General features: G+C 57.0%; 59 protein-coding genes (1 of these 59 cut by a window edge). 31 read left to right on the forward strand and 28 right to left on the reverse strand.

Translation table 11 applies throughout. The features are described from left to right. A partial coding sequence (gene smc, locus RTU96_RS01820; protein WP_312634629.1) for a chromosome segregation protein SMC occupies nt 1–2,060 on the reverse strand: 2,060 nt, incomplete at its 3' end. 269 nt (nt 2,061–2,329) lie between these two features. Between smc and RTU96_RS01825 the strand changes: the two genes are divergently transcribed. Continuing rightward, a complete protein-coding gene (locus RTU96_RS01825; protein ID WP_312634630.1) occupies nt 2,330–2,911 on the forward strand; it encodes a helix-turn-helix domain-containing protein in 582 nt (193 codons plus the stop codon). 71 nt (nt 2,912–2,982) lie between these two features. On the opposite strand, the gene RTU96_RS01830 is transcribed toward RTU96_RS01825, so the two are convergent. Beyond that, complete coding sequence (locus RTU96_RS01830) at nt 2,983–3,747, reverse strand: ATP-dependent Clp protease proteolytic subunit (RefSeq protein ID WP_312634631.1); 765 nt, start codon at nt 3,745–3,747, stop codon at nt 2,983–2,985. A 123-nt stretch (nt 3,748–3,870) separates the two neighbouring features. Between RTU96_RS01830 and proB the strand changes: the two genes are divergently transcribed. From proB to obgE, 19 genes are all read left to right on the forward strand, one after another. Next, nucleotides 3,871–4,665, forward strand: coding sequence for a glutamate 5-kinase (proB, locus tag RTU96_RS01835; protein WP_312634633.1), 795 nt, complete (start codon nt 3,871–3,873; stop codon nt 4,663–4,665). Nucleotides 4,666–4,687: 22 nt separating this feature from the next. After that, nucleotides 4,688–5,938, forward strand: coding sequence for a glutamate-5-semialdehyde dehydrogenase (locus tag RTU96_RS01840; protein WP_312634831.1), 1,251 nt, complete (start codon nt 4,688–4,690; stop codon nt 5,936–5,938). A gap of 72 nt (nt 5,939–6,010) precedes the next feature. Next, a complete protein-coding gene (gene proC / locus RTU96_RS01845; RefSeq protein WP_312634635.1) occupies nt 6,011–6,814 on the forward strand; it encodes a pyrroline-5-carboxylate reductase in 804 nt (267 codons plus the stop codon). A 280-nt stretch (nt 6,815–7,094) separates the two neighbouring features. Next, nucleotides 7,095–7,583 carry a sigma-70 family RNA polymerase sigma factor gene (locus tag RTU96_RS01850; RefSeq protein ID WP_312159554.1) on the forward strand — a complete coding sequence of 163 codons (489 nt, stop codon included), beginning with the start codon at nt 7,095–7,097 and terminating at the stop codon, nt 7,581–7,583. After that, a complete protein-coding gene (locus tag RTU96_RS01855) occupies nt 7,573–8,607 on the forward strand; it encodes a hypothetical protein (RefSeq protein WP_312634637.1) in 1,035 nt (344 codons plus the stop codon). Before RTU96_RS01850 ends, RTU96_RS01855 begins: the two co-directional genes overlap by 11 nt. 147 nt (nt 8,608–8,754) lie before the next feature. After that, nucleotides 8,755–9,210: a ferritin-like domain-containing protein gene (locus RTU96_RS01860; RefSeq protein WP_294855808.1), complete on the forward strand. Its 456-nt coding sequence runs from the start codon at nt 8,755–8,757 to the stop codon at nt 9,208–9,210. 146 nt (nt 9,211–9,356) lie between these two features. Continuing rightward, nucleotides 9,357–11,048, forward strand: coding sequence for a hypothetical protein (locus RTU96_RS01865; protein ID WP_312634639.1), 1,692 nt, complete (start codon nt 9,357–9,359; stop codon nt 11,046–11,048). 6 nt (nt 11,049–11,054) lie between these two features. Further along, nucleotides 11,055–11,744, forward strand: coding sequence for a hypothetical protein (locus RTU96_RS01870; RefSeq protein ID WP_312634640.1), 690 nt, complete (start codon nt 11,055–11,057; stop codon nt 11,742–11,744). Between the two features lie 4 nt (nt 11,745–11,748). Then, entirely contained in the window at nt 11,749–12,219 is a 471-nt protein-coding gene (locus tag RTU96_RS01875; protein WP_312634641.1) for a hypothetical protein, read from the forward strand. 281 nt (nt 12,220–12,500) lie between these two features. After that, entirely contained in the window at nt 12,501–13,163 is a 663-nt protein-coding gene (locus RTU96_RS01880) for a hypothetical protein (RefSeq protein ID WP_312634642.1), read from the forward strand. Between the two features lie 54 nt (nt 13,164–13,217). Then, complete coding sequence (locus RTU96_RS01885) at nt 13,218–13,508, forward strand: hypothetical protein (RefSeq protein ID WP_312634643.1); 291 nt, start codon at nt 13,218–13,220, stop codon at nt 13,506–13,508. A 5-nt stretch (nt 13,509–13,513) separates the two neighbouring features. Then, entirely contained in the window at nt 13,514–14,098 is a 585-nt protein-coding gene (locus RTU96_RS01890; protein WP_312634644.1) for a hypothetical protein, read from the forward strand. 51 nt (nt 14,099–14,149) lie between these two features. Next, entirely contained in the window at nt 14,150–14,617 is a 468-nt protein-coding gene (locus RTU96_RS01895; RefSeq protein ID WP_312634645.1) for a hypothetical protein, read from the forward strand. A gap of 217 nt (nt 14,618–14,834) precedes the next feature. Then, nucleotides 14,835–15,515, forward strand: coding sequence for a 5'-methylthioadenosine/S-adenosylhomocysteine nucleosidase (locus tag RTU96_RS01900; RefSeq protein ID WP_312634646.1), 681 nt, complete (start codon nt 14,835–14,837; stop codon nt 15,513–15,515). A 12-nt stretch (nt 15,516–15,527) separates the two neighbouring features. Next, complete coding sequence (locus tag RTU96_RS01905; protein WP_312634647.1) at nt 15,528–16,118, forward strand: DUF3841 domain-containing protein; 591 nt, start codon at nt 15,528–15,530, stop codon at nt 16,116–16,118. A gap of 145 nt (nt 16,119–16,263) precedes the next feature. Beyond that, nucleotides 16,264–16,575 carry a 50S ribosomal protein L21 gene (gene rplU / locus RTU96_RS01910; RefSeq protein ID WP_293008740.1) on the forward strand — a complete coding sequence of 104 codons (312 nt, stop codon included), beginning with the start codon at nt 16,264–16,266 and terminating at the stop codon, nt 16,573–16,575. Between the two features lie 3 nt (nt 16,576–16,578). Beyond that, a complete protein-coding gene (locus tag RTU96_RS01915; protein WP_312634648.1) occupies nt 16,579–16,908 on the forward strand; it encodes a ribosomal-processing cysteine protease Prp in 330 nt (109 codons plus the stop codon). 48 nt (nt 16,909–16,956) lie between these two features. Further along, nucleotides 16,957–17,238: a 50S ribosomal protein L27 gene (gene rpmA / locus RTU96_RS01920; RefSeq protein ID WP_293008744.1), complete on the forward strand. Its 282-nt coding sequence runs from the start codon at nt 16,957–16,959 to the stop codon at nt 17,236–17,238. Nucleotides 17,239–17,387: 149 nt separating this feature from the next. After that, complete coding sequence (gene obgE / locus RTU96_RS01925) at nt 17,388–18,671, forward strand: GTPase ObgE (protein WP_312634649.1); 1,284 nt, start codon at nt 17,388–17,390, stop codon at nt 18,669–18,671. A 221-nt stretch (nt 18,672–18,892) separates the two neighbouring features. Here the strand turns inward: obgE and RTU96_RS01930 are convergent, their stop codons facing one another. Further along, the gene (locus RTU96_RS01930; protein WP_312634650.1) at nt 18,893–19,327 is read right to left on the reverse strand and encodes a hypothetical protein; all 435 of its coding nucleotides are present in this window, start codon (nt 19,325–19,327) and stop codon (nt 18,893–18,895) included. 120 nt (nt 19,328–19,447) lie between these two features. Between RTU96_RS01930 and RTU96_RS01935 the strand changes: the two genes are divergently transcribed. Next, nucleotides 19,448–19,993 carry a DUF5662 family protein gene (locus RTU96_RS01935; RefSeq protein ID WP_397356264.1) on the forward strand — a complete coding sequence of 182 codons (546 nt, stop codon included), beginning with the start codon at nt 19,448–19,450 and terminating at the stop codon, nt 19,991–19,993. Between the two features lie 71 nt (nt 19,994–20,064). On the opposite strand, the gene RTU96_RS01940 is transcribed toward RTU96_RS01935, so the two are convergent. The 23 genes from RTU96_RS01940 to RTU96_RS02050 all read right to left on the reverse strand — a co-directional run bounded on the left by RTU96_RS01940 (nt 20,065) and on the right by RTU96_RS02050 (nt 46,036). Continuing rightward, nucleotides 20,065–23,484, reverse strand: a complete 3,420-nt coding sequence (locus RTU96_RS01940) for a PAS domain-containing protein (RefSeq protein WP_312634651.1) — start codon at nt 23,482–23,484, stop codon at nt 20,065–20,067. A gap of 414 nt (nt 23,485–23,898) precedes the next feature. Continuing rightward, entirely contained in the window at nt 23,899–24,600 is a 702-nt protein-coding gene (locus RTU96_RS01945) for an ABC transporter ATP-binding protein (RefSeq protein WP_294855896.1), read from the reverse strand. Between the two features lie 13 nt (nt 24,601–24,613). Beyond that, nucleotides 24,614–25,411, reverse strand: coding sequence for an ABC transporter ATP-binding protein (locus tag RTU96_RS01950; RefSeq protein WP_312634833.1), 798 nt, complete (start codon nt 25,409–25,411; stop codon nt 24,614–24,616). 37 nt (nt 25,412–25,448) lie between these two features. Then, nucleotides 25,449–26,507 (reverse strand): branched-chain amino acid ABC transporter permease, encoded by a 1,059-nt coding sequence (locus RTU96_RS01955; RefSeq protein WP_312634652.1) that lies wholly within the window; start codon nt 26,505–26,507, stop codon nt 25,449–25,451. A gap of 10 nt (nt 26,508–26,517) precedes the next feature. Continuing rightward, the gene (locus RTU96_RS01960) at nt 26,518–27,408 is read right to left on the reverse strand and encodes a branched-chain amino acid ABC transporter permease (protein WP_312634653.1); all 891 of its coding nucleotides are present in this window, start codon (nt 27,406–27,408) and stop codon (nt 26,518–26,520) included. A gap of 188 nt (nt 27,409–27,596) precedes the next feature. Further along, nucleotides 27,597–28,793 (reverse strand): ABC transporter substrate-binding protein, encoded by a 1,197-nt coding sequence (locus RTU96_RS01965; RefSeq protein WP_312634654.1) that lies wholly within the window; start codon nt 28,791–28,793, stop codon nt 27,597–27,599. A gap of 151 nt (nt 28,794–28,944) precedes the next feature. After that, complete coding sequence (locus tag RTU96_RS01970; protein WP_312634655.1) at nt 28,945–29,220, reverse strand: hypothetical protein; 276 nt, start codon at nt 29,218–29,220, stop codon at nt 28,945–28,947. Between the two features lie 296 nt (nt 29,221–29,516). Then, nucleotides 29,517–31,010, reverse strand: coding sequence for an amidohydrolase (locus RTU96_RS01975; RefSeq protein ID WP_312634657.1), 1,494 nt, complete (start codon nt 31,008–31,010; stop codon nt 29,517–29,519). A 91-nt stretch (nt 31,011–31,101) separates the two neighbouring features. Beyond that, nucleotides 31,102–31,860 (reverse strand): amino acid ABC transporter ATP-binding protein, encoded by a 759-nt coding sequence (locus RTU96_RS01980; RefSeq protein ID WP_397356322.1) that lies wholly within the window; start codon nt 31,858–31,860, stop codon nt 31,102–31,104. A gap of 1 nt (nt 31,861) precedes the next feature. Beyond that, a complete protein-coding gene (locus tag RTU96_RS01985) occupies nt 31,862–32,647 on the reverse strand; it encodes an amino acid ABC transporter permease (RefSeq protein ID WP_397356268.1) in 786 nt (261 codons plus the stop codon). 103 nt (nt 32,648–32,750) lie between these two features. After that, entirely contained in the window at nt 32,751–33,665 is a 915-nt protein-coding gene (locus RTU96_RS01990; protein WP_312634662.1) for a transporter substrate-binding domain-containing protein, read from the reverse strand. Nucleotides 33,666–33,988: 323 nt separating this feature from the next. Continuing rightward, on the reverse strand, nt 33,989–35,191 hold the full coding sequence (locus RTU96_RS01995; protein ID WP_312634663.1) for a VWA domain-containing protein: 1,203 nt from the start codon (nt 35,189–35,191) through the stop codon (nt 33,989–33,991). Between the two features lie 4 nt (nt 35,192–35,195). After that, nucleotides 35,196–35,996: a MoxR family ATPase gene (locus RTU96_RS02000; RefSeq protein ID WP_312634664.1), complete on the reverse strand. Its 801-nt coding sequence runs from the start codon at nt 35,994–35,996 to the stop codon at nt 35,196–35,198. A gap of 243 nt (nt 35,997–36,239) precedes the next feature. Beyond that, the gene (locus tag RTU96_RS02005) at nt 36,240–37,406 is read right to left on the reverse strand and encodes a sodium ion-translocating decarboxylase subunit beta (RefSeq protein WP_312634665.1); all 1,167 of its coding nucleotides are present in this window, start codon (nt 37,404–37,406) and stop codon (nt 36,240–36,242) included. Nucleotides 37,407–37,426: 20 nt separating this feature from the next. Next, nucleotides 37,427–37,828: a biotin/lipoyl-containing protein gene (locus RTU96_RS02010; RefSeq protein ID WP_312634666.1), complete on the reverse strand. Its 402-nt coding sequence runs from the start codon at nt 37,826–37,828 to the stop codon at nt 37,427–37,429. A gap of 57 nt (nt 37,829–37,885) precedes the next feature. Next, nucleotides 37,886–38,179: an OadG family transporter subunit gene (locus RTU96_RS02015; protein ID WP_312634668.1), complete on the reverse strand. Its 294-nt coding sequence runs from the start codon at nt 38,177–38,179 to the stop codon at nt 37,886–37,888. A 38-nt stretch (nt 38,180–38,217) separates the two neighbouring features. Continuing rightward, nucleotides 38,218–38,358 (reverse strand): OadG family protein, encoded by a 141-nt coding sequence (locus tag RTU96_RS02020; RefSeq protein ID WP_294855834.1) that lies wholly within the window; start codon nt 38,356–38,358, stop codon nt 38,218–38,220. A gap of 33 nt (nt 38,359–38,391) precedes the next feature. Then, entirely contained in the window at nt 38,392–40,161 is a 1,770-nt protein-coding gene (locus RTU96_RS02025; protein WP_312634669.1) for a carboxyl transferase domain-containing protein, read from the reverse strand. A 99-nt stretch (nt 40,162–40,260) separates the two neighbouring features. Then, a complete protein-coding gene (hgdB, locus tag RTU96_RS02030) occupies nt 40,261–41,403 on the reverse strand; it encodes a (R)-2-hydroxyglutaryl-CoA dehydratase subunit beta (protein WP_312634670.1) in 1,143 nt (380 codons plus the stop codon). Beyond that, nucleotides 41,400–42,683, reverse strand: coding sequence for a 2-hydroxyacyl-CoA dehydratase (locus RTU96_RS02035; RefSeq protein WP_312281541.1), 1,284 nt, complete (start codon nt 42,681–42,683; stop codon nt 41,400–41,402). The genes hgdB and RTU96_RS02035 overlap by 4 nt, the downstream gene beginning before the upstream one ends. 104 nt (nt 42,684–42,787) lie before the next feature. Beyond that, entirely contained in the window at nt 42,788–43,573 is a 786-nt protein-coding gene (gene hgdC / locus RTU96_RS02040; protein ID WP_312634671.1) for a (R)-2-hydroxyglutaryl-CoA dehydratase activase HgdC, read from the reverse strand. A gap of 375 nt (nt 43,574–43,948) precedes the next feature. After that, on the reverse strand, nt 43,949–44,917 hold the full coding sequence (locus tag RTU96_RS02045) for a hydroxyacid dehydrogenase (protein WP_312634672.1): 969 nt from the start codon (nt 44,915–44,917) through the stop codon (nt 43,949–43,951). Between the two features lie 267 nt (nt 44,918–45,184). Continuing rightward, complete coding sequence (locus tag RTU96_RS02050; protein ID WP_312634673.1) at nt 45,185–46,036, reverse strand: AraC family transcriptional regulator; 852 nt, start codon at nt 46,034–46,036, stop codon at nt 45,185–45,187. A 195-nt stretch (nt 46,037–46,231) separates the two neighbouring features. Here RTU96_RS02050 and RTU96_RS02055 point away from each other — a divergent pair, with 195 nt between their 5' ends. The 3 genes from RTU96_RS02055 to RTU96_RS02065 all read left to right on the forward strand — a co-directional run bounded on the left by RTU96_RS02055 (nt 46,232) and on the right by RTU96_RS02065 (nt 49,262). Beyond that, nucleotides 46,232–47,344 carry a CoA transferase subunit A gene (locus RTU96_RS02055; protein ID WP_293009175.1) on the forward strand — a complete coding sequence of 371 codons (1,113 nt, stop codon included), beginning with the start codon at nt 46,232–46,234 and terminating at the stop codon, nt 47,342–47,344. A 2-nt stretch (nt 47,345–47,346) separates the two neighbouring features. Beyond that, on the forward strand, nt 47,347–48,141 hold the full coding sequence (gctB, locus tag RTU96_RS02060; protein WP_312634675.1) for a glutaconate CoA-transferase subunit B: 795 nt from the start codon (nt 47,347–47,349) through the stop codon (nt 48,139–48,141). A gap of 245 nt (nt 48,142–48,386) precedes the next feature. Then, nucleotides 48,387–49,262, forward strand: a complete 876-nt coding sequence (locus RTU96_RS02065) for a radical SAM protein (protein WP_312634677.1) — start codon at nt 48,387–48,389, stop codon at nt 49,260–49,262. Between the two features lie 132 nt (nt 49,263–49,394). Here RTU96_RS02065 and RTU96_RS02070 read toward each other — a convergent pair whose 3' ends face one another. After that, entirely contained in the window at nt 49,395–50,222 is an 828-nt protein-coding gene (locus tag RTU96_RS02070; RefSeq protein ID WP_312634679.1) for a polysaccharide deacetylase family protein, read from the reverse strand. A 239-nt stretch (nt 50,223–50,461) separates the two neighbouring features. Here RTU96_RS02070 and RTU96_RS02075 point away from each other — a divergent pair, with 239 nt between their 5' ends. From RTU96_RS02075 to RTU96_RS02100, 6 genes are all read left to right on the forward strand, one after another. Continuing rightward, nucleotides 50,462–51,301: a NifB/NifX family molybdenum-iron cluster-binding protein gene (locus RTU96_RS02075; RefSeq protein ID WP_312634681.1), complete on the forward strand. Its 840-nt coding sequence runs from the start codon at nt 50,462–50,464 to the stop codon at nt 51,299–51,301. Between the two features lie 438 nt (nt 51,302–51,739). Continuing rightward, a complete protein-coding gene (locus RTU96_RS02080; RefSeq protein ID WP_312634682.1) occupies nt 51,740–52,051 on the forward strand; it encodes an AraC family transcriptional regulator in 312 nt (103 codons plus the stop codon). Nucleotides 52,052–52,168: 117 nt separating this feature from the next. Beyond that, the gene (locus RTU96_RS02085; RefSeq protein WP_312634683.1) at nt 52,169–53,812 is read left to right on the forward strand and encodes a permease; all 1,644 of its coding nucleotides are present in this window, start codon (nt 52,169–52,171) and stop codon (nt 53,810–53,812) included. Further along, nucleotides 53,809–54,633: a TIGR03943 family putative permease subunit gene (locus RTU96_RS02090; protein WP_312634684.1), complete on the forward strand. Its 825-nt coding sequence runs from the start codon at nt 53,809–53,811 to the stop codon at nt 54,631–54,633. Before RTU96_RS02085 ends, RTU96_RS02090 begins: the two co-directional genes overlap by 4 nt. A gap of 172 nt (nt 54,634–54,805) precedes the next feature. Continuing rightward, entirely contained in the window at nt 54,806–55,588 is a 783-nt protein-coding gene (locus RTU96_RS02095) for a ZIP family metal transporter (protein WP_312634685.1), read from the forward strand. A 131-nt stretch (nt 55,589–55,719) separates the two neighbouring features. Beyond that, the gene (locus tag RTU96_RS02100; protein WP_312634687.1) at nt 55,720–56,112 is read left to right on the forward strand and encodes a hypothetical protein; all 393 of its coding nucleotides are present in this window, start codon (nt 55,720–55,722) and stop codon (nt 56,110–56,112) included. 119 nt (nt 56,113–56,231) lie between these two features. Here the strand turns inward: RTU96_RS02100 and RTU96_RS02105 are convergent, their stop codons facing one another. Next, a complete protein-coding gene (locus tag RTU96_RS02105) occupies nt 56,232–56,891 on the reverse strand; it encodes a Crp/Fnr family transcriptional regulator (protein WP_312634688.1) in 660 nt (219 codons plus the stop codon). Between the two features lie 291 nt (nt 56,892–57,182). On the opposite strand from RTU96_RS02105, the gene hcp reads away from it, so the two are divergent. After that, nucleotides 57,183–57,202: the 5' portion of a hydroxylamine reductase gene (gene hcp, locus RTU96_RS02110; protein WP_312634689.1), read on the forward strand. The gene runs 1,606 nt beyond the window's last position; only the first 20 of its 1,626 coding nucleotides appear in the window; its start codon is at nt 57,183–57,185; its stop codon lies beyond the right edge, outside the window.

Raw genomic sequence — 57,202 nt, forward strand, 5'->3', positions numbered from 1 at the left:
TCCCGGTTCAGCTCTTCCGTCTCGGTCTTTGCCTCAGCCAGACGGCGGTTCATCGTCTCCGCTTTGCCGTGAAGCTCCTTCAGCTCCGCCGCCCGGCTTAAAACGCCCGCGCTGCGGCTGACGCTGCCGCCAGTCATGGAGCCGCCCCGGTTCATCACCTGTCCGTCCAGCGTGACGATCCGAAAACGGTTTCCATACTTCCGGGCCATGGCAATGCCACAGTCTAAATCCTCCGCCACCACCGTGCGGCCCAAGAGATTTTTGAAAACACCCGCATATTGCGGGTCGTAGTCCACCAGACGGGAAGCAAGGCCCACATAACCGTATTCCCGCTCCAAGCCGCTCTCCCGCAGCTCGTCTCCCCGGATGGCGGACAGGGGCAGGAAGGTGGCTCGTCCCGCGTCCCTCTGCTTTAAAAAGCCGATGGCGGCCTTTGCATCCTCTTCCCGGTCCACCACAATGTTCTGAAGACCCGCGCCCAAGGCGATTTCGATGGCTACGGAGTATTTCCGCTCCACGCTCATCAGCCCTGCCACCGGTCCGCGAATCCCCCGCAGACTGCTTTGCGCCTGACACACCAGACGGACAGCCTTGGAAAAGCCCTCGTACTCCTTTTCCATCTCCGTCAGCAGCCGGATGCGGTTGTCCAGCGCCCCGGCGTCCATGGTCAGCTTGTTCGCGCGCTGCGCCGCTTCATCGGCCTTGCGCTGCCGCTCCTCCATTTTCATGGAGTGCCCGGCGATGATGTTGGCAACCGCCCCGGCCTCGTCCCGAGCATCCTCCAGCGCACGGCGGTTGGTCTTCGCCTCGCCGCCCGTCTGGTCCAGCCGTTCCCGGACACTCGTCAGCTCCGTTTCAGACGCGGCCCGGCGCTCTGAAATCTGAGTCCGCTCCGCCGCCGCCGCGGATGCCTCCGCCCGCGCGTCCGCAGCGGCGGACACCGCCAGCGTCTCCTTGGCCCTCAGTCGCTCCGCCTCGCTCAGTTTGCCCTCCGCCGTCTGGGATGCCTCCCGGGCCTGCGCCAAAAGGGCTTCCAGTGTCGCGGACTCTTCGGCAATCTGCCGGTCAATCTCCGCGATGCGCGCCGCCTGCTCCTCGATTTGCTTCGCAAGACCGTCCGCCCGGTTCTCCTGATCCCGCAGCTCCCGCTCCACCCGGTCAATGTTTTCCCGATGGTGGGCGGCGGTGGTTTTCAGCACGGCCACGGCGGATTCCTGCTCCGCCGCCTGCGCATCCTTTTCCCCGGCTTCCGACCGCAAACTTTCCGCTTCCATGTCCTTTTCCCGCATCCGCTGGCCGTATTGCTCGCCCTCGGCGTACAGCGCGTCCAGTTGAACCCGGGCCTCGTCCCGGGCGGCCTCGGCGGTGCGGAAGTCGCTCTCCAGCTTTCTGGCCCCGGCCTTCAGCGCGTCCAAATCCTCCAGCCAGGTGGAAATCTCCAAAATCCGCAGCTCATCCCGGAAAATCAGGTATTTTTTCGCCTTTTCCGCCTGATCCCGCAAAGGCTCCACCTGCAATTCAAGCTCCGCAATCTTGTCGTTGATGCGCACCAGATTTTCGTCCGTGCGCTGAAGCTTGCGCTCCGCCTCCTCCTTGCGGTGGCGGTATTTGGAGATGCCTGCGGCCTCCTCGAAAATTTCCCGGCGATCGCCGCTTTTGGTGGACAGAATCTCATCAATCTTGCCCTGTCCGATGATAGAATACCCCTCCCGGCCCATGCCGGTGTCCAAAAACAGCTCCGTCACGTCCTTGAGCCGGACGGACTGGCGGTTGATGTAATATTCGCTCTCCCCGCTGCGGTAGTACCGCCGGGTAACAGCCACCTCGGCTTCCTCCATGGCGGGGAAAATATGCTCCGTGTTGTCCAGCACCAGCGTCACCTGCGCAAACCCCTGCTGGGGCCGCTTGGCGGTGCCGCCGAAAATCACGTCCTCCATCTTCGCGCCCCGCAGGCCCTTCACGCTCTGCTCTCCCATGACCCAGCGGATGGCGTCGGAGGTATTCGATTTCCCGGAGCCGTTGGGCCCCACGATGGCGGTGATGTCCTCGCCGAACTTCAAAACTGTTTTGTCGGGAAAGGATTTGAAGCCCTGAATTTCCAATGCCTTTAAGTACAATGAAGCCACCTCTGTCCATAGAGATACTGTAACTACTCTACTATATCAAAAAAAGCATTTATATTCAAGGTACAATTTGAGAACGCTGTGGGAGAGACATTTCGCGAAGCGCCTCTGCCTTCAACTCTGCGGAGCGTAGGTTGCCATTTTGCCCGGAACGCGGTATTCTGCCCATAGCGGCAAATCCAGCGGAAATTAAGGAGCACAATTTTATGAATCACTATGTAACGGGCGCGGCCATCCGAGAGCTGCGGGAGAAAAAGCAGCTCACCCAGCGCCAGCTTGCCCAGACGCTTTGCGTCAGCGACAAAACCATTTCAAAATGGGAGACAGGCCGAGGCCTGCCGGATATCTCCCTGCTGGAACCCTTGTCCGCGGCCCTGAGCGTTTCGGTGGCGGAGCTTTTAAGCGGCGAATGCTTTGTCAACACCAACCGCTCTGGAAATCTTCTGCGGAGCAAGTTCTACGTCTGCCCCATCTGCGGAAACGTTCTGTGGGCCGCGGGTGAGGGTTCCTTTTCCTGCTGCGGCGTAAACCTTCCGCCGTTGGAAGCGGAAGAGCCGGACGAGGCCCACGGCCTGCGGGCACAGCGGCTAGACGGCGAGTGGTACGTCACGCTGGACCACCCCATGCGTAAGGACCACTTCATCAGCTTTTTTGCGCTGGTGACGGACAATCGGACGGAGATTGTCCGGCTCTATCCGGAGCAGAGCGCCGAGGCCCGCTTCCCCTATCGAAGCGGCACGCTTTACGCCTGCTGCAACCGCCACGGCCTGTTTCGCATCCAACTATAAAAACGCTGCGGGAGCGACTTTGCCCCCGCAGCGTTTTTCTGTTTGCCCACTCCGCCTGTTTTGCACCGCTTTCAGGAGGAGCGCTTTTTTCTTCCCGATTTCGGCTTTACTTCTCCATACAGCCAATCCAGCGCGTCGGAGAGCGTTCCCACCTGATCGATTAGACCAAGGCCCACGGCTTCTTCTCCGTACAGCACCGTGCCCACATCCGCCGCCATTTCTCCGGTTTTCATCATCAGAGACAGGAACGTATCCTTGTCAATGGCGCAGTTACGGGTGACGAAGTCCACAATGCGGTCCTGCAACCGCTCGAAGTAATGGTACGTCTGGGGCGCGGCAATCACCGTGCCACTCATGCGAACCGGGTGAACCGTCATCGCCGCCGAGGGCACCGCAAAGCTCCGCTTTGCCGCCACCGCCAGCGGGATGCCGATGGAGTGGCTTCCACCCAGCACCAGAGACGCGGTGGGCTTGCCCATGCCCGCAATCAGCTCCGCAATGCCAAGCCCGGCCTCGATGTCGCCGCCCACGGTGTTCAGAAGAAACAGCACGCCGTCCACCTCGTCAGACTGCTCCAGCGCCGCCAGCAGCGGCATCACATGCTCGTATTTTGTGGCTTTTGTGTTGGGCGCGGCGGCCATGTGCCCTTCGATTTGCCCGATGATGGTGAGGCAGTGGAGACTTCCCCTCCGGGTTTTGGTGGTGACGGAGCCGCTATCCACAATCTGCTGTTGCCAAGTCTCCGGGCTGGTTCCGTTTTTGTCGGACCCGGTGTCCGTGCCGGTGTCGGCCTCGTCTTCTTCCGTCTGCTTTTTTGTTTTTGTCTCTTCCGTCATGAAATCCCTCGCTTTCCGCACTAGCTTCTGCAAAAATTAGAAATTTACCCGGTTTCCTTTTGAAAAGCACCGTGATATAATGCTTCAATATATCATCATTCTCTTGAGGGGAGCTGACGGACTTTGAAGCAGCAGCGTATTGTGGTGAAGGTGGGCACCTCCACCCTCACCCACGACTCCGGCGCGCTGAACCTGCACCGCATTGAGCAGCTTGTGCGGGTTCTTTCGGATTTAAGCGGCATGGGCCATCAGGTAATTCTGGTGTCCTCCGGCGCCATTGCCGTGGGCGCGGCCCGGCTGAACATGCCAGAGCGGCCAAAAGAGCTGCGGCTTAAGCAGGCGGCAGCAGCAGTGGGCCAGTGCCGCATTATGCACATTTACGACAAGTTTTTTTCCGAGTATAACCGCACCGTCTCCCAGATTTTGCTGACAGGGGACGACGTAGACGATCCTATCCGGGCCGACCATCTCACCAGCACCTTCGGGGCGCTGCTGGAAATGAGGGTGATCCCCGTGGTGAATGAAAACGACTCCGTGTCCTCGGCGGAGATTGAAACCGGGCGGCACAAGGTTTTGGGCGACAACGACACGCTTTCCGCCATCGTGGCAAAGCTGTGCCGGGCGGACCTGCTGATTCTGATTTCGGACATTGACGGTCTGTACGACGCGGACCCCCACACTCATCCGGATGCAAAGCTTATCCGCCGGGTGGAGGCGCTGACGCCGGAGATTCTGGAAATGGCCGGGGGCGCAGGCTCGTGGCGGGGCACCGGCGGCATGGCCACCAAGCTGTCCGCCGCTAAAATCGCCACAGAGGCAGGCTGCGACATGGTGATCACCAACGGAGATCGGACCGAGGACCTGTACGGCATCGTGGATGGCGCGGAAATCGGAACCAGATTTTTAGCTTTAAAATGAGGAGGCGCGGAGCATGGAACCTATGACAGCTTTAGAGCGGCAGGGCCAATTGGCCCGGGCCGCCGGACGGGTGCTGGCCATTACCGGCACGGCGCAGAAAAACGCCGCGCTGGAGGCCATCGCCAATTTTCTGACGAAAAAACAAGACGTATGGCTCTCCGCCAACGCGGAGGATGTGGCCGCCGCAGCGGCGGCGGGCATGCGCCCCGCCATGCTGGACCGGCTGACGCTGACAAAGGACCGGATTGCCGGGATTGTGGAGGGCATTCGTCAGGTAGCGGCTCTGCCAGACCCCATCGGCACGGTGACAAAAATGGAAACCCGGCCCAATGGGCTGATTATCGGGCGGCGGCGGGTCCCCCTCGGGGTCATCGCCATCATTTACGAGGCCCGACCCAACGTCACCGCCGACGCGGCGGCCCTGTGCCTGAAATCCGGCAACGCCTGCATTCTCAGGGGCGGGAAGGAAGCCATTCGCTCCAACCGGGCGGCGGCGGAACTGATGCGCGCCGCGCTGGAAAACGCGGGTCTGCCCGCAGACTGCATCTCGCTGGTGCAGGACACCAGCCGCGACACGGCAAACGAGCTGATGCACCTGACGGGATACGTAGACGTGCTGATTCCCCGGGGCGGCGCAGACCTGATTCGCGCCGTGTCAAAAAACGCAAGCGTTCCCGTCATCCGCACGGGCGAGGGCGTGTGTCACGTCTATATAGACAGCGAGGCAGACTTGGACATGGGCGCCAAAATCCTGTTCAACGCCAAATGCTCCCGCCCCTCCGTGTGCAACGCTGCGGAGTGCGTGCTGGTGGCGGAGGACGTGGCGGGCGCCTTTTTTGAAAAGGCCGTCCCCCTGTTGAAGGAGAAAAACGTGGAGCTGCGGTGCGACGAGGTTTCTCTGCCCATGATTGGAAAAGGCGGCGTTCCTGCTCAGGAATCAGACTGGGACGCGGAGTATGACGACTATATTCTGGCTGTCCATGTTGTAAAAAATGCGGCGGAGGCCATTGAGTTTATTAACGCCCACGGCACCGGCCACTCTGAGTCCATTATTACCAAAAACTATTTTACCGCCCAGCACTTTTTGAACGCGGTGGACGCGGCCGCGGTCTATGTCAACGCCTCCACCCGGTTTACCGACGGGTTTGAATTTGGTCTGGGCGCGGAAATCGGCATCTCCACCCAGAAGATGCACGCCCGGGGTCCCATGGGCTTAGAGGAGCTGACCAGCTCCAAATATGTGATTTACGGCGAGGGCCAGATTCGGGAATAACCGTTCCGGCCCCGGAGGAGCAGTCCGCCGGGGCCGGGCGAATGTACGAAATGTACGAAAGGTAGGAGCGATATGGCAACTTACGGATTTATCGGCGTTGGAAACATGGGCGGGGCGCTGGCCCGGGCGGTATGCCGCACGGTGGAGCCCGATCAGGTGTTTCTCTCCAACCGCACCATGGCAAAGGCGGAGGCGCTGGCTGAGGAGCTGGGCTGCCGCACGGCGGACGGCGAGGCCGTGGCTGGGAGCGCGGATTTCATCTTTCTGGGCGTGAAGCCCCACATGATGAAATATCTTTTGGCCGACATCGGCCCGGTTCTTGCCGCGAGGGAGACGCGATTTATTCTGGTGAGCATGGCGGCGGGCCTGTCCATCGCGGACATTCAGGAGCTGACTGGAGAGCCGTATCCTGTGATCCGCGTCATGCCCAACACCCCTTGCTCCATCGGCGAGGGGATGACACTGTATTCCCTCAGCGCCGACGTGTCCGCCGAAGAGGAGCAGGCATTTCTTGCCGACATGGCCGGGGCTGGAAAGTTCATGGCGCTGGAGGAACGGCTTATCGACGCGGGCAGCGCCGTCTCCGGCTGTGGTCCGGCGTTTATCTGCCTGTTTTTGGAGGCTTTGGCGGACGGCGGCGTGGCCTGCGGCCTGCCCCGGGCCACAGCCATGGAGCTTGCATCCCAAACGCTGGTGGGCACAGCCCGTTTGCAGCAGGAGAGCGGAAAGCACCCCGGCATGCTGAAGGACGCGGTGTGTTCCCCCGGCGGAACCACCATTCAGGGCGTTCGCGCGCTGGAGGATGGCGGTTTCCGGGCTGCAGCAATGAATGCGGTCATCGCTGCGTATGAGAAGACTGCCGCGCTCAAACAATAAGGCTCTGTTCCATTCATCATTGAAATGACTGTATCTTTATGCGCACGGCAGGCCTTTAAACAAAGCCTGCCGTGCGCTTTATCATGCTCCCTTTCCGAGCGCAAGTCCATGTCCTTTTGGCTATTTCCCTCCTCCGTTCAAAAATTTTTAAACTTTTTTCTAAATTTGGGAACCTGACAATGCATTATTTGCTCTAACAGTCAGAGCTCAAATTTGGATCGGCCATCCGGAAAAGGACTTTGTATGTACCCAGATAGTTACACAGAAAGGAACAACCGCCGTGGACAGAGATGATTTTGCTTCCCGCGTCGTCGCGGCAGAGCCCACGCTGTACCGCATTTCCAAGTCCATCCTGAAAAATGACAGCGACTGCGCGGATGCGGTGCAGGAGGCGATTGCGGCGGCATATGGCAAGCTCCCCTCCTTACGGGAGCCAGGTTATTTTAAAACGTGGCTTTGCAGAATCTTGATTCATGAGTGCTACCGTATTTACCGCGCAAACCGAAAAACCGTGTCTCTGGAGGAATATGCACATCTGGAGACAGCCCCGCCCCAGAGCCGGGACCCCGGTCTCTACGCCGCCATCATGGCGCTGCGGGAGGAACTGCGGTTGGTGATTGTGCTGCACTACGTGGAGGGCTTTCAGGTGACGGAGATTGCGCAAATGCTGAAAATTCCGGAGGGGACAGTGAAAAGCCGCCTCTCCCGCGCCCGGACCGCGTTGCGCGCGGCCCTTGAAAAAAAGGAGGTATCGGCATATGACGCATGAAGACTGGGACGGCGTGTTTCCCGACGCGCCGCAGAACTTCCACCAAGCCGTGGAGCGGGCTCTTAACGAATGCGCCCCCGGCCGGACCGAAAGGAGATTTCATATGAGACGAAAATCCCTCTTAATTGTAGCTGCCACGGTGGCCGCACTTTGCGTGACAGCGGCCGCCGCCTACGTTTTCCAGTGGAACGAGGCCATGGCCCGGCGCTTTGGCGCGGACCCGGCGCAGCAGGAGCAGCTGTCCTCCTCCGGGGCGGTGGGCGCCCCGGAACAGTCTGTTACAGAAAACGGATTGACGGTATCGGCCCTGCAAACGCTTGGGGATCAGAACGGCGTTTATCTGCTTTTTTCCGTCAAAGCGCCTGATGGCACAGCGCTGACAGACACCAGCGGCTTTGAAATGCTGAGCGTGAAACTTGAAGGCTCAGACCACGTCAGTTGGAGCGGCGGATTTATGAGCGGCCCGACCCAAACCGCCTCTCTTTCCGGGACGGACAACGAGCGCTATTTTGAGCTGCGGCTGTACAATTCCCAGCAGGCGGACTGGAACGGCAAAACCATCACTCTGGATTTTGCAAATCTTCAGGCCGACCGGGGCAAGCTGGATATGTACACCGTAACAGAGGGGCAATGGTCTTTGTCCTGGCCCTTGACCTACACAGATGCCATGCAAAGCTTTGCCTCCGGCGAAACCCATCTGGTGAACGGCCACGCGGTGACGGTGGACTCTGTTCAGCTCTCCCCGTTGTCTCTGGCGCTTTCTCTCAGCGGAGACGGGCTGGAATCCCTCGTTGAGAACTCTGATTTGAACGAGGCCGGTTCTTTGTGCACCGTGTCTCTGACCATGGAGGACGGAACCGTCCTCGACGAGCTGTATGGCCCCGGAACCGAAGGGTACGCGGAAGGACTTTATGGGCGCACCACCAGCTTTGATCAAATCGTGGACGCAGACCGGGCAACGGCGCTCACCCTGACCTTCTTCTGGGAAAGCGGTGAAAACACCATTACAATTCCTTTGAATTGATCAACGGCGCATTGCATAGACGAGGAGGAGCGGCCACAAGGCCGCTCCTCCTCAATATTTTGCAAGTCGGCAAGGGCACGGTCATGAATTAAAAATGCAGAGAATATTTCCCCGTCAACCGCGCATACTGGGGCCAGAGGTGATTTTATGCAGTTAAGTCAAAAAGAAAGCAGTCTCTTAAAAGATTTGAAGGGACAGGAACAGCTTTGTGTGGACAAATACACCAAGCACGCCTCCTGCGCGGCGGACCCCCAGTTAAAGGATCTGTTCAATCAAATTGCCCAAACCGAGCAACAGCACCTTGACACCATCACACAAATGGAAAAGGGTACGGTTCCGTCCACAGGCGGCGGGTCGCAGAAGAGCCAGCCTACCTTCAAGGCAACCTATGGAGCGGCGGACACGCAGGACAAACAGAACGACAGCTATTTGTGCTCCGACGTACTCTCCACGGAAAAGCACGCTTCCCATCTTTACGACACCTGCGTCTTCGAGTTTAAGGACGAAAAAGCCCGCGACGCCCTGAACCACATCCAGAAGGAAGAGCAGGAGCACGGCAAAATGATTTACGACTATATGTCCGCCAACGGCATGTACTCGTAACCCCCAGCCCCGCCGAAAGGCGGGGCTTTTCCTTTTCCCCAGCGTTCCCCCCTCCCGGCGAGAAATTATTTTGCAGAAAGATGTACGGCGGCGTACAACCGCCTTTGCCCGCCTCCATTTAACAACACACAAACAGGAGGTACGGCATGAGCAGAGAAGCAATTGGAGAAAACGGAGCTGTTTTGGGAAGCGGCGAGTATTGGAGTCGGGTAAACCGCTCCACCTTTTTCGGCGGACTGATGCGGCGGGCATCGGAGGCAAGCTATCAGGAAACACTGCGGGAAACCGGCAGTCGGGCAAGCGACATGGTGGAGGAAATCCACGAAGATTTGCAGGAGCACAAAACGCGGCTTTCTTCCATTGACTACGGGCGGAGAAATGCCCTTGCAAAACAGGTTCAGGGGCTGTATGATGTTTGCAGAATGGCAGATACTTCCTGCACCCACAGCGGCGAATGCATTACTATGCTGAACCTCTCGAGCCTTTTCGGCAATCCTTTCAGCGACGAACGCGCAATCGAAGCCGCCATCCGCAAGGTAAAAAACAATCCGGATTTCTTTGCCAGTGAATGCATTGATCTGATTGAGAAAGCCGCGGACTGGGGCATCGCTTTTGCCGCCGGAAGCAGCGAGAAAAAGCGGGCGTTTCTGGAAGACGTTGCGCAGGGAAAGGGCAAGGACTTTTTGCAGGAGGTTGCGGACGCCTATCAGGCTGGAAGCGATGCAGCGGATACCCGGGGAAAGTGCGGCCACTCCATCGGGAGCCGCGAATATCTGGACCGCATGGAGCGGGTTGTTTTCCGACAGGATGTCCCAACCATGTACAGCGCCCGCTGGGGAAGCCCGGACTATGACGGGCTGTTGAAAAGTTCGCTGGAATCCATTGCTCACCAGCTGGATCGGGACTTGGAGCGCAATGAGCGGGAGAACAACTACATCACCGATGATACCGCCAAAGAACTGAAGCTTGCCGTCGGCGAGCTGGAGCGCTGCGGTATCAATACCGGCTCGGCCAGCAGTAAGATTGAAAAGCTGGCGTGGTTTGTGGGCGGCGACCCGGCAAAAATCCGGGAGCTGCAAAGTAAGCTCAACCAGTTGGGCATTGGGGAGCATCTTAATGAGGACGGCGTTTACGGAGGAAAAACTCTGGCGGCGTGGGAGAGACTTATTAAAAATTTGGAGCACGGAACGGTGCCGACACTTGCTTGGATTGACCCGCTGCAAAATAACGCAGGATTAATGATTGCAGGCAGTAATAATATGCCCAATAATTCCATTGCAGATGTAAAGACTGGCTATCGGTATCTTCGAATTGATACACCTCATATTAGTAAAAACGGAGCGCCACATAAAGCTTTCTTTCGAGGGGAGCAACTGCCAATTGATTATAATCACCTTAATGTTGATTTTGGGAATCATCCCACCGCGCTTCAATCCTGGCTTAAAAAGAGATATAATCACTATCCGCTCAGCGACAGCGCTTACGACATGTTAAAAGATTTGAAAAGCGCCGGCAAGAAGGTTCGTGTTGCCGGGAAAGTATTGCTGGTTGCAGGAATTGCACTGGATGTGCTGGAACTTGGAACGACGATTGATGCAGATTTAAAGGATGCAGATCGGAAACTTGGAAAAACAACGCTTTCCACCGCCGTCGGTATCGGCGGAAGCTGGGCGGGCGCCGCACTGGGGGCAAAGCTGGGCGCGCTTGCGGGCGTGGCAGCCGGTCCGGCCGCATTTATTACGGTCCCCGTTTTAAGTCTTGCGGGCGGCATTGTCGGTGCTTTGGGCGGGGATGCCCTTGGGAGATACATCGTGGACATTACCTGTACGGAGGATTGAATTGAAATGAGCTTTATCAACAGCTTTTTTAAGCGAGCGCTTTCTACGCAGTATGCCGTGCAGAATGAGCAGGCATGGTGCGACAAAATGTACTTTCTGGAATGCACAGAAGGATCCTCAAAAAATATTTCAGGCACTTACATTCGGTACGAGTTTACACAAGATTTAGATGAATATGACGCCAGAATTGTAAGACTCAGCGAGGAGATTATAAAACGATTTTGCGGTTCCAGACAAGTTTTAACAAGAATTTACTCCGACAGGGAGTTTTCAAAAAAAGAGGCACGCAATTCAAAACATTTGCTCTTTACCGTGCGGTATCGTGAGTTTTTGGAGAGCATGGATTCCACGATCTCAATGTACGCGGAAAACGAAAGAACGCTGTTTCTTCTGACGGACGGCTTTGACGGGACCGCCCTCTGGGCAAATCAGAAAATCGATACAGAAAATCGCTGCTACTTTGATTTTTATGTTTTGCCGGAAAATTCTGCGACTTTTACCGCCAAAGAAACTGCAGAAGCGGTTGCCGCCGGAAATTACGATGTGTGGTTTCAGATCTGTGAGAATGGAGCTTCCGCTCTATATGTAACACTGAATCCCGAAACGGTTGACGTGGGTGAATTGCAGGAGCTGATCGCAGCGGTTTGCGAAGAAAATAATATTTTGTTTCAGAATCCGAAAGAGTATGAAGGGTAGTTGTATGGCGCAAAAACAGGATCATTCCATGCTGTATGGCGCGTTGGGTGGGTTTGGACTTTTTGTGTTGCTGCCGCTTTTAAATGCGTTGTATTTCACATGGGTGGAGTACACCCACTCGGAGGATCGCATTGTTTTTCCGGCGGGAACGCAGGTCACAAGAACGAATGACTATGATGGATTTCCAGCAAATGGGACTGCCACCATCACGGCGCACATCTTGCCGGATAAATCCGAAGAGTTTGCACAACAGTTGCAGAAGAACGGGTTTCAGGAATCACCGATTCCTGAAAATATACAATTGCAGTTGAGATATGTCTCCGAAGCGGAGGCCGCGGCTCAGGTTACTAATGATTTGTGGTATTTTCAAGATGATACTCCTAAAGAGTTTTCTGGTGGAGACTGTCTTAATTATACATTTGAAATTTGCGATTTGGACGCCTGTATCTATTACAGCATCGAATACGATTCCTGAGCGACTGCGCGCTTGCGGGCGTGGCAACCGGTCCGGCCGCGCCCATTGTGATTCCAATTTTGAGTCTTGTTGGCGGTATCGGCAGAAGTTGGGCGGGCGCAGCACCGGGTGCAAAAGGTGGCGCAATGCTGGGAGCTGCTGCAGGAACAGCATTCTTTCCTTTTGTTGGGACAGCAATAGGGGGTGTCATTGGTGGTACCTTTGGTGGAATCGGTGGAGGTATCGTGGGAGATAAGCTCGCCACATATATCGTTGACATCGCATATTTGGAGGACTGACAAATGGAACTACAAAAGGAGCAGTTGCCAATATACTATTTGATAGGTGGAGCTAACTTGCAGGGTTTGCCCACCTTTAATCTAACCTATCCCGGCGAAACAGGTGATAATATTTTTTCGCGGGCATGTATCGATATTATGACAAGATTGAGTGAAGAACAGTGGGTCAAGTTATGGATAGGAAACGGCAATAATCGAAATTTTCTTCTTCCAAATGGAGAAAAAAGCTTTAAAAAAGAAAGTTTTGCGAAAGCCTTGCAGCGCACCTGGAGAGAAAAAGAGGGTGTAAAGTTGTTTTTTCAAACAAAGAAAGCGCCAAGCGCTTTTCTTTATAAAAAAAGCGTGCTACAGGATGCAATGGTCTTTTCCAAAGGTGTGGAACAATCTATTTTACAGGCCTATTTAACAAAAATTCAGCCAGAGTTTCACGTATGTGAAACATTCTTATTGGTTTATCAGAATTTGGATGATAACTTAAACCATTATGAGACTGCGGAAGAAGCCGATGTCCGTTCCGACTGGAAAATATTTATTCAGTATGGAGAAATGCCTGATCAGATGGATATCACAACTAATTCCAGGAATTTTGATATTGAGTACATTAAGGGAATAGTTGGTGAAATTTGTAAAAAATATGAAAGAGACTTAAAAACTGTGCAATTATAATTAGCAAAGAAAACTCGTATCGCTGGAAAAGTATTGCTGGTAGCGGGAATTGCATTGGATGCACTGGAACTACATCAAACAATTGAAAATGACTTACATGATGCGGATCAAAAAATTGGCAAAAAGACATATGCAACTGCTGCAAGCATCGGCGGCAGTTGGGTCGGTGGAGCACTTGGCGCGAATGGCGGCGCTATACTGGGTGCAAGCATCGGAACAGCCATTCTTCCTGGCGTTGGAACTGCAATCGGCGGTATAGCCGTAGGATTGTTTCTAGGAATTGCAGGTTCATTTGCTGGGGATAAGCTAGGAAATTATGTTGTTGACATTACAGTAATGGAGTGAGAACCATGGTTTTTAGAAAATCCAAGCAGAAAATATGTACCCCTGTGGGGAAAGACGCACAAATTGCCTTAATTTCGGGCGGATTCTATTCACATGAAAAAGCGGAAAATACAGAAAACTCGCTCTATTGCCTTTATCCACTGGATGCAGGTGGAGATTTAGAATTTGCCGCTCTGGCAAAAGAGTATGCGGCCTCTCTGCTGAACCGTTTTCCTGCAGTGATCAATCAATGCCAAAGTATCTTTTCGGAAGATATTCGGGAAGAGGCGTTTTTTCATGCCTATTTGAAGACGGGGAAAAAGCCAATTATTACGAAGGGACGAACTGTAATTACAATGACAGAGGGAATCGATGAACAATTACTGGATTGCATTCCAGAAAATGAGTCAGCGCATTATGAACTTACCTTTTACGGGTTTCTTACGCCACTTTCTGCGAAACTTGAAAAAAGTGATTACGCAATTAAGGTATATTATCACGAAGAGCATGACTACTTGCAGCTTGAGGTTCCTCATATGACAGATTCCATTCTTGAACAGCTTTTGGAGATTTGTAAAAAGCATCGGAGAAAATTAAATTTATTACAGTAAAATCATAAATTGTGCAGTTTCAGAATCCGAAAGAGTATGAAGGGTAGTTGTATGGCACAAAAACGGGATCGTTCCATGTTCTATGGCGTGTTAGGTGGTCTTGGGCTTTTTGTGTTTCTGCCGCTTTTCACCGTGTTATTTTTCAAAGGGGTCGGTTATATATATTCAAAAACCCACCCCTTTTACCCCGAGGGAACACAACTCACTCGAACAGGTGACCGCGGATTTCGCGCGGGTGGAGCCGCAACTGATACGGCTTATATTCCGCCGGATGCCTCCGAAGAGTTTGCTCAAAAGTTGCGGGAGGACGGATTTAAAGAAACGCCGCTTTCTGATTTTGCACAGCAGACCTTGTTAGACATCAGGGAATTGGAATACGTCGGTCAGGTTACAAATGGCCTGTGGCTTTTCTGGGATGATAGTCCTGAAGAGACTTCAAACGGAGAGTGCACAGACTTCCGGATAGAAATTTACGATTTGGACGCCTGCATCTATTACAGTATCGAATACGATTCCTGAAGCACTTTTAGCGCACAGCCGGACATGGGGTTCCCTGTCCGGCTGTGCTTTTTACCTGCATAAGCCGTGGCCCATACGCGCTTTGCTGAGGGCACAGCCAAAGCCGCTCTATTTTCCCGTTGCCCCGGTTCGCTCCCTGTGCTACAATGAAGCTGTCATTTCCCGGCGGCGGAACGGCTTTTGACCCTTTGCCCGCCGGTGCTTCAGGAGGAACCTCATGAAAGTCGCCCTGCAATTTGCCATGCCTGCGGAGCTGCATGCCCTTCCCGGCGCACGGGAGCTTCCGGTCATCGAAACCGTCTCCGGCATTCCGTTTTTTGAAGTCGCACCGGGAATCCTTGCCTGCGCGGGCGGCGTGGGCAAGGTCAACGCCGCCGCTGCCGCCGAAATTCTCTGTCTGCGCTTTGGCGCGGAGCTGATTTTAAACGCAGGGGTAGCAGGCTGCTGCACGGACCTTGCCATCGGTTCCCTTGTGGTGGCGGACACGCTGGTACAGCATGACGTGGACACCACCGCCGTGGGGGACCCCATCGGACTTGTGTCCACCGTGAACAGAACGGAATTTCCCTCATGGGACCCGGACGCCTGCCTATCCCTTCTCAAAAAGCAGGGCGTGGATGCCGTAAAGGGCCGGGTAGCCACCGGGGATTGGTTTGCCGTGAAGGGGGATCGCGCCCGGTGGATCGCCGACACTTTCCATCCCCTGCTGGTGGAGATGGAAGCCTGCGCCGTGGCGCAGGTCTGCCTACGCAACGATGTGAAATTTGCCGCGCTGAAATCCGTGTCCGACCACCTGTTTTTTGACAATCAGGCGGAGGAATATTTTGACTTTACGCAGGCGCTGGAAAGCCTTGGGCGGGTGGTCCTGCCCCTTGCCCAAGCGCTGTCGGATCTGTAAGGGGGCTTTTTCATGAACACCGTCCGTCTCTATACCCGCCAGAGCGACAAAACTTTGCTGATGCTGGAGCATGGCGGGCGCATTGTAAACCAGCGGATTTACGTACAGCTTCACTTCGGTGACATGGCGGGGCACTACCTTGACTGCTACGACTGGTTTGCCCGGGAGGCCACTCGCCTTGTCCCCAAGCCAGAAGGGGCGGAGCTGTCCATCTGGTGCACACCCAATGTGAAAAACTGCCTGCCGCCTATTGAGGGGACGGTGGTCTACGCGCTGGACGTGCCGGAGGACCGGATTGTATTTTTTGACGACGCAAAGTGGGACTACGTCCTCAATCACCGCTATCTCCCATTGGACGACGCGGACGAGGCCGCGTACCGCAAACACCTGCAAGACATCGGCGTCACCAATTCCTTTGAGTTTTTCGAGGGGCGGTACGCCGGGAAATACCCGGAGGAGACGGATCGGATTCTGGAGAGCTGGAAGCGGGTCTTTGACCCCATCGGCCGCGCCTCCCCCACCGCCTGCGGCAACCTCTGGGAGATCAGACAGGCGCAAATTGTCCGCGTTTTCCATTCTGGCGAGACGGTAGTCCCCGTATAGTTCGGAAAATATGCAAAAATGCGTCAATTTTGCTTGACAAGGCCGGATTTTGCCGCTATAATTAGTAAGCCGCTTTGAATGGGTAAAAGTGCGTCCCATGGACACCGCCCCCGACAGCGAGCCCGTATTGAAGGAGTTGAAACATATGCACGCAATCATTGAAACCGGCGGCAAGCAGTACAAGGTCGCAGAGGGCGACGTGGTCTTCATCGAGAAGCTGGACAACGAAGCCGGCGACGCCGTGAAGTTTGACCGCGTTCTCGCCATTCTGGATGAGGACAAGGCCACCTTTGGCGCTCCCGTTGTGGCGGGCGCCTGCGTGGAGGCCACCATCGTCAAAAACGGCAAGGGCAAGAAGGTTCGTATCTTCAAGTACAATGCCAAGAAGGGTTACCGCAAGCGTCAGGGCCACCGTCAGCCTTACACCAAGGTTGAGATCGGCAAGATCTCCGTCTAAGGCATGACCACCGTTACGTTCCATATGGAGGGCGAGCGCATCTGCGGATTCGACGCCCGGGGACACAGCGGATACGCCGAAGCCGGGTGCGACATCGTGTGCGCCGCCGTTACCAGCGCTGTGCGTTTGGTAGATGCGACGATTAACGATGTTTTGGGCCTGGCAGCCAGCGTGAAAGTAAGCGAGGCGGACGCGGATATCAGCTTTCGTCTTCCCGGCGGACTGTCCGCCGAATTGGAAGACTGCTGTCAGCCGCTTCTGACGGGCCTGATGGTCTATCTCGCCCAGCTTCACGACGAGTATCCCGAAAATATCGAGGTTTTGGAGGGCTGATCCCCTCCCCATCTAAAACAAGTCTGAAAGAAAGGATGGTTCTTCATTATGCTGAACATTGGTTTGCAATTTTTCGCCCATAAAAAGGGCGGCGGCTCCACCAAGAACGGCCGCGACTCCAACGCCCAGCGTCTGGGCGTGAAGCGTGCGGACGGGCAGACGGTTCTGGCCGGCAACATTTTGGTTCGTCAGCGCGGCACCCACATTCATCCCGGCACCAACGTGGGCAAGGGCAAGGACGACACTCTGTTTGCCACCGCCACTGGCGTGGTTCGTTTCGAGCATCTGGGCAGAGACCGCAAGAAGGTCTCCGTCTACGAGGCGCAGTAACCGAACACCATGGAAGGGCCTCGAACGCAGACGTTCGAGGCCCTTTTTTTAGAACGGGACACACTAGGAAGTATGGCTGATCCGCTCCCGACCTCCGGGACGCGCCGGACGCGGGGAGCTGACCAGCCGACAAGAAAGCGAGGCAGTTTATGGCGTCTTCTTTTATCGATAAGGCCCGCATTACCGTGCGGGCGGGCAACGGCGGAAACGGAGTGGTTTCCTTCCACCGTGAAAAATATGTAGCTGCAGGCGGACCGGACGGCGGGGACGGCGGCAAGGGCGGCTCCGTCATTTTGCAGGTGGACGACAACCTCTCCACCCTGCTGGACTTCCGCTACAAGCGGAAGTATTCTGCCCCCAACGGCATGGACGGGCAGGGTGCGCGCAAATCTGGAAAGGACGGGGCGGACCTGATCATCAAGGTCCCCCGCGGCACCCTGGTTCGGGACGCGGAAACCGGCGAAATTATCAAGGATATGTCCGACGGAGAGGCTTATATCCTCTGCAAGGGCGGACGGGGCGGCTGGGGCAACTCCCACTTCGCCACCCCCACCCGACAAATTCCCCGCTTCTCCAAGGGCGGGACCCCCGGTCAGAGCCACGACATCCTGCTGGAGCTGAAGCTGCTGGCGGACGTGGGTCTGGTGGGCTTTCCCAACGTGGGAAAATCCACGCTGCTGAGCGTGGTGAGCCGCGCCCAGCCCAAAATTGCCAACTACCACTTTACCACTCTCTCCCCGAACCTTGGCGTGGTGTATGTGGGCGAGGGCCGCTCCTTTGTGCTGGCAGATATTCCCGGCATCATCGAGGGCGCCAGCGAGGGCGCGGGTCTGGGCCACGATTTTCTGCGCCACATCGACCGCTGCCGCCTGCTGATCCATGTGGTGGACGTGTCCGGCAGCGAGGGCCGGGACCCTGTGGAAGATTTTGACGCAATCAACGCCGAGCTGGCCCAGTACAGTGCCGACCTTGAGAAGCGTCCTCAGATTGTGGCCGCCAACAAGATAGACGTGATGGAGGATCCGGAAAATCTGGAACGGCTGCGCAAGCACGTTGAAAAGCTGGGGTATCCCCTGTTTGAGATTTCCGCCGCGGCCCATCAGGGCGTGGACGGGCTGATGAACAAGGTGAGCGAGCAGCTTTCCACCTTGCCGCCTATCGTCGTGTACGAGCCGGAGTATGTCCCCCGTCCGCCGGTGATTGACTATTCCCAGCCGCTGGACATTCAGCGCACGGACGACGGCGTTTGGGTGGTGGACGGCCCGTGGCTCCAGCGGCTGATGAGCAACGTGAACCTGAACGACTACGAAAGCCGGATGTATTTCGACAGAACCCTGCGGGATTCGGGTCTTTATCAGCGGCTGGAGGAGATGGGCATTCAGGACGGCGACACCGTTTCCCTCTACGACTACGAATTTGAGTATCAGCGGTAACCCACGCTTTCCGCGCCTGAGGCAGCAAGAGATGTATCACACTTTGGCTTCTTGAGCGGGCTTAACAATGAAAAAGGTCCCCAGCGAGGCCATACCTCGCCGGGGACTTTTAACGTACTCTTGCAAATTTTCGGGCGCAAGTCCGCCGGAAGCCCTCGGCGCACGACCGCCCAAACGGGTTTAAACACGCCGCGCGTTTTTATAACGGTAGGCTCGGCTGCTTACAGCAGCAGCCCCAGCCCGATCACCGTCAATAAATCCTCCGTCTGCCCGCCGGGGCAGTTTAGCGGCAGCTCCTGCGGCTCCACCTGCCCGCCGGCCGGCCGGAGCAACGCCCGCTGCACACACACCACTCCGTCCTGATCCCCCATGCTGGAAAAGGTCAGGCTGTCCCGTGCGGACAGACCGCAGCTCACCACCCGCTCCGCCCGAATCTGCCGGGCAGCGAGGCCTGTCCACTCGCTTGGCAGCAGAACGGTACCGCAGGCACACACTGCCTCTGGCGCATCCGAAAGCCGCCGGCAGCCCGCCACAGAAAGCGCCAGCACTTCCCACCGCTTTTCCGTCAGCGCCCGAACTGTTTCCGGCCGCTCCACTCCCGCCGGAAGAGGCACGGGGGCTGCCGCGCCTCCCCCAAAAAACGCCGCATCCACCATCTGCGCTCCCCCCTCTTTTCAAGTGTTTGCCAAGGCGGCGGGTTTATGCGAAAATTTCTCTCGTTTTTTTTGCTAAGCCGTGTTAGACTGGTTCTAACAATTTGTTTTAAGAGTTCCGAGGTGACTATTTTGCGCTTTTTTGCCCATCTCCATACCGTTAACCATCATCGCGCGCTGGTATGTAAATACTGCTTCCGGTTGGGACTGTACTGGCAAGGCCTAACCCACGACCTGTCCAAATACTCTCCGCAGGAATTTTGGATCGGCGTAAAATATTATCAGGGAGATCGCAGCCCCAACGACGCAGAGCGGCGGGAAAAGGGCTATTCCAGCGCCTGGATTCACCATAAGTCCCGCAACCGCCACCACTTGGAATACTGGACGGACTACGGTCAAAAGGAAGACGGCGACTTTGGCGTGGTGGGGGTGGAGATGCCCGTGAAATACGTGGCCGAGATGTTCTGCGATCGATACGCCGCCAGCCGGATTTACCGGGGCGCGGCTTTTGAAAACGCGGACCCGTGGCGGTTTTTTCAGCATTCAAAATCCCACACGATTTTAAATTCCAAAACCTCTGACCTTCTGGAAACCATGCTGACAAGACTGAAGGACGAGGGCGAGGACGCCGCCTTTGCCTATATCCGGAACGAGGTTTTAAAAAAGTAAATTTTGTACATTTTTTGTTTCAGAAACTGAAAAAGCGAGGGCAGCCAAAAGGTTGCCCTCGCTTTTTAATTTCAGCCCTCTTCCGTCGTCTCCCGGAGTTCCCCGGGTTCACGGCTCTGCGTTAAGAGCGTAAAAATAACTTTTGCCCCAAGGCTGAGCGCATCAGTCTGCATTCCCGTCCATGATCGGTGGAACTGGCAGTCGTCAAAACCCAAACAGCCCAAAAGGCGCCCATTTTCCTTCACTGCACAAAGAAGTATGGAGCGGGCGCTTCGCTCCTCCAGCAACTTTCGGTGTGAGGCGGACAGCGTCTCCCCTTCCCGGCAGAGAAAGATTCCCCGAGCGTCAAAGCTCTGCCGGCAGTGCACGTCCATGCTCCGGCAGCGGATACTCTGCCGAACCGCTCGCAGCGGAGCGACGCCCTCGCCGCACCACTCAAAAGTATTAAAACAATATTCTCCGTCCGCCGAGCTTTCGTAGAGATACACCCGGCTCACATGGAACAGCCGCCCCAGCTTCTCCAGCGCACCGGCCACGGCTTCTTCCGTGCCGCCGGGCAGACGGCAGTCTCGCAAAATTTCACCCAGAATGCGGGATAACCCCATTTGAACGTCCGTCTCCGGGTCAATTTCCGCATAGGGCAACTCCTCAGGCTCTCCTGCTTTGGCGGGAAAGTCCGCTTCGCCCAACACGGCAATTCCTCCGCCGGATTCCTTTGCCTGACAGAGGGCATGTCCGCAGCGCTGAAGCAGCGTCTCGCAGTCCTGTCCGTGGGCCGAAGCCAGCGCAACGCCCACGCTGCACGAAATCGGCCGACCGGAGTATCGCATCACGTTTTCGCATGCGTCCAAAAGTCGGCGCGCCCCGTCCAGAACGGCGCTCTGGGAAAAAACCGACGGCAGGAAGACCAAAAACACATCCCCGCCAATCCGGGCCGCAATCTCACCGTCCCGATACGTCCGCTTCACCACGCCTGCCAGCTCTGAGAGCACTGCGTCACCGAAAATGTGGCCGTACCGGTCATTCACGCGGCGGAAGCCGTCCACGTCCAGCACCAGCATGGCTGCGGTTTCGGATTCCTCCATAGCGGCGAGGCGGATATCAATTCGCTCCCAGGCCACCTCCTTGTGGAACAACCCGGTCAGCCCGTCCCGCTTGGACTGGTCCGCCAGTTCCTGCGCCGCCTGTTTTTCTTCCTCCACGTCCGAAATAACGCCGATCACCCGGCAGGGTCTTCCGTCGCCTCCAAGCTGCACCGCCGCCTTGGCCCGCTGCCAGCGATACTGCCCATCGGCGGTAATCAAGCGAAACTCCGCCTCTTCCCGCAGAGCGCCGTCCCGGATGGACTGAATGGCCCGCTGAATATTTTTCATATCCAGAGGATAAATGCGGGTGCTGCTTTCCAACGCCTTTTGAAGATAGCTCCGGGGCTGATAGCCCAGCTTCAGCTCCCAGTTCCCAGAGGTCAAAAAGCGATCCGTAGCAACATTCCACTCAAAGACAATGCTTCCCTCCCGCTGGGCCGCCACCTGATACCGCTCCAAACACTGGCGCAGATCCTCCTGCACCCGCTTCTGGGCAGTGACGTCGGTCAGCACACATTGAAAATATTCCCGTCCGTCGGCCTCCCGGCGCAGAATGCTGTCCTCCAAAACCCATATCGTGCGCCCGTCGGCGCTCCTCAGACGATATTCCAAATGCAGCTCGCGCCCCACCGCCAACTGCCTGCGGCAATGGGCCATCATCCGGTCCCGGTCCACCGGGTCCAGCAGGCAGACCATGCGGTTTTGAAACCGGGTGGCAAGTGCTTCCTCGGTATAGCCCGTCAGATACAAAAAGCCCCTGTTCATATGGATGACGGTAAGCTCCTGATCGTTTCTGCGCCACACCAGCGCGGCGGGAAGCCTATTATAAAGCGCACTTGGCTTCTCGGATTTCTCGGACGGAAGCATCAGCTCCGCCCTTGTCTCGGCCCGGTCCGTCTCCCTGCGCCACACCGCCAGACCCTGACAGCGCCGGGGATCGTCCGAGCCTAGACGCAGCACGGTGCTGCGGTACCAGACGTATTCCCCGGTGTCCCGGTCCAAAACACGGTACCGCCCGGAATCCTCCAAGGACCCTTCCGTAAAAAAGCGGTGGTACACCCCGTCCACCTGGGACAGAGCCTTCTCCCGATCCTCCGGATGGACGCAGGACTGCACAAACATAACCCCTGCATCATCCATAGTTCTCTTCTGGAGAAATACAGAAAAGTTGTGATCCGCCTGATAGAGCAGGCGATAGCTCCCGGCGTTCCAGTCCAGCTCCAGCACCGTGGCGTTCAGGTGGCGGAAGATTGCGGAAAGCTTGTCCTGACTCCGGGCCGTTCTGGCACCTGCAAAAGCGCGGACGGGACGGGGCATTTCCTCCGCGCCCGCGTCCGCCGGACGCAGCCCGTCGGCATACTTTCGGGCCAGCACAAAAAACTCCGGCTGGGCACTTTTAAAGCACTCCAAAAGCTCCTCGGAAAACGCGCCGCACTCTCCCCGCAGAATCATATCGCTGGCTTCCTCCTCCGGAATCGCCTGCTTATATACCCGGTCTGTGGTCAGCGCGTCAAAGCAGTCCGCCACCGCCACCACCTGTGCGCAGATGGGGATGTTGTTCTCCCGCAGTCCCTCGGGATAGCCCCTGCCGTCCCACCGCTCGTGGTGATACCGGCAGATATTGTAGGCATAGCTTAGATACTCCGGATCGCTCATCCGGTCCAGCCCCGCCAAAATCTCGCACCCCTTGACGGTATGGGTTTTCATCACCTCAAACTCCTCCGGCGTCAGGCGGCCGGGCTTATTCAAAACCGCGTCGGGAATAGCAATTTTTCCAATGTCGTGCAGAGTAGAGGCGCTGGCAATCACATCAATGGTATGTTCATTCATTCCATATTCGGGATGTTCCTGCGCCAACTCCCGCAGCAAAATCCGCGTAAAGCCCCGAATGCGGCGGATGTGCTGGCCAGACTCCAGGCTCCGGTGCTCGATGACGGAGGAAAGACCGTCGATCAGCGCGGTATTGGATTCCCGGATGCGGGCGGCCTGCTCCTCCACCAGCTCCTCCAAATGGAGCTTGTGCCGGTAAAGCTCCACGGCGTTTTGTATCCGCCGCTTGACTGGCCGGGCCTCGAAGGGCTTTATAATAATATCCGTCGCCCCCAGATCAAATACCCGGACCTCACTTTCGGGGGTGTGGTCGGCGGTGATGACGATGATGGGGATGCGGGAGAGGTCCTCATCCCCCGCAGCCTCTTGCAGCACCGCGTATCCGTCCTTCACCGGCATCAGCAAATCCAGCAGCACGGCTGCAATTTTTTGTCGGTTCCGGCGCATCAGCGTCAGCGCCTGCGCGCCGTCCTCCGCTTCTAAAATTTCGTATTCTCCCTCGAACATGGCGGAGAGAATCGCCCGGTTAATCTGCATATCATCCACAAGCAGCAATGTGTTGCAGGTCTGTGTCATCGTCAGTCCCTCCATGCCGGATACAGGGTGCGGACGCTGCCGCCCCTCCGGTCCTGTCGGCTCTGTTTCCTCCGCTGTGTCGTCATGGGTGATCTCCGTTCTATCTCAGTCTTTCATTTCCCCACCGTCCGGAGCGGTCGGCCGGTCTTTGGCGGAGAACTGCAAAAATATTCACTCTTGCATGTTATTTTACTTCAAAACGGCGCTCTTCGCAATAGTTTGCACTGTCTGGTTGACGTAATATTTTCCACTTTTTTGTGCAGAAAATTCCAAAATTCGTAATTTTTATATGAGGACGGCTTTGCGCCGTAAAAATTAAAAAACCGCCCCTGATGAAGCCTTTCATCAGGGGCGGTAATTGGTGCAGACTGTCTCCCGGCTCTCCCAAAACCGCGGAGGCGACTGCCGCACGCGTCAGCCTCCCAAATATGCCTTTTTGATGGCGGGAGACGCCAAAAGCTCGCCGCTTGGGCCGGTGGTTACAATTTTTCCCGTCTCCAGCACGTATCCACGGTGGGCAACGGAGAGGGCCATCTGCGCGTTCTGCTCCACCAGCAAAATAGTGGACCCTGCCTTGTTCAGCCGCTGGATAATCTCAAAGATCTGCTCCACCAGCAGCGGCGCAAGGCCCATGGACGGTTCGTCCAGCATCAAAAGCCTTGGATGGCTCATCAGGGCCCGGCCCATGGCCAGCATCTGCTGTTCGCCGCCGGAAAGGGTCCCGGCCACCTGCCGCCGCCGCTCCTTCAGGCGGGGAAACTGCTCGTAAACCTTCTCCATGTCTCCGGCAATTCCTGCGCTCTTTTGCGTATAGGCCCCCATTTCCAGATTATCTTGAACGCTCATCTGCAAAAATACCCGCCGCCCCTCCGGCACCAGCGCCATGCCACGAGAGACAATCTTGTGGGGCGGAATCTTTCCTAAATTCTCGCCCATGAAGGTCACGGAGCCGGTTTTGCTGTGCAGCAGTCCGGCAATGGTGTTCAGCGTGGTGGATTTTCCCGCGCCGTTTGCCCCGATGAGGGTGACGATCTCTCCCTCGTTCACGTCGAAGGAAACGCCCTTGACGGCGTGAATGCTGCCGTAAAAGACGTTCAGGTCCTCCGCGGATAAAATAACGCTCATGCCCTCACGCCTCCTTCTGTTTGCCGAGATACGCCTCGATCACGGCGGGGTTGGACTGAATATCCTCGGGGCTGCCCTTAGCAATGACGTGCCCGAAGTTCAGCACGCAGATGCCCTCGCAAATGTTCATCACGAGGCTCATATCGTGCTCGATCAAAAGAATGGCAATCTGGAAAGTATCCCGGATTTTCCGGATATTCTCCATCAGCTCCGCCGTCTCCGAGGGATTCATGCCCGCCGCAGGCTCGTCCAGCAACAGCAGGCCGGGATTGGTGGCCAGCGCCCGGACAATCTCCAGCCGACGCTGGGCCCCGTAGGGCAGGGACCCAGCCTTGGCGCGGGCCATGTCCTGCATGTCAAAAATGCTTAAAAGCTCCATGGCCCTGTCGTGGGCCACTTTCTCTTCCTTCCAGAAGCCGGGAAGGCGGAAAATACCGCTCCACATGTTGTAGCTCATGGCGTTGTCCATGCCCACCTTCACATTTTCCTCCACCGTGAGGTTGGAGAACAGGCGGATATTCTGGAAGGTACGGGCGATGCCTGCCCGGTTCACCTGAATGGTGTTCATCCCGTGAGTGTCTTTGCCGTCCAGCAGAATCGTACCCTTGGTGGGCTGATAAACCTTGGTCAACAGGTTAAAGACGGTGGTTTTCCCCGCGCCGTTGGGACCGATAAGGCCCGCAATTTCCGTGCGCCCGATGGTCAGGTTGAAATTTTCAACCGCCTTCAGTCCGCCGAAGGTGACGCCCAGATTGATGCACTCGAGAATGGGGCTTTTGCCTGCGTCCCGGTCCGGGACCATTGCCCCGGAGGGAACGGGAATCAGCTTTGAAAACATATCAGGCGGCCTCCTTTCCGGCAGAGCGCCCAACTTTAAAGCGGGCAAAAAATGCCTTGAGCGCAGGATTGTTGGTAAACAGCATCACCAAAATCAGCACCACCGCGTAGGCCAGCATCCGATAGTCCGCAAACTGGCGCAGCAGCTCCGGCAGAATTGTCAATGCGGCGGCGGCGATGATGGAGCCACGGATATTGCCCATGCCACCCAGCACCACGAACACCAGCACCAAAATCGAGGTGTTAAAATCAAACTTTTTTGCGAGAATCGAGGAGAAATTCATGGCGTATAGCCCTCCTGCCAACCCCGCCAGCACGGCGGAGGTGACAAAGGCCATCATCTTGTACCGAGCTGGGGAAATTCCCACGGACTCGGCGGCAATGCGGTTGTCCCGCAGAGCCATCACCGCCCGACCCGCCCGGCTGTGGACAAAGTTCAGCACCACGGCAAGGGTCACCATGATGAGCAGAAAGCCCGCGGTGAGGGAAGACAGCTTGGAAATGCCCACCGCGCCCATAGGACCTTGCAGCAGCATTTCCCCATCCGCCGCCAGATTCACGGCGGCGGCGCTCATGCCGAAGTGAAGCCCCTCTGCGTCCAGCCCCACATACACGCAGTTCATGATATTTTTAATAATTTCACCGAAGGCCAGCGTCACGATGGCCAGATAGTCGCCCCGCAGCCGCAGCACCGGCACCACAACAATCAGGCTCACCAGCCCCGCCGCCGCGCCGCCCACGGCCATTGCCACGGCCAGACGTACTGGACCTGCGGGAATCCCGCTCTCCAGCGCCGCCGCCGCGATGACGGAGGTGAACGCGCCCACGCTCATAAAGCCCGCGTGACCGAGGCTCAGCTCGCCCATCACGCCCACCGTCAGATTCAAAGACACCGCCATGACGATATACGCGCACACGGGCACCAGCATTCCCCTCATGGAAGAGGTCAGCGCCCCGCCGGAAAGCATCCCCTGCATCAGGGCATACACCAAGATCACCATGGCGTAAGTGATGAAGCTGGAGCGGGTGGAAGGGGCCATTTGTTTCAGTTTTGTAGTCATCCCTTTCACCTCAAACCTTCTCGCGGAGCTGCTTGCCCAAAAGCCCGGTGGGCCGTACCAGCAGCACAACAATCAGCACGCCGAATACGATGGCGTCGGACAGCTCGGTAGAAATATAAGCCCGGGCAAAAATTTCGATGATCCCCAGCAGCAGTCCGCCAAGCAGCGCCCCGGGAATGGAACCGATCCCGCCGAACACGGCGGCGGTAAACGCCTTGATTCCGGGCATGGAGCCGGTGGTGGGAATCAGGGTGGGGTAGGTGGAACACACCAATCCCCCCGCCACGGCGGCAAGTCCCGAGCCGATGGCGAAGGTCATGGAAATGGTGAAATTCACATCGATGCCCATAAGCTGCGCCGCACCCTTGTCCTCAGACACGGCCCGCATGGCCTTGCCCATTTTGGTGCGTCCGGTAAACGCGGTCAGCGCCAGCATAATCACGAGGCACGCCGCCACCGTAATCATGGACACATAGGCAATGTTCAACTGCCCGTCGAACAACGACACGCCCCGCTCCCCGCCAAAGGTAAAGAAGTTGGGGAAAATCTTCGTGTCGGAGCCCCACAGCAGCAGGGCCGCGTTCTGAAGAAAATAGCTCACACCGATGGCGGTGATCAGCACCGCAAGAGAAGGGGCGGAGCGCAGCGGCTTATACGCCAGCCGCTCCACCGTAATTCCCAGCAGCGTGCATCCAGTAATTGCCAGCAGCACGGCGGGCACTGGGTGCCAGCCCAGAGAAGACGCTGTGATAAAGCACAAATAGCCGCCCACCATAATCACGTCGCCATGGGCGAAGTTCAGCATTTTTGCAATGCCATAAACCATGGTGTAGCCCAGAGCAATAATGGCGTAAATACTGCCCAGGCCAATGCCGCCAATCAGATTGGAGAGAATCGTCATAGCAAGAGATACCTGCCTTCCAAAATTTAAAGCGCCGCCGCGCCGGAATTGGCGCGGGACTGCCTTGAAGCGTTCTGGTCAGGAGGTCCCGGCCCGCCGCAGCGGGCCGTATCCTCCCGGCCGGAACGGTGGAAACCGGGAGGCCCCCAGAAGGGGCCTTCCAGTTCTCGCATCCGTGAAGCCGAAAATTACATGGTCACGTAAGCGCCGCTCTCAACCTTCACCACCATGGGGGCCTTGGACACTTCGCCGTTGGCGCCCCAGGTCATGCCGGTGCCGGTCAGGCCGTCCACGCTGAAATCGGAGGCAGTGAACGCGGCGACCATGGCCTCGCACACATCTTCGTGGCTCATCTCGGCGGTCACGCCGGCCTTCTGGCAGGCGGCATAGATGGCGTAGATGCAGTCATAGCCGTCGGCGGCGAACTGGTTGGGCGTCTCGCCGTAGGCCGCCTCATACTTGGCGACGAAATCGGCGGAGGCTGCGTCGGAAGCGTTAAAGGGAGTCATCAGCATCAGGCCCTCGGCGATAGAGGTGTCAAAGCCCTCCATGGCGAGAATGCCGTCCATGCCGTCGCCGCCGAAGAAGATGGGGGAATAGCCCATGCTCTTGGCCTGATTCAGCACCAGAGAGGCGGGAGTATAGTAGATGGGCATGAAGACCATTTCAGCGCCGTTGTTCTTCGCGTCGGCAAGCTGGACGGAGAAATCGGTGTTGGTGTCGTCAGGGAAGGTCGTGGTGGAGACAACCTCCAGCCCCTTGGCCTCGGCCTCGGCGGCAAAGGCGGTGGCAATGCCGGTGGAATAGGCGTTGCCGTTGTTATAGAGGACGGCAACCTTCTTGGCAAGAGCCTTTTCCGCCACATAGTCGGCGGCGGTGACGCCCTGACCGGGGTCGGTGAAGCAGATCTGGAACACGTTGTCCTTGCCCTTGGTCACGTCTGTGGAGGATGCGGAAGGCGTGAGCTGGAAGTAACGGTCGGCATAGGTTTCAGCCGCCACGTTGACACAGGAGCCGGTGGTGGTGCAGCCGTAGAGAAGCTGCATGCCCCAGTCCTGAAGTGTGTGATAGGCGTTGACACCCTTCTCGGGGTCGGCTTCGTCGTCCTGGAAGTTCATCTCAAACTGCATGCCGCCCAGCGCGTTGATTTCATCCAGCGCGATCTGCGCGCCGTTGCGGGTGGCGATTCCGTAAGTAGCGGCTCCGCCGGTAAGAGGTCCGATGCCGCCGATCTTGATGGCGGCGGACGCTGCTCCGGCACCGGAGCCGGAGGCACTGCCGCCGGACGCGGCGGGCGTGGAGGTTCCGCCGTTGCTGCCGCAGCCGGCGAGGGCGGCCATCATGGCAGCCGCGAGGACAAAGCTCAAAACTTTCTTCTTTTTCATCGTTACAATCTCCTTTAAAATTGTTATTCGCGGTAGTTCCGTGGCGGGGACGGGGACCGACGGCCGTCCGGTCCGCTTCCCGCCTCGAACGCTCAGTTTATACAAAAAAGCGGCTGCGCTCCAAGAGCACAGCCGCTTTTCGTAACGAAAATTATGCGGTGACACGTCTCCTGCGCCTATTCACTTTCTCCATAATCAGCAGCCCTACCAGTACCAATACCAGAATCGCCAGCAGCAGGCCTACTACCAGAATGGTGCTAATCAGGCTGACGACAATAATAGCAATAATAATAATGGACGCCGCAATAACGGCGTCCAGAAGGGCAACAATGTTCATATTGGAAGCAGAATCAGTGCAGGGGAAAGAAGCCTCTGCACAATTGGCAGACGCGGTCATATTCGTATGAAAGCGATTGGTAAACATCATAACCGTCAGGCTCCTTTCTAAAAGTTTTTCGACCTCCCCGCTATGGGGGCTCAAATGGGTTGGTCTTATTGTAGCGGCGCAACCCGTGAATGTCAACCGGCAAAACGACAGCAGTTTTCATAAATCAAGCGTTAAAAACCAAAGCATATAGGACGTTTATAACAAAAGCAGCTCTTTTGACCGCAAATTTGTCATACCTCACAGGCGTTGTCTGCTGAGCCGAAGCCACTCTTTTTCGCCGTTTTCTCCATTGGAAAAGCCCGGCTTCGGCCGGGCTTTTCCAAAAAACAGTGTGCTTAATCCGGCACAGTGGGCACGGCTCCGGCGGGAATCGGGCAGGTATACCCCTCCTCCGTGCGGCGGAGAAATTCCGCTTTGGCCTCCTCCAGAATTTCCGGACCGTTCAGAAGGTCGATGGCGGCGGCACACAGCACCTTCCCCGCGTGGACGGCGGCCTTGTGGCCGATGGCGGTTCTGTCGCAGGAGACATTTTGCCAGCTATGGCCCGGGCAGCCATTGGGCCACGCGGCCACGTGAATCTGCGCCGTGGGACACTGCCAGCTCACGTCCCCCACGTCGGTGGAGCCGGGCTTGAATGCCTCTCCCTGATACAAAGGAAGAAGAAATTCGTTCATTGCGCCCCCATTTTTATTACGAAGAGTTTTCACGCCCTCTGCATATTCCGCATTGCAATCGCATCCGATGCCGGGAAGGTAATCCGCGCCGCCATAGGTTTTGGCCAATGCGTCGGCAAAGGTCCGCTCCTCCTCCGTGTGGGTGGGCACACCCAGCGCGGAAAAATTCTCATACAGCAGCTTTTCCAGTGTGTGGTTGGTCACGGTGTCGGCAAGCCCATCAATAAACGTGCGCTCAAAGGTGGTGTCGGTCATCAGCGCCGCGCCTTCGGCAATGCGGTCCACCCGCGCTTGCAGTGCAACCGCCTCGGAAACATGGTTGGAGCGGACCATGTACAGCACCGTTGCCCGGGGCTGGACCACGTTGGGGCTGCGCCCTCCCGCGTCGGTGATGGCATAGTGGACGCGGGCCTTGTCGCTCATGTGCTCCCGCAAAAACTGGACGCCAATATTCATCAGCTCCACCGCGTCCAGCGCGCTGCGGCCCTGCTCCGGGCTTCCCGCCGCGTGGGACGCCACGCCGGTAAAGCGATACTGCACCTGAATGCAGGAGTTGGAGGACCCGGTGGCCACCTCGTTCCGGTCCTCGGGATGCCAAGTCAGCGCCGCATCCAGCCCGCGCCAAAGCTCGTCCCGGGCCATAAACGCCTTTGCCGCGCCGCCCTCTTCGCCCGGACAGCCATACAGCACCACGGTGCCGGGATGCTTCGTCTCCTCCAGATATGCCTTCACGCCGATGGCGGCGGCCATGGCCCCCGCGCCCAGCAGATTGTGTCCACAGCCGTGACCGCAGCCGCCCGGAACCAGTTCTTCCCGATCAAGGCTTCCGCCCTTTTGGGACAGGCCGGACAGCGCGTCGTATTCCGCAAGAATCCCAATGATGGGACGTCCCTCGCCAAAGGACGCGGAAAAGGCCGTGGGAATATTGCAAATTCCCTTTTCCACGGCAAAGCCCTCGCTTTCCAGCGCCTCACAGTACAGCGCGGCGGACCGCTCCTCCTGCAGAGACAGCTCCGCAAATTCCCAGATGGCATCCGCGGTCCGGGTAATCAGTTCCGCCTTTTCATCAATGGCGGCAACCGCCTTTTGCTTTTCATTGCCGATCATTTCATCGCTCCTTTTCCATAGGGCCGCAGCGCCGCCCCATTTTTTCATTTTGCCGCCCAAATCCGTTCCGCAAAAAGCGGTCCATGATGGCGAACCCCCCGCCGGGTCGCCGCGCGGCGGCCCGGCGGGGGGCGTTTCTTTAAAGCACTTTGCTCAAAAAGTCCTGAAGGCGAGGATGCTGGGGATAGCTGAAAATATCCTCGGGACTGCCCTGCTCCAAAAGCTTGCCGTCCGCCATGAACAGCACACGGTTCCCCACCTCCCGGGCGAAGCCCATCTCGTGAGTGACCACCACCATGGTCATCCCCTCCTGAGCAAGGCCCTTCATCACGTCCAGCACCTCGCCCACCATCTCCGGGTCCAGCGCGGAGGTAGGCTCGTCAAACAGCATCACCTCCGGCTCCATGGCAAGGGCGCGCACAATCGCCACCCGCTGCTTCTGCCCGCCGGAGAGCTGAATGGGATACGCCCCCGCGCGGTCCTTCAATCCGACGCGCTCCAACAGGGTCAGGGCCTTTTCCTCGGCCTCGGCCTTCTTCATGCCCCGCACCTTGATGGGGGCCAGCGTCATGTTCTCCAAAATGGTCTTATGGGGAAACAGATTAAAATGCTGAAACACCATGCCCATTTTCTGGCGGTGCTCATCAATATTTAACCGCACGGTCTTCCCCTCCGGCATTTTCATGCGGGACTTCGTGATGTCCACCCCGTCGAAGACAATGGAGCCGCCCGTAGGCGCTTCCAACAGGTTCAGGCTGCGCAGAAACGTGGATTTTCCGGAGCCGGAGGGGCCGATGACCACCATTACGTCGCCCCGGTTGATGTCTACCGTCACGTCGTCAAGGGCTTTAATTGCGCCCTTGTTATAGTATTTTTTCAGGCCTGTGACCCGAATCAGCCTACCGCTTGTCGCCACGGCTCATCCTCCTCTCGAAGTGCGCAATGATCTTGCTGGTGGGAAAGGTCAGACAGAAATAGAGCGCGGCCACCACCAGCAGCGGCTCCAAAATGCGGAAGGAACCTGCCTGCGCCGCTTTCACCGCCGCCATCAGGTCCGCCACGCCGATGGTAAAGGTGACGGCGGATTCCTTGATAATGGTGACAAACTCGTTGCCGATGGCGGGAAGTATGTTCTTGATTGCCTGAGGAAGCACGATGTACCGCATGTTCTGCCCCTGCGTCAGGCCCAGAGAGCGGGCGGCCTCGGTCTGTCCCCCCTCAATGGACTGAATGCCCGCCCGGATGATTTCGGACACATACGCGCCGGAGTTCAGCGCCAGCGCCACCACGCCGGGAAGAAAACGATTCAGCTTTACAAAGCCCAGAATCGTCACCGCGGGCAGGTTAATCACGTCCTTGTGGAACAGCACCTGATACACGATGAACAACTGCACCAGTAAGGGCGTTGCCCGGAAAATCTCCACATAGACCGTGGCGATAAAGCTGACGGGGTTAAACCGGCTGAGAGCAAATAAAAACCCCTGCTCCCGCAGACGGCCCTTCTGGTCCAGCGCCAGAAACCGCAGGGGTCTGATATCGGACATGCGCATGACTGCCAGCACCAAAGCCAGCACAAAGCCCAGTATCACCGTGAAAAAAGAGAGATAAATGGTGCACAGCATTCCTTCCTTGAACATGCCGGAATACTGAAATACGGCCTCAAAGCCCGCTTTGGAGACATTCATCATGGGGCTCCTTTCGGATAATGATGGGGTTGCCAATCCTGTGAACGGCGCAATTCCTCCCCGCCGGAATGGGGGGAGGAATCACGGCTATTACGAATAAATCTCAGCCCGCCTGAGAAGAAGCGGCGGCAGAAGAAGCGCCGTCTTCCAGCAGACCCTGGTGAATGTTGCCGAGGGCCTGCTCGTTGGCAGTGATCACAAACTGGTCCATAGAGCCGTCCGCCAGAGCGGCGGCAATGGCCTCGTTTACACCGGCAAGCAGGGCCGCGTTGCCCTTCTGCACGCCCACGGAGGAGCCCTTCACGTCATAGGGCACATCAAAAGCCACATACAGGTCGGGATAGTTCTTGGCATAGCTCTCGGCCACCACGGTCTCGATGAAACCGGCGTCCAGCTTGCCGCCCAGCAGCTCGGAAATCACGTCCGTCACCTTGGGAAGCTGCACAATATCGGCGTCGGGGGTGTTCTCATCCGCCAGCTTATACTGAATGGAGCCCAACTGTGCGCCGATGGACAAAGAGGGATCGTTCAGCTCCGCCACAGAGGCCCACTTGTCCTTGTTGGCCTGCGTGATAACCAGAGACTGACCACCCGCATAGTAGGTGTCGGAGAAGTCCATGGCTTTCATCCGGTCGGGGTCGGGGCTGAGGCCTGAGATGCCCAGATCCACGTTTCCGGCATTCAGCTCGGCCAGCACGCCGTCAAAGTCCATGGGGACGGGCTCCAGCTCCAGATCCAGATAGTCCGCAATGTATCCGGCAAGCGCCAGATCAAAGCCCGCAAGCTGGGCATTTCCGTTTTCATCGATGGCGTAGAACTCATAGGGGGCGAAATCGGGAGAGGTAGCCACGGTCAGCTTACCGGGAGTCACCGTCTGGATTTCCGCCTCGGCGGAGCCGGAGCCGCTGCCGACGGACCCGGAAGGCGCGGAGGAACCGGCGGACCCGCCGGAATTGCCGCAGGCTGCAAGGGACAGAGCCATTGCAAGGCTCAACGCAAGCGCAAAAAACTTTTTCATCATATTCGCATCCTTTTCCAAAATCTGCTTGCCCGCACAGCGGGCGTTATTCACTCGTTCCGGGGAAAAGAGTTTCCTCCCCGAGGCTTGCTATACCTTATCACGCCGAATGCATAATGTCAATACTTTTCCAGAAAAAATGTATAAATATTTGTTTAATTCCAGCGATTCCTCTAAGGTGTACAGCATTTTCTCTATAATCCGCCCGTCCCATTGTGCGTTTCGACGGCTTCCCGTGTATGCTTTTTGAATTTATGCATATTCTTCTGCATAGGGATTTTTTACCGCTCAAAAGCTCCATTTACGGCCATCTTCCGAATTGCTTAGCGGGGGGCCATCAGGTGGTGCAGGGCGGCGTCCAGCCCATCAATGCTCAAGGGGAACATGGGAATCTCCTGACGGATTCTGCGGATGGTGTGGTTTCCTCTGGTATAGTCCCACCGCTCCTGCGGGACGGGATTCAGCCATACCGTATGGCCAGACTTTTCCGCAAAGCGCCGCAGCCATACGATGCCGGGGTCCTGATTTATGCGGTAATAGTCCAGACTTCCTCCCTGTCTCAAAAGCTCCTCCGGGGCCATGGCCCCATCCCCAACAAACAGGATTTTCCACGAGGAATTCAGCTTTGAAAGCACGCCGCTCGTACCCTCGCTCTCCCTGTAATAACACTCCGGGGTAGTAAATAGATCGTCGTACACGCAGTTGTGGAAATAATAGGTTTTCAGCTCCTTGAAGTGGCTGGCCTCGTGGACCGCGTGGAAAAGTCTTGAACACAGACGGGAATAAGACCACATAGAGCCGCCGGAGTCAAACAAAAGCAGCAGCCGTACGTCGTTTTTCCGGGGCCGGTCAAATTGCAGCTTTAAAAAGCCGCCGCTGTCGCAGGTGGCTTGCACCGTCTCGTCCAGCATTAGCTGGTCCTTGGGTCCGTCTCCCTTTACCGTCAGATTCCGAAGCCTGCGAAACGCCATTTGAAACTGCCGCAGCTCCAACGCCGCGTCCTGTCGGAAATCACGATAGTCCCGCTCCGCCGCCACCTGCACGGCGCTTCTGTGCCGTCCCGGTCCGCCGATCCGTATTCCCGCGGAGTTATAACCCCCGTGGCCGAAGGGAGAAATTCCACCGGTGCCCACCCATTTGCTGCCGCCGTCGTGGCGCTCCGTCTGTTCGGCAAGGCGCTCTTCCAGCATTTTTTTCAGTTCTTCAAGGTTCAACCCGCCGCCAAATTGGGCGTCTACCGCATCCTTGTCAATTTCTCGCTGCGCAGCCGCCTCTGCCAGCCAACTTAAAAATTCCTCCGGCAGCTCCCGGACGGACTCCACATCGTGGAAATACTCCGCAAAGGCCAGATCAAACCGGTCAAAATCCGCTTCGCTTCTGGCTAAAATGCAGCGGGCCAGCCGGTAAAAATCCGTCAGTTGGGAACCGTGCAGCCCCAAGCGCAAAGCCTCCATCAGCGTGAGCCACTCGTTTAAGGATACGTCCAGCCCATGTCGGCGCAGGGCGTAAAAAAATCCCGTAAACATCCGCTCACCGCCGCCCAACGGCGTCCAAATCCTCTGTCTTTTTCAGCAGAACGCCCGCAAAGGGCAGCGTTTTACGAAGCAGCTCCGGGTCCACGCCGCCGATGCTCAGGGCCTGCACCCAATCCAAAAGCTCACTGGTGGAAGGCTTTTTTTGCAGACTGCGGCTCCGGAGGGCGTAAAACCGCTCCAACGCCTGCTCCAGAAGCTGGCTGTCCAATTCGGGATAGTGAGCGCGGACAATCTGCTCCATCATGGGCGCGTCGGGGAAGGCGATATAGTGGAAGATGCAGCGGCGCAAAAAGGCGTCCGGCAGCTCCTTTTCCGCGTTAGAGGTGATGATAACGATGGGGCGGTGCTTCGCCCGGACGATTTCCTTCGTCTCCGGGATATAAAACTCCATTCGGTCCAGTTCCCACAAAAGGTCGTTGGGAAATTCCAGATCGGCCTTGTCGATTTCATCAATCAGCAGGACCACCTGCTCCCCGGCGCGGAAGGCTTCGCCCATCTTTCCCAGCTTGATATATTTCCGGATGTCGTTCACTCCGGATTCGCCAAACTGGCTGTCGTACAGGCGGGCCACGGTGTCGTAAACGTACAGTCCGTCCTGCGCCTTGGTGGTGGACTTGATGTTCCACACCATCAGCTCCATCCCAAGAGACTCCGCCACCGCTTGCGCCAGCATGGTTTTTCCGGTACCCGGTTCTCCCTTGATCAGCAGAGGCTTTTGAAGTGCCCGGGCGATTTCCGCCACCCGCAGCAGCTCCGGCGAGGCAATATAGTCCTTTGTGCTGTTCAGTTCTTTCATAGTTCCTCCAGGTAAAATTTCATTAAAGTTCGGCAAGGGGCTGCCGCAAGATTGCGGCAGCCCCTCTTCTTGACTTTTCACCGCTCGCCGTTCTCCGGCGCAGCGGACTTTTCGTCCCTCCCCGTCTCCTTCTGCCGCAAAATAAGCAAAGCATTTGCGGCGGAACAAGGAGGAGCAAGGAAGCAAAGCGCGGTTTTCGCCACAGGCGGAAACGCAGCGCAGCGGACTTTGCCCTGATGCCGCTTAGCCGAAGAGCTTCAGCAGGCAGCCGGCCGCCACCGCGGAGCCAATCACGCCGGCCACGTTGGGGCCCATGGCGTGCATCAGCAGGAAGTTGGAGGGATTGTATTTCTGGCCCACCACCTGAGACACGCGGGCCGCCATGGGAACAGCGGACACACCGGCAGAGCCGATGAGGGGATTGATTTTGCCGCCGGAGACAACATACATCACCTTGCCGAACAGCACGCCGCATGCAGTGGCGAAGCAGAACGCCATCAGGCCCAAGAAGATGATCTTCAGCGTATCCGCGGTAAGGAAGCGGCTGTATACCGCAGTGGCGCCCACGGAGGTGCTGAGGAAGATGGTAACAATGTTCATAAGGTTGTTCTGGGCGGTATCACTCAGGCGCTCGGTCACACCGCACTCCTTAAACAGGTTGCCCAGCATCAGGCAGCCGATCAAGGGCGCCACAGAAGGCAGCACCAGGCATGTGACAATGGTGACCATGATGGGGAAAACCACCTTCTCCGCCTTGGAGACAGGCCGCATGGTGTCCATCTTGACCTTACGCTCCTTCTCCGTGGTCAGCAGCTTCATAATGGGCGGCTGAATCAGGGGAATCAGAGCCATGTAGGAATACGCCGCGATGGCGATGGCCCCCAGATATTCCGGAGCCAGAATCTTGGTCAGCCAGATGGCGGTGGGGCCGTCCGCGCCGCCGATGATGGCGATGGAAGCGGCCACGTTGGGCGCAAAGCCCAGAATGGTGGCCAGAATCAGCGCCACGAAAATGCCGCCTTGGGCAGCCGCGCCCATGAACAAAGAGGAGGGGCGGGCAATCATGGGGCCAAAGTCCGTCATGGCGCCCACGCCCATGAAAATCAAAGAGGGGTAGATTCCGGTCTTCACGCCGATATACAAAAGGTCAAGCAGACCTCCGTCATGAAGGACGGTTCCATAATCCACGTCCACACCCCAGAATTCCGGATGATACATCTCCGCGCCGGGCAGGTTCGTCAGCAGCATACCAAAGGCAATGCCCACCAGCAGCAGCGGCTCGAACCCCTTCACGATGCCAAGATACAGCAGCACGCAGGAAATGACAATCATCAGCATCTGCCGCCAGTCCATCATCGCAAAGCCGGAGGTTCCGGCAAGGCCGGTGATAACTCCAGTGACTAAATCCATCGGTTAAAGCTCCTTTCCGATTAACCCAGCTGAACCAGCTGGGCGCCGGCGTCAAACTGCTCACCGAGGGTAATGAACACCTGCGCCACCGTGCCCGCGCAGGGAGCCATAATCTCATTTTCCATCTTCATGGCCTCAAAGGTCAAAAGAACCTGACCGGCAGTGACGGCGTCGCCCGCCTTGACGGGAACGGACAGCACCTTGCCCGCCATGGGGGCGGTAATTGTGCCTTCTCCGGCGGCAACGGGAGCGGCGGGAGCGGCCGCAGGCGCGGCAACGGGAGCAGGAGCAGCGGTGGGCGCGGGAGCGGCGGCAGGAGTCACGCTCTGAATGCGGGGAGCAGCGGCGGAAGCGGAAGCGTCGTTCTCAGCCACCTGAACGTCATAAGCCTTGCCATTGACGGTAATCGTGTAAGCTCTCATGTCAATTTCTCCTTAAAACAATATGAATTTTATTTTTATCTGGGGATCAAAAGACGTTCAGTCCAAATCCCGCCGATTGCGGATGAAGGGGTTGCGGCGTCCGCGCTCGTATTCCGCGATGGCCGCGGAGAGAACGGCAATCAGTTCCGCGTCGTCCTGTCTCGGCGCTGCCGCAGGGGCGGCAGCGGGAGCAGCAGGTGCCGAGGAAGCCGCTTTGTCTTTTTTAGCGGCAAAGAATTTGCCGAATGCGGTGATAATCGCAAAGAGCAGCAGCAGGACAACAAATACCACTGCCATACTGACAAGGCTGACGATGCCCGCCACGCCCAGGCTCATACTACCATGGATCATACATTCACCCTAAGAAGCAAACGCTTTCCTTTCTTCGATCATTTGTCTTCTTTTCGGGAGAAGACCTTTCCAAACGCGGTGATAATGGCGTAAAGCGACAGCAGAACAACGAACACCACCGCCATACTGACAAGACTGACGATGCCTGCCACGCCCAAGCTCATACTACCGTGAATCATACATTCACCTCAAGAAGCATCCGCTTCTCTTTCTTATTTGTTCATCAGACGGTCCCAGTCGCGGATGATTCTGGGCGTCATCATGTGGTGGAAGGGGCAGATGGACTCGGGATTCTGATAGGCCGCGCCCACGAACGCACAGATATAGTTGCGCAGCTTGGTCATCTCCACAATCTCGTCCACCAGACCGGTCTTGGCGCAGGAAGCGGGACGGGATTTATCGGTATACTCCTGAATCAGCTCGTTCATCTTGTCGATGGTGGGCTGAATATCCTTCCCCTCCTTCTTGTCCTTGACAAGACGGCGGGAATACATGGCGGCGGCGGCGGTTTCGCCGTGCATCACGTAGATTTCGGTGGCGGCGGTGCCGATGCTGAAGACGTTGCGCGCATTGCCCTGCGGTCCGCCCATGACATAGTGGGCAGCGGCGGTGCCCTTGCGCAGGGTAATCTCCATCTGGGGGACCTTCGCGTTGTGGATGGAGTAAATCAGCGACTGGCCAAGGCCCAGCAGCTCCGCCTTCTCGGCGGGGTCGCCCACATCGATACCGGTGGTATCCTGCATCCACACAATGGGCAGGCGGTCGCGGCCACACATGGTGACAAACTCGCTCATCTTAATCAGGCCCTGACGATACAGCTTGCCGCCAACGCCCACGGAACCGGCCTCGCGATACTCGGGATAGCCGGGAATCAAACCCTGATAGTTTGCCACCACACCGGTGAGAAGACCGTTGATTCTGGCAAGACCGCAGACGATTTCCGGGCCGTAGCCCTTCTTGAACTCCATAAACTCGCTGTTGTCGAACAGGCAGGCCAGCACTTCCCGGATGTCATAGGCACGCTTCTGGTTGGCGGGCACGCGGGTATAAAGCTCTTCGCCCTGATGCGCAGGCTCCATAGGATCCGCCACCCGGAAGAAGTTCTCGTTATAGCCGGGGATGGCGTCCATATACTTCTTGATGGCAGTCAAAACGCCCTCTTCGCCGGAGTAAACCTCGCGGAAGAAACCGGTTTCGCCAAAGTGGATGTGCACCGCGCCGGGAGGATCGATCTTTCCGGCCTTGACGGTGGCGTCGATCAAAGCCTCGGCGGCCTCTTCGTCCACATAGCCCTTGGGATTCATGCCGCCCACGATGCCCGCGCCGCCCACGGCCATGTTGGCCTTCTCATGGGCGATGAGGATGGTAGGGCTGACGGCGTGATAGCCGCCGCCGGCGGGGTTGGTTCCGTAAATGCCCACCAGCACGGGAATACCCATCTGCTCCAGCTCGGCATGGCGGTAGAAAGGTGTGCCGCCGGTGACGCGGCCCGCGAAGACCTTTTCCTGCTCATCCAGCTTCACGCCGGAGCAGTTGAGCACGTACACCAGAGGAATGCGGAGCATCTTGGCAATGTCCGTGGCCCGGGTCAGCTTCAGCGCCTGACCGGGAACCCATGCGCCCGCCAGCTTCTTGTTGTCGGAAGCGATGACCACGGCCCACTTATCCTGAATTTTGCCCATGCCGATCAGTACGCCGGTGGAGCCGTCCTTGTTGTTCTCGGGATTATACAGGCTGTCCAGCGGGCACCAGGTGCCCTCGTCCACCAGAAGATTCACCCGCTGACTGGCTGTCATCTGCCCGGCCTGATTGAGGGACTCGTCGCTGCGGCCTGCGGCCAGAGTGGCCTCCACCTCAGCGTTATACGCGGCTTCGACTTCCCGCAGGGTCTTTTCGTTTTCCTCGTTCGCCGCTTGAAGCGGCGTTCCCAGCTGAGGCATATTCTGGAAATAGGAAGGCATGGAATAGCCAAATGCGCTCATATCGTACCACCTTATCATGTAATTTAGCCGTGGCTGGAAAAGCGGGACGGCAGCCCGGCCAATCGGCCGTCCCGCGCAATTCAAGCTTTTATCTTTTTCTCAGAGGGAAAGCACATCCGCAAACGCCTGAATGGCGGTGCGGGCCTGACCGAAGTCCCGCATCTGCTGGTCCACGCCCAGCTTGATATGGGGAATTCCGGCCTCGTCCAGCGCCTTTTTCAAGGAGGGATATTCCATCTCCTCCGGGTCGCAGAACTGCTGCATAAACAGAACCAAACCCTTGGCCCCGCTCTCCTTCACCAATCTCACCACATGCTCGCCCCGGCGGTTTTCGCTGGAGCTTTCATCGTAGAGCAGCACGTCAAAATCCTGATCGGCAAACTGCTGAGCCAGCGCCTCCATGGGATCGCCCGTTTCCGGCGCGTCCACCCGGAAGGCCCGCGACTCGTGGGCCACGTCGTCGGCAGCGATGGCCACCTTGTTCTCCTCAAAAATCTCCAGCAGCTTGGGATTGTCACAGATGATGCCGGAGGTGACCACCTTTACGCCCTTCCAGTTGCACACGGGCAGGGCCTTCAGTTCTGCATTGAGGGCTTCCAGCTTTTCGGCGTGCTCCGCCTTGGGCATAAACCACGCAGCCCTCAGCACCGAGCTGCGCATCACGGGGGTAATCACGTCGCAGTGGTCGCTTGCAAGCTTCACAAACTCCCGGCGAGCCGCGCGGCTGCGGTTATAGACCTTAATGGTCTCTCGCAGGGCTTCGTCGGTAATCGGTGCGCCGGAGATTTTCTCAAGCTCTGTCTTGATGTGGGTATACTGGTCCATGCAGAACTTCTTGCCGTAGGCGGGTCTGCGGTTCTGGGGATGCGCCAGGAAAATGCAGGGCAGCTTCTCGCTCATGGCAACGCGGATGTTCTGGCTCATGGGGCGCAGAGTGTCGCAGATGGTGGGGGTAATCACGCCGTCCAGCAGGTCCAGTGTGCCGTCCAGCAGCATCTCAAGGTCCAGCTGAGCAATGGTGCAGTAAAACGTGGCGCAGTATTCCTTGGCCTGAGAGATGGTCTTGTTGTTGCTGCCCCACAGGCCGAAGGGCATCATTCCGGCGGCGGCCACCAGCTCCTCGGGTGCGTAATAGGGCATCACGCCAATGCACTTTTTGCCCTCCGCCTTATACTTCTTGAGCTGTTCCTTGGGGCTTTCCGCCACGGCGGCAAACTCCTTTACAATTCCTTCGATGCTCATGCCCTGGCCTCCTTCTGCTTCATGTTCTCCTCCATGGCCTCTACCAGACCCTGTACCCGGGTTTCATACTGGGCCTCGTTGAAGTTTCGGGGATCGGCCTGATCGCCGTCGAACCCGGCGCAGGGCACGCCCAGATCCTTTGTGAAGCGGCGCTGCATCTCGGCCATGTAGCCGGACCAGGGCTTGCAGGAGCGGTTGTAATGGACCAGCACGCCGTCCACCTTATTGTCACGGCAGATGCCCTCGCGCCAATCCACGCCCTGCTCAATGCACACGCTGTTGGGCGCCTTGCAGTAGGCTCTTGCCATGTCGTCCAGATCATCGTACACAAAGCCGAAAGCGGGAGCGTACACCACGGCGGTGACGTTGACACCGTTGGCCTTCAGGGGCTTGAACAGGGTTTTCAGGTTGGGCCAGCAGGGGATGCCCTCAAACATAATGCGATACTTCTCGGGGAAGGGCGCGGTGGTGGTGCCGTTTTTTACGTGCTCCTCCAACTCGGTGGCCAGCAGCTCAAAGGCCTCGGCCGTCTCCACCTTGCCGCGGGCGGTCACCACGTCCGCCATGTGATTGAACAGGTCGAAGCCGCTCATGGGAGAGGGCTTATACTGCAAATAGTCGCACACCTTCAGCCATGCCTTGGCGGTGCGGTTTGCGTTGGCGCAGGCCTGCTCGAACTTCTTCTCGTCGAACTTTGTTCCGGCGATTTTCTCCATCTGGTGAATCGCATCATCAAACTGGCCGCGGATATAGGCCACCTGAGAATCGCTGACGGTGACCTCGTTGTTGTAGGGCACGTCGATCATGATGAGGGGGATGTTGTGCATCCGGGCAATGTTCTCGTACCACTTGGTCATGCAGTTGCAGATGTTGTTGCAGCAGAGCACAAAGTCCGGCATGGGAACGCGGCGGGACTCGTTGGTGGTCTCCACTCCGGCGGAATAGGCAAGGGAAATCCGGGCATAGCCGCAGATGTCCGGGTCATAGCCCAAAGACTCCGCCGCCTCGCACATCCGCTGCCCGTCGTGCTGGGCGCCGATGCCGGCGGCCTGATTCTCCGGATAGACAACCGCCAAGCCCAGGGCCTCAGCAATCTCGCAGGGGAACTTGGACGAGGACCAGCCCACAGGGCGGCCTGCCTCCTTCGCCTCCCATGCAGCGGCGTACACCTTGCTCACCACGTCCCGAAGGGCCTGCGTACCGGGGCTGGCCGGCTTGGGGGCCTTCTTTACGGGAGCCGCCTCTGGGGCGGCTGCGGTGTTCTTTTCGTTTTCAGCCATGAATATATCCTCCGTTTCTCATAAGCTTGCGTTTCTTTTCCTGATATTGCGCCGCGTCCCGGTCGGGATAGGCGCGTGGTTCCCCTTTCGGGATCACTTGCTGATTATTTGGCAGCTTTTTGCCAGGCATAAAGCGCCGCGCCCAGCGCGCCGTTGTACTGTGTCAAGGGCGAGGTGAGAATGGGATGGCCCAGCACCTCTTGCAAGGCGGAAACAATCCCGCCGTTCTGCGCAACGCCGCCGGTCATCACCACCGCGTCCCGCACGCCAATGCGCTTGGCAAGCCCCACCACTCGGGAGGCCACGGACTTGTGGATGCCGTTGATGATGTCCCGCTTGTCACTGCCCTTGGCAAGTTGGCTGATGACCTCGCTCTCTGCGAACACGGTGCAGGTGGAGCTGATTTCCACGTTTTTGGTGGACTGTGCGCCAAGGGTCGCAAGATCCTCCACCTTTACCTCCAGCACCCGGGCCATCACGTCCAGAAACCGACCCGTACCGGCGGCGCATTTGTCGTTCATGGCGAAATTCACCATCACGCCGTTTTCAATCTCCAGCACCTTCACGTCCTGCCCGCCAATGTCGATGACGGTGCGGACCTGCGGAAACAGGAAAAACGCACCCTTTGCGTGGCAGCTCAGTTCGCTCATCTGGTGGTCCGCCACGTCGTCCAGAGAGTTGCGGCCATAGCCGGTGGCCAGAATGAAGGCCATGTCTTCCTTCTTCATCCCCGCAGCATCCAGCACCTCCGCGATGGCGCGGCTGGGTCCGCTGGTACCCGCGCCCACGCTTACAAGCGACTTGGCCACAATATCCTTTCCGTCCCTCATGATCACGCATTTGGAGGCGGTGGACCCCACGTCGATGCCCATTGTATAAATCTCACTCATAAAAAGCAGCCTCCTTTGGGGCAATGGGGAACGCAACCCCGTGTTTTCCCCCGCGCTTTGGAACACATCCACTCTGAATCCGCGAAAGTCCTTTGAAACAGGTGGTTTTTTGATGATTCCACAGCCTTAGAATACCATATGGGGGCAAATTGTAAATACTGCCGCGCGTTAAAAAATTAGCATATATTGCTTTTTGCTTCGTCTGCTCTCACAATTTTGCCCAGTTCAAACCAAAAAAATTGACAGATTGTCAAATAAATTGACCCGACACAACCAATCTCCGGGTAAAAACCGGCCGCCAGCCGAAAGCAATTTCAGCGGGCGGCCGGAAAATTGGGTCGGCGCAGCTCGGGCGCCGCGCCCCCCGAAATTGCCTCAGATCTTGTTGGCGGGGCAGACCGGGGCCCGCCCATAACACAGGTTCACAAGATCGGTGGCGCAGGAGGTACAACAGTTAATCACGGATTCCTCCGTGGAAGCGGCGGTATGGGGCGTGAGGACCACGTTTTCCATATCCAGCATCTGGCGGCTGTTTTCGCTGAGCGGCTCCGGCTCAAACACGTCCAGTCCCGCGCCGAACAGCACGCCGGTCTTCAGGGCCTCCACCATTTCCTCTTCGTAAATCAGGCCGCCGCGGGCCACGTTCAGGAAAATGGCGCGGGGCTTCATCATTTTGAATTGCTCCATGCCCACGGTTTTCTCCGTGGAGGGCATCAGGGGCAGATGGATGGAGACAAAGTCAGCGGTCTTCCAGATTTCGTCGGCATTGTCCTTCAGCTCAATGGGAAGGCCACCCAGCTGCTCCTTAGTAACATAGGGATCATAGCCGATGACCTTCATCCCAAGACCGTTGATGCACTTGCCCGCAAAAATCTTCGCGATTCTGCCGCAGCCCAGCAGGCCCAGGGTCTTCCCCTCCACCTCAACGGTGTTTTCAAGGCCCATGCGCACATAGAAATTGCCGCTGCGGAACTGCTTATCCACATAGCTGAAGCGGCGAGCGGTCATCATCAAAAGCATCACGGCATGCTCTGCCACTGCGTTTGCATTGCCGGAGGGGGCGAATACCACCTGAATTTTTTTGGAAGTGGCATAGTCAAGGTCAATATTGTCCAGACCCGCGCCCTGCTTGCCGATGCCCTTCAGATTGGGGCAGGCGTCGATCATAGCGGCGGTCACCGGCTCGGTGCGGCACATAATCACATCGGGCTGATACTCCTTCAGCTCCCGGAGATAAGTCTCCTCATCCAGGCCGCTTGCAACCTTTACTTCCACATCATTGCTGTTGAAGATTTGGGTCGCCACATCGCTGAGCTTGTTGGTGTAATAAGCCTTGTATTTCATGACTTGCGTTCCTCCAAAAATCCATTTTTTCGGGAGCGGCAGGGAGCACCCGCCGCTCCTCACGTTTTTATATATCACGTAGTATTATCATAGCCTACTCTTTTCAATTTTGCAAGTATTCCTGCAATGTATTTTTAATTATTAATAATTTCCGTCATTTTCGACGGGTTTGCAAACCCCTTTTCGTCATTTTGTAGAGCAAAATTCTCTGCATTTCCTTAAAATGTAGGAAATACAGAGAATTCATGATGTATATTGTGATCCGGCTTACTTCCGTTCTCCCTGACTGAACCGCTTGGCATACTGCTTGGGCGGCAGTCCCGTCAGAGACGTGAAGGTGCGGATAAAGTGCTCGTTGCTCTGAAAGCCCACCATCTCTCCCGCGGTCTGCACCCGGTATCCGTCCTGCAAAAGGCGGCGGGCCCGAAGGATGCGGGTGTTGATGACATATTCCATCACGCTGAAGCCCGTGGCCTCTTTAAAGCAGTGACTCAGGTAGTATTTGCTGATAAAAAATTCCGAAGCCACCCGCTCCAGCGTCAGTTTTTCCGCCAGATGCTCCTGCAAATATTCCAGCACCGCGCTGATTTGCAGCGCCCCTTCCCTGCTGCCGGGGTCTGAAGGGCGCTCGATCTGGCACAGCTCGTCCGCCCACCGGCGGACCGGCGCCATGGACAGCGCCTGAAGCAAAAACTCCGACAGAAGCAGCATCTGGTTCAAATCGGAGCCAAAGCCCGCGTTCTTGCGGCCCTGCTCCCAGTCCAGCCGCTTTAAAAGCGACAGCAGCTCGTTGTACCGGGTTCCCGTCTCCACCATCCGCTCTGCCTCCTGCACCCTGCGGTAAAGGTCGGTCCGGGGCGTGGAGATGGAATGAATCGTGGGAATGGGCACATGGAGCACATACCGCTCATACGGTTCGGCGGCCAAAGTTTTATGCAACGTGGCGTCCGGAAGAATAAACAGAGCCTCGGGGTGCAGAGAATAGACCTGATTCTCCACGAACATTTCTCCGCCCCGTGAGACAGGCATCAAAAATTCAACGCTCTCATGAAAATGCGGGCGGTCCATGTACCAGGAGTTATCCCGGCTCATCTTTAAATAAAACGGCTGCACCTGCATACCGGAACCCTCCTTTCATCTCTGCCTGCAATGGCGCAAAATCAGGCAGTAAAACAATATCCGCTAATTTTTTCGCGCAAATGTTCCTTTACAGAGGTTTAACATATGGTACTATGATATATGATTCCCTATGAAAACACAAGCTTTTTTGTGTTATTCAGACAGAAAAACAATCAAGATGTGGAGGCAATCGTAATGGGAAAAGTTTGCACGCTCTCCGAAGCCGTAGCCCGGTACGTGAAGAGCGGAGACACCATCTGCTTTGGCGGTTTTACCACCAACCGCAAGCCTTATGCCGCCGTGTATGAAATCCTGCGCCAGGGGCAGAAGGATTTCACTGCATGGGGCGGCCCCGCAGGCGGCGACTGGGACATGATGATCGGCGAGGGCCGCGTGAAGGCGTATATCAACTGCTATACCGCCAACTCCGGCTATACCAACGTCTCCCGCCGCTTTCGCGCTGCCATTGAGGAGGGCAAGCTGACCTTTGAGGACTACTCTCAGGACGTCCTGATGCTTCAGCTCCACGCCGCGTCTCTGGGCCTTCCCTTCCTGCCCGTACGCCTGATGAACGGCTCCGGACTGACGGAACACTGGGGCATCAGCCGCGAGGAGCGGGAAAAAATGGACTCTGTGGACAACGACAAGTTCGTCTACGTGGACAATCCCTTCAATCCCGGTGAAAAGGTCATCGCCGTGCCGGTGCCCAAGCTGGACTGCGCCGTCATCCATGTGCAGAAGGCCTCCCCCGACGGGACCTGCATTATCGAGGGCGACGAGTTCCACGACGTGGACATCGCCGTCGCCGCCAAGCGGACCATCGTCACCTGCGAAGAGCTGGTTTCCGACGAATTTATTCGCCGTGACCCCACGCTGACCCGCATCTTCGGCATGTGCGTGGACGCGGTGGTCCACGCGCCCCACGGCGCATGGCCCGCCCAGTGCTACGGGTATTACGATGTGGACGGCAAGGCCATGACGGAATATGATAAGGCATCCAAATATCAGGACGCGGACGACGCCAAGCGCCAGCTTGCCAAAGCCGCCGAGAAGGCCCAGAAAGCTGCTGAAAAAGCTCCCGGCGACGCAAAGGCCGCCGATGCTGCCGCGCGTGCCGCTGCCGCCGCCAAGGGTGCGGAGGACGGCACCGCCATTCCCGAAACCTTCCAGGATTTCCTGAACAAATGGGTATACAGCGTGAAGACCCACGAAGAGATGCTGGATAAGGTAGGCGCAAGCCACCTGATTTCCACCAAAAATGTGCCCGGCCTCGGCTATGCCGGAAAAATCCCGGAAAGGACGTGCTGAAAATGCCTGATTATACGAAGTACACAAAGCAGGAAATGCAGGCCTTCGCCATCGCCAAAAACATTCAGGCGAACCAGATTGTCATTGTGGGAACGGGCCTGCCGCTGATTGGCGCCTCCCTCGCCAAGCGGATTATCTGTCCCTCCTGCCACCCCATTGTGGAGAGCGGCCTGATGGACTGCGACCCCGTGGAGGTACCCCGCAGCGTGGGTGACAACCGCTTTATGGCACACTGCGCCGTGCAGTGGCCCAACGTCCGCTTCATTGGCTTTGAGGCCAACGAGTGGCTCCACGGCGAGGACCGGCTGATTGCCTTTATCGGTGGCGCACAGATCGACCCCTTCGGCAACGTGAACTCCACCTGCATCGGTGACTATCATCACCCCAAAACTCGCTTCACCGGGTCCGGCGGAGCCAATGGCATCGCCACCTACTGCAACACGGTCATCATGATGCAGCATCAGAAGCGCCGCTTCATCGACCAAATCGACTATGTCACCTCCTGCGGCTGGATGGACGGCCCCGGCGGACGCGAGCGGGCGGGCCTTCCCGGCAACCGGGGCCCCCAGATGGTGGTGACGGACCTTGGCATTATGAAGTTTGACGAGGAAACCAAGCGGATGTACCTCGCTTACTACTACCCCTTCTCCACGCCCGAGATGGTGCAGGAAAACACGGGATTTGAAATCGACGTGAGCCGCGCCCAGTTGATGGAGGGTCCCGACCCCGAAATCATCCGCATTATCCGGGAGGAGATTGACCCCGGCCAAGCGTTCATCAAGGTTCCCAAGGCGTGATTTGTCCCTTCTGCCGTACAGACACTGCTTAAAAAGCCTCGCAGAGTTTTGCCGACAGAGCGGAAAAATAAATTGGAATCCGTTTTCTTCGACGGCATGTACGTCGGGGAAAACTCTACTCGGTCTGCAAGTGTACGGAGGAGCCGCCTTTGGCGGTTCCTCCGTGCGCGCAGTCAGACCGCATTCCCTTTCAAAAAAATTCGATCACGAGAATTTTTTGAAGCAACGCTAAAAAGGAGGCTCCTATGCTGCACTATTCCGGAACCGTCTACCGTCCCCCCAGCGAGGCACACAGCCTGATCATTCAGGTAACTGTGGGTTGCAGTCACAACAAATGCGCCTTTTGCAACATGTACAAGGACAAGAAATTCTCGGTTACTCCGAGAGAGCAGGTGCTGGAAGACCTGCGCTGGGCCCGGGCGCACTATCCTCATGTAGAACGCTTTTTCTTGGCCGACGGAGATGCGCTGATTCTCCCGACAGACCGTCTGCTGGAGATTCTGAGGGATATCCGGACGCTGTTTCCCGAGTGCACCCGCATTTCCACTTACGCAAGCCCCAAAAGCATTCTGGGGAAAACTCCCGAGGATTTGTCCGCTCTTCGCGATGGGGGACTGGACTTTGCGTACCTTGGTCTTGAGACGGGGAACGAAGCGCTGCTTCAAAAAATCAACAAGGGTGTGACGGTTGCCCAGCAAATTGAGGCAGGTCAAAAACTGAAGGCCGCCGGGCTGACTCTCTCCGTCACAGCCATCAGCGGCCTTGCCGGCTCCAACGGGGACTGGCAGTCCCATGCTATCGACACCGCTAAGGCCCTGAGCGCCATAAGGCCAGACTTTATTGCCCTGCTGACCCTGCGCATCTATACCGGCACGCCTATGGCCGATTGGGTAGCAAACGGTGAATTGGTAACCCCCACACCCATGGAGCTGATCCGGGAGACAAAGCTTCTTCTGGAGCATATCGACTGCCCCGGCGCGGTGTTTCGCTCGAACCACGCCAGCAACTATCTGGTGCTGGCAGGAAACCTGAATCAGGACCGGGACCGGCTCATCGCCGAGTGCGAGGAAGCCCTGCGGGGCGAAGCGCCGCTGCGCAAATTTGTGGAGCTGGGACGATAACGCTCCGTCTCAGAGTGAATTTGTCCAACGGACGCACTTTTCGCACAGGCGGCCCACTCTGAAGATATGAAAAACACCCCTCCGACGCAAAAGCGCCGGAGGGGTGTTGTCTATGGGAGGTAGAGCCCCATGCTATTTTAAAACTCTGGACAGTTCCCGGTTCATGGTCACGGTGATGCGGGGCAGATCGTGAAGCCCGCGTTTCAAATCGGCAATTTTGGGCTTTGTCACCGCCGTGACGGGAAACAACCGGTTTACAAGCTCCTCCGCATCCGGCTCTTTCACGCCGAAGGGATACGCAAAAAAGACGGGGGCCTGCCCCACCTTCTGCTCAATCAGGTCATAACTTTTTTGGATATCATCCAGTACGCGGGTTTGAAACCCTTCGTCACTCTCACCGTGCCTGCGCTGGATCCCATTGACGCCGCCGGGATCAAAGCTTCCTCCCAAGTCCCCCAGATTGTGAAGTTCATAGCTGTGAGAGCCGATCTCTACCAGCCCCGACCCGACCATCTCCCTGCACATGTCCCATGTGACGAAGTTATCGGTCGGAAGCTCCGGCATCTCCACGATAATGGAAATGACAGCCTTCATCTGATACTTCTGCAAAAGAGGGTACAAAAGATCATAGTTGCTGCGGTATCCGTCGTCAAAGGTGATCAACACGGGCTTTTCCGGCAGAGGATCCCCCTCCGCCAGCTCCCGGGGCAGGACCGATTGATAGCCGTGGTCCCGTAGCCAGCACAAATCCTTTTCCAAGCGGCTCTCGGTGACGGTCATGTCGTTGCACTCTGTCCCGTCCGCCACCATATGGTGATACATCAAAACCGGAAGAGGCGTTCTTCCGTGGGCCGATACCCTCCATATGCCCAGCCCGCAGACCAAAGCCGCCGCCACAAGGACGGAAATTCCCCATTTACCCCAAGCATGCATTTTTGCCGGACGCGTATGCCGCTTCACACCTGTCAACTCCTTTTCGTATCACAGCGGTATGCTGATTGTTATTCTTACGTTAATAAGACGGTGGCGCCACCCAAAAAGTAACACCGTTCGTGTACTGATATCATATTTTTTGTAAAAAAGCAGCTTAATTAAAAAACAGTTAATGGTATATGCCAGATAAAGCTTGACATTTTTGAAGAGCGCAGTATAATGCAGTTAATTGGTATATACCAAAAACACACTTGGAGGAACTTACTTTGCCAAGACCCAAAAAATGCAGAAGAGTCTGCTCCCTTCCGCCCAGCTCCGCTTTTCTCCCGGTGGACAGCGGGGCGCAAAAGCAACCCGTCATCCTGACGGTGGACGAATACGAAACCGTGCGTCTTATTGACAGGGAGGGACTTTCTCAGGAGGAGTGCGGCACGTACATGGAGATTGCCCGCGCTTCGGCCCAGCTTATTTACGCATCTGCCCGAAAAAAAATTGCGTCCGCGCTGGTGGACGGCCTTCCCCTGAAAATCGAGGGAGGCGACTATCGCCTGTGCAATGGCACGGAAGATTTATGCGGCTTTGGCGGCTGTGGCCGGCATCGCCGCTGCTGCAAGCAGCGCGGCAATCAGGAAACAGGAGGAATTATGATGAAAAAAATTGCAGTCGCCTTTGAAAATGGCGGTGTCTTTCAGCACTTCGGCCACACGGAGCAATTCAAAGTCTACGACGTGGAGGACGGAAAAATTACCGGCTCCTCCGTGGCGGATACCAACGGCAGCGGACACGGGGCGCTGGCGGCCTTTCTGGGGGGACTGGGCGTGGACGCCCTGATCTGCGGCGGCATCGGCGGCGGTGCGCGAACGGCCCTATCCGAGGCGGGCATTCAGATTTACGGCGGCGTATCCGGCAGCGCCGACGAAGCTGCGGCGGCACTGCTTGCCGGAAGCCTAACCTATAATCCCAACGCATCGTGCAGCCATCACCACGACGAAGAACACGCCCACACCTGCGGTGAGCACGGCTGCGGAGAGCATCATCACGGAGAACACCGCCATGGCGGTGAGCATTCCCACGGAGAACATCATCGCAGCAAAGAGCAGCACTGAGGCGAACACATTCGGGGACGGCCTGTAAAACAGGCCGTCCCCGGTCTTTTTAACCGTGTCTGGTCGGAAACCTTTGTCGGAGGTAAAACGTCTTTGTTATAAAGCCGCCAGATCAAGCTTCGTCACGCATACGCGCCACGCAATTGCTGTAAAACCGGTAAACGCAGCCATACCCGGTTCTCTCGAGACACAGGCCGATGGCGCAGCTTCCTCCGTTTAGTATGACCGGAAAACGCGCTTTTACAACGAAAGTCACAAACCATCCGAGACAGCGCTCAGCGCATATTTTACAGGAAATCTCCCGCATCTGCGCATCTTTAAAGGCGGCTGGGTCCGCCGGACTCCGCTTGACAAGGCCGACCGTCTCCTTTAAAATGAGGGAAATCCATTGGGAGAGCCGTTCCAGCAAGGGAGGACGGTTCTGGAAAGGAGGCCGCCATGCGCCGCGAAGCAGTCCGAATCAGAATACTGGCAATCGCACTGCTGACCACACTTCTGGCGACAGCGTGGTTTGCGGAGTGGTACTCGGCGACTCACCTTCGCCACCGCTGCACGGGAGAAGACTGCACCGTCTGCGCGCGGATTACGGTCTGCCTGCAAGCGGTGGAAAAAACGGGAGACGCGGCCGTCGGCTCCGGCACCTTTTTCGGGAATACACTTTTTTATCCGGCGGCGGCGCTTCTTTTGTGCTGCGCCGCCCTTCTGTGTCCTTTGTCGCTGCTAAGGCTTAAAATCCGGCTGAACAATTGATTGCCCCGCAGGAGAAGAATTCGCCCCGGCCTTGGAAGACATCCACGTTTTCTCAGCCAAGGGTACTCTTTTCTTGCCTTTTTGTATCTGAAACAAAAAATAGGAGGCAATTTTACTTTGAAGCAGCCATTTTCTCCGCCGTTTGTGCGGCGGCGGGAGACGGTCTCCCCGCAAGGGGACTATATCCCGGTTTTCGCCATCACCGGCTTTCTGGACGCCGGAAAGACGACGCTTTTAAACAGCCTGATCCAATCCCGCCTGCGGGAGGGAATCAACCCGCGCTGCATCCTTTTTGAGGAGGGTGAGGAGGACCCCGCCCCGTATGTGGAGGAGTTGAAGCCCCTCCACCTTTCCATCCGGGAGGTGCAGCGAAACCCGGAGGCGGCGTCCAAAAAAATCTATCAATACCTGCTGGAGCAGGACCCGGAGCAAATCGACGAAATTTGGGTCGAGTGGAACGGGATGCTGCCCATCCGGGATTTGCAGGTGCTGTTTCCCGCCCCCACCCGTCAGGTCACAATGACGACGGGAGACTTCTGCCGTCTTCAGAAAATTCTGCATGTGGGGGACGGAGAGGCGCTGGAGCGTCTGCTGGGCGGCGCAGGGGCCGCCTTGACCGATCAAATTTCGGGCTGCGACTTCATCGTGCTGCGAAACGCCCGGGACAAGGAGTTTCGCCGTCTGCGCCAGCTTTTGCAAGGGCTGAATCCCGGCGTTCCCGTGCTGAGGTCTGATTGGCTCCGGGACATTGAAAAGGCCCTGCAAAAGCCCCGGCCCGCACCCAACACCTTTTTCCTTCTGAGCCTTGTTTACTTCTGCGTCGCCTACCTCCTGCTGCGGCTGGTATTGGGCGGAACCCGTGTGGACGGTGTGGTGAACGTATTTCTGGGCATTCTCTTGCAGGCGGTACCCTTTTTGCTGATCGGCGTGCTGCTCTCCTCCGCAATTCAGGTGTTTATTTCCGATAAGCTGATCGCAGAAAAATTCCCGAAGCACCCGGCGGGCGGCTTTTTGTTTGCCTTACTGGCGGGCTTTTGCCTGCCGGTATGCGACTGCACCTCTATTCCGGTGTTTCGCAGCATTGTGCGCAAGGGGGTTCCCCTGTCCGCGGCGGTCACGTTTCTCTCCGCCGCGCCGGTCATCAATCCGGTGGTAATGCTCAGCACCTGGTACGCCTTCGGCGGAAACTGGAAAATTGTGGCCTGCCGCGTGGGTCTGGGGCTTTTTTGCGCGGTGCTGATCGGGCTGACCTTCTCAGGAGCCAAGTTTAAATCCAACGTTCTCACCGGCGGCGGGCTTGGCGCGCTGTGCGGCTGCGGCTGCGCGGCGGACCCGGGGGCGGGAAAGTTGGAAAGCTTTATGCTTCACACTCAGTCTGAATTTTTCAGCGTTGGAAAGTACCTGCTGCTGGGTGCGTTTGTCTCGGCCCTGTTTCAGACCATGGGCGCGGGCCTGTCCCGGACCGGCGCGGGAGAAGGCCTGCTGCTTCCTTTGCTGCTGATGATGGCGATGGCATTTTTGTTTTCCCTGTGTTCCTCGTCCGACGCGGTGGTGGCCAGAAGCTTTGCGGCCCAGTTTTCCATGGGGGCTTTGATGGGTTTTCTGGTGTTCGGCCCTATGATGGACGTGAAAAATGTGCTGATGCTCTCGGGGAGCTTTTCTAAAAAGTTTGTGCTCCGTCTGGCTTTCACGATGTTTGCCGTATGCGGCGCGGTCGTTTTTGCCGCCTTTTCTCTGGGACTTGGGGAGGTGTTGGTATGAAGCGCGGTGCTTTAAACCCTCAGGCCGCTTTGGAGCTGATTTGCCTGCTGGCCTTTTCCGGGGTCCTTATCTATCTGGCGCTCTCGGGCGCGTACCTCTCTTATGTTGCTCCGCGGGTAAAGCCGTATCTTTTCTTTTCCGCCGGGGCGCTTCTGGTCTGCGCTGTGTTCTCCACCACGCGCCTGTTCCGCCCACAGTACCGCAGGCGGTCCGCCCACTGCTTTTTGCTGGCCATTCCCGTGCTGCTGGTGCTGCTGCCCCACGAGCAGATCAGCACCGTCAGCTCCGGTGGCCTGCTGACGGGCGGCAGCGCCTTTGGCGGGGCGGACAGTCAGCCGCCCGCCATTTCGTCCACGACGCCCTCGGAAATCCCGGAGACTGCGGCGGAGGACGGCGTATATACCATGGAGGGAGCCAGCGGACAGGTGATCGGCTATCTCCACGGGTACGATGTAGAGGCCAAGACCGTCACGATTCCGGACAGCGAGTTCTACAACTGGTGCAGCGAGCTTTTCGTATATCCCGACCGCTTTGAAGGTTTTGAGATTACCATGACGGGCTTTGTCCTAAAGGACATTCCGTCTTTGAACGCGGACGAGTTTGTTCCCGCCCGGCTGATGATGTCCTGCTGCGCGGCGGATTTGTCCCCCTGCGGTATTGTATGCAAATACGACGACGTGGCAGGGCTAGCGGCGGATTCGTGGGTCACCGTCACCGGCACTTTGGAGGTGGGCTCCTTTGAGGGCGCACCCGAACCGCAGCTTCACGTCTCCTCCATTGAGCCGGCGGAGGAAATCACGGACTACGTTTATCCATATTAAACCGTCCCGACGGGGCGAACACAGCAGGGGGCAGAAATTGGCCCCCTGCTGTGCCGTTTCACGGGCCGGGATAAGCAAAATCCGCCTGTCCGTGTTGACAAGGCCAAACGGATACAGTATGCTGTTTTAAAAAATAATATCATTCGGCACTTAGAAAGAAGAGATGCGTTTTATGAACATGGATGTATTGCAAGGCATTCTAATCCCGTTTATCGGCACGACGGCAGGCTCGGCCTGTGTCTTTTTTATGAAGGATTCTTTGGGCGACCGGGTACAGCGCGCCCTTACCGGTTTTGCCGCCGGCGTGATGGTGGCGGCCTCCATCTGGAGTCTTCTGATTCCTGCCATCGATCAGTCGGCACACATGGGAAATTGGTCCTTTATCCCGGCGGTTGTGGGCTTTTGGATCGGCGTGCTGTTCCTCCTTCTGCTGGATCACATCATTCCTCACCTTCACCGTGGCAGCGAGCAGGCCGAGGGCCCTCAGAGCCACCTTGAAAAAACCACCATGCTGGTGCTGGCGGTGGCGCTGCACAACATCCCGGAGGGGATGGCCGTGGGCGTGGTGTACGCGGGCTTTCTCTCCGGCGAAGCCTCTATCACCGCCGCAGCGGCCCTGTCTTTGTCCATCGGAATCGCCATTCAGAATTTTCCCGAGGGAGCCATCATTTCCATGCCTTTGCGCTCTGAGGGAATGGGCAAGGGAAAGGCTTTTGCGGGCGGCGTGCTTTCCGGCCTTGTGGAGCCGCTGGGCGCGGTGGCGACCATTCTGGCCGCCACACTGGTGGTTCCCGCTCTGCCCTATCTTCTGAGCTTTGCCGCCGGAGCCATGCTTTACGTGGTGGTGGAGGAACTGATTCCCGAAATGTCGGAGGGCGGCCACTCCAACATCGGCACCGTGTTTTTTGCCGCTGGCTTCAGCGTAATGATGGTTCTGGACGTGGCTCTTGGATAACATTCCGGCAAACAAAACATGGCTTTTTATTTCGGCGGGGGAATCCCCGCCGAATTTTTCCTTTTTACTGATAAAACGCAGTCTTTCGCACAAACTAAATCCGAGTCCTTGACTCAGAAAGGGGTATTTTTATGGATAAACACACGGATCAGTATAAAGACGATTTGGAATTCCCCGACGAAAAAAACCGCCAAAAAAAGCAGCGGGACCCCGGAATCCCCTACGCCGATGATGCAACTCAGACCAATCCCACCTCTCAGCAGGACTGGCAGCACGGCACAAATTCTTCCGGAAGCGGCTATGGGCAGGATGAAAACGTGTCCCGCCAGCTTCGCCGGGAGAGCAGAAATTTCATGGGCTCCGTCGGCTCCATCGGGGCCTACGGTTCTCTTGGCGCCACGGGTTCCACCCGCTTTACGGGCGCAATCAATCCCGCATCCGATTCGTCCTCACCGTCCGGTGCACCCTCTCCGGACGAGATGAAGCACAGCGCCCAAAGCTCTGAAGAGCATAAGGAGCACTAATCTCCCTCCTCCGCCGCAACCGGCGGCAACCCGCAAAAAGGAGACGCCAAACGAGGTTTGGCGTCTCCTTTTATTAAAAAAATTCCCCCATGAACGCAGGACCAAAAAGCCGCCTTAAATTACAGCAGCTCGAATTCGTTTTTATGGAAGTTTAAAGCGCCGTTGTCCCGCAGCTTTCCCAGCTCTGCCGACATAGCGCTGCGCTCTACCGAGAGATAATCCGCCAGCTCCTGACGGTTGAAGGGAATTGCAAACCGGCTCCCCCCCGCCCGCCGGGCCTCTGCCGAGAGATAGGCCAGCAGCTTTTCCCGCGTGGTCCGTCGGGAGGTAAACTCAATTTTCTGAGTCAGCGCAATGTTCTTCATGGAGACGATGCGCAGCATGTTTTGAATCAGCCGGTTGTGAAAATCGCAGGCCCGGGTGCAGGGCGCGGTCAGTCTGCCGCAGTCGATAAACAGCAGCTCGCACGCGTCCAGCGCCATCACGCCCACAGGCAACGCCTTCGCCCCCGCACAGGCAAAGGACTCCCCGAACAGGTTGCCCGGCCCGATATTTGCAAGGATGCTGCGGTTTCCATAATAGTCGTCCTGAATCACCTGCACCTGCCCCGTCAGCACCACGCCAAATTCCCGAATTTGCTCTCCCCCGGAAAAAACAGCCTGCCCTTTTTCATAGCGAACCGTTCTGACTTGCAGGCAGCGCAGCAGCGGCTCAAAATCCGCCTCCTCAATCCCCCGAAACAGCTCCGTTGCCTTTAATACGTTAAAATATTTTTTCATAAAATCCTCTTTTGTTGGAATTCCAACCGACTTGCTGTCTGAATCATAGTACACTCAAAGCATAAAGTCAATTCAAACGTCTCACACTCTCATGCAGAAGTGTCTCCACGCCAAATCAGCGGCCCATTCCGGGCAGACTGCTGAAATTCAGGATAAGCGGGTTTGGATTGACAAACGACCTTTGGGATGATAGATGTTAGGTATCAGCCGACGGAAACAAAAGCGCATCATCCCATTCCCCGATTATCCCCATCAACAGGTTCCATAAATACTAAAGGAGGAAAAAAGGAAATGAGTATGTTCTGCTATCA

The organism is Oscillibacter sp. (genome assembly GCF_032018205.1).
GTDB lineage: Bacteria > Bacillota > Clostridia > Oscillospirales > Oscillospiraceae > Oscillibacter.

Coding starts and splice junctions, on each gene's coding strand:
- RTU96_RS01825 (WP_312634630.1), top strand. CDS start 2,330: ATGAATCACTATGTAACGGGCGCGGCCATCCGAGAGCTGCGGGAGAAA.
- RTU96_RS01830 (WP_312634631.1), bottom strand. CDS start 3,747: ATGACGGAAGAGACAAAAACAAAAAAGCAGACGGAAGAAGACGAGGCC.
- RTU96_RS01840 (WP_312634831.1), top strand. CDS start 4,688: ATGACAGCTTTAGAGCGGCAGGGCCAATTGGCCCGGGCCGCCGGACGG.
- proC (WP_312634635.1), top strand. CDS start 6,011: ATGGCAACTTACGGATTTATCGGCGTTGGAAACATGGGCGGGGCGCTG.
- RTU96_RS01855 (WP_312634637.1), top strand. CDS start 7,573: ATGACGCATGAAGACTGGGACGGCGTGTTTCCCGACGCGCCGCAGAAC.
- RTU96_RS01860 (WP_294855808.1), top strand. CDS start 8,755: ATGCAGTTAAGTCAAAAAGAAAGCAGTCTCTTAAAAGATTTGAAGGGA.
- RTU96_RS01865 (WP_312634639.1), top strand. CDS start 9,357: ATGAGCAGAGAAGCAATTGGAGAAAACGGAGCTGTTTTGGGAAGCGGC.
- RTU96_RS01870 (WP_312634640.1), top strand. CDS start 11,055: ATGAGCTTTATCAACAGCTTTTTTAAGCGAGCGCTTTCTACGCAGTAT.
- RTU96_RS01875 (WP_312634641.1), top strand. CDS start 11,749: ATGGCGCAAAAACAGGATCATTCCATGCTGTATGGCGCGTTGGGTGGG.
- RTU96_RS01880 (WP_312634642.1), top strand. CDS start 12,501: ATGGAACTACAAAAGGAGCAGTTGCCAATATACTATTTGATAGGTGGA.
- RTU96_RS01890 (WP_312634644.1), top strand. CDS start 13,514: ATGGTTTTTAGAAAATCCAAGCAGAAAATATGTACCCCTGTGGGGAAA.
- RTU96_RS01895 (WP_312634645.1), top strand. CDS start 14,150: ATGGCACAAAAACGGGATCGTTCCATGTTCTATGGCGTGTTAGGTGGT.
- RTU96_RS01900 (WP_312634646.1), top strand. CDS start 14,835: ATGAAAGTCGCCCTGCAATTTGCCATGCCTGCGGAGCTGCATGCCCTT.
- RTU96_RS01905 (WP_312634647.1), top strand. CDS start 15,528: ATGAACACCGTCCGTCTCTATACCCGCCAGAGCGACAAAACTTTGCTG.
- rplU (WP_293008740.1), top strand. CDS start 16,264: ATGCACGCAATCATTGAAACCGGCGGCAAGCAGTACAAGGTCGCAGAG.
- RTU96_RS01915 (WP_312634648.1), top strand. CDS start 16,579: ATGACCACCGTTACGTTCCATATGGAGGGCGAGCGCATCTGCGGATTC.
- rpmA (WP_293008744.1), top strand. CDS start 16,957: ATGCTGAACATTGGTTTGCAATTTTTCGCCCATAAAAAGGGCGGCGGC.
- obgE (WP_312634649.1), top strand. CDS start 17,388: ATGGCGTCTTCTTTTATCGATAAGGCCCGCATTACCGTGCGGGCGGGC.
- RTU96_RS01930 (WP_312634650.1), bottom strand. CDS start 19,327: ATGGTGGATGCGGCGTTTTTTGGGGGAGGCGCGGCAGCCCCCGTGCCT.
- RTU96_RS01940 (WP_312634651.1), bottom strand. CDS start 23,484: ATGACACAGACCTGCAACACATTGCTGCTTGTGGATGATATGCAGATT.
- RTU96_RS01950 (WP_312634833.1), bottom strand. CDS start 25,411: ATGGTCCCGGACCGGGACGCAGGCAAAAGCCCCATTCTCGAGTGCATC.
- RTU96_RS01955 (WP_312634652.1), bottom strand. CDS start 26,507: ATGACTACAAAACTGAAACAAATGGCCCCTTCCACCCGCTCCAGCTTC.
- RTU96_RS01960 (WP_312634653.1), bottom strand. CDS start 27,408: ATGACGATTCTCTCCAATCTGATTGGCGGCATTGGCCTGGGCAGTATT.
- RTU96_RS01965 (WP_312634654.1), bottom strand. CDS start 28,793: ATGAAAAAGAAGAAAGTTTTGAGCTTTGTCCTCGCGGCTGCCATGATG.
- RTU96_RS01970 (WP_312634655.1), bottom strand. CDS start 29,220: ATGATGTTTACCAATCGCTTTCATACGAATATGACCGCGTCTGCCAAT.
- RTU96_RS01975 (WP_312634657.1), bottom strand. CDS start 31,010: ATGAAAAAATGGGGCGGCGCTGCGGCCCTATGGAAAAGGAGCGATGAA.
- RTU96_RS01985 (WP_397356268.1), bottom strand. CDS start 32,647: ATGAATGTCTCCAAAGCGGGCTTTGAGGCCGTATTTCAGTATTCCGGC.
- RTU96_RS01990 (WP_312634662.1), bottom strand. CDS start 33,665: ATGAAAAAGTTTTTTGCGCTTGCGTTGAGCCTTGCAATGGCTCTGTCC.
- RTU96_RS01995 (WP_312634663.1), bottom strand. CDS start 35,191: ATGTTTACGGGATTTTTTTACGCCCTGCGCCGACATGGGCTGGACGTA.
- RTU96_RS02000 (WP_312634664.1), bottom strand. CDS start 35,996: ATGAAAGAACTGAACAGCACAAAGGACTATATTGCCTCGCCGGAGCTG.
- RTU96_RS02005 (WP_312634665.1), bottom strand. CDS start 37,406: ATGGATTTAGTCACTGGAGTTATCACCGGCCTTGCCGGAACCTCCGGC.
- RTU96_RS02010 (WP_312634666.1), bottom strand. CDS start 37,828: ATGAGAGCTTACACGATTACCGTCAATGGCAAGGCTTATGACGTTCAG.
- RTU96_RS02015 (WP_312634668.1), bottom strand. CDS start 38,179: ATGATCCATGGTAGTATGAGCCTGGGCGTGGCGGGCATCGTCAGCCTT.
- RTU96_RS02020 (WP_294855834.1), bottom strand. CDS start 38,358: ATGATTCACGGTAGTATGAGCTTGGGCGTGGCAGGCATCGTCAGTCTT.
- RTU96_RS02025 (WP_312634669.1), bottom strand. CDS start 40,161: ATGAGCGCATTTGGCTATTCCATGCCTTCCTATTTCCAGAATATGCCT.
- hgdB (WP_312634670.1), bottom strand. CDS start 41,403: ATGAGCATCGAAGGAATTGTAAAGGAGTTTGCCGCCGTGGCGGAAAGC.
- RTU96_RS02035 (WP_312281541.1), bottom strand. CDS start 42,683: ATGGCTGAAAACGAAAAGAACACCGCAGCCGCCCCAGAGGCGGCTCCC.
- hgdC (WP_312634671.1), bottom strand. CDS start 43,573: ATGAGTGAGATTTATACAATGGGCATCGACGTGGGGTCCACCGCCTCC.
- RTU96_RS02045 (WP_312634672.1), bottom strand. CDS start 44,917: ATGAAATACAAGGCTTATTACACCAACAAGCTCAGCGATGTGGCGACC.
- RTU96_RS02050 (WP_312634673.1), bottom strand. CDS start 46,036: ATGCAGGTGCAGCCGTTTTATTTAAAGATGAGCCGGGATAACTCCTGG.
- RTU96_RS02055 (WP_293009175.1), top strand. CDS start 46,232: ATGGGAAAAGTTTGCACGCTCTCCGAAGCCGTAGCCCGGTACGTGAAG.
- gctB (WP_312634675.1), top strand. CDS start 47,347: ATGCCTGATTATACGAAGTACACAAAGCAGGAAATGCAGGCCTTCGCC.
- RTU96_RS02065 (WP_312634677.1), top strand. CDS start 48,387: ATGCTGCACTATTCCGGAACCGTCTACCGTCCCCCCAGCGAGGCACAC.
- RTU96_RS02080 (WP_312634682.1), top strand. CDS start 51,740: ATGCGCCGCGAAGCAGTCCGAATCAGAATACTGGCAATCGCACTGCTG.
- RTU96_RS02090 (WP_312634684.1), top strand. CDS start 53,809: ATGAAGCGCGGTGCTTTAAACCCTCAGGCCGCTTTGGAGCTGATTTGC.
- RTU96_RS02095 (WP_312634685.1), top strand. CDS start 54,806: ATGAACATGGATGTATTGCAAGGCATTCTAATCCCGTTTATCGGCACG.
- RTU96_RS02100 (WP_312634687.1), top strand. CDS start 55,720: ATGGATAAACACACGGATCAGTATAAAGACGATTTGGAATTCCCCGAC.
- RTU96_RS02105 (WP_312634688.1), bottom strand. CDS start 56,891: ATGAAAAAATATTTTAACGTATTAAAGGCAACGGAGCTGTTTCGGGGG.